The sequence below is a fragment of the Capnocytophaga sp. oral taxon 338 str. F0234 genome (genome assembly GCF_000192225.1).
Taxonomy (GTDB): Bacteria; Bacteroidota; Bacteroidia; order Flavobacteriales; family Flavobacteriaceae; genus Capnocytophaga.
The window spans coordinates 1,147,956-1,205,626 of the sequence record NZ_GL872413.1 but is presented as its reverse complement, the minus strand read 5'-3'; the positions used below and the strand labels follow the sequence as shown (position 1 = coordinate 1,205,626).

Below are 57,671 nucleotides of genomic sequence, written 5' to 3'. Positions count from 1 at the left end.
TTTGTAACTCCTTACCCTGATTTTGATATCAAAGGCTTGAATAATTATGCTCATAGCAAAGGAGTTAAATTAATGATGCACCATGAAACTTCTGCCTCTTTACGCAACTATGAGCGTCATTTGGAGAAGGCTTTTCAACTGATGAATAAGTACGGTTATAATTCAGTAAAAAGTGGTTATGTGGGTTGTATCATCCCTCGTGGTGAACACCACTATGGACAATGGGCAGTGAATCATTATCTCTATACTATTAAAGAAGCTGCTAAACATAAAATTATGGTTAATGCTCATGAAGCAGTACGTCCTACGGGGTTGTGCCGCACTTATCCAAACCTTATAGGTAATGAATCGGCTCGTGGTACGGAATATGAAGCCCTAGAGACTATAAAACCTTTTCATACCACTATTTTACCTTTTACTCGCCTACAGGGAGGGCCTATGGATTATACTCCTGGTATCTTTGAAACTGATATAGTAAATGTTAATCCAAATAATCATCATAAGATGAGTAGTACTCTTGCTAAACAATTAGGCTTATATATAACTATGTATAGTCCTTTACAAATGGCAGCTGATTTACCTGAAAATTATGAAAAGTATCTTGATGCATTTGAATTTATTAAGCAAGTACCCGTAGCTTGGCAAAAGAGTATATATTTAGAGGCTGAGCCAGGAAAATACATTACTATTGCCAGAAAGGATAAAAATAGTGATAACTGGTATATAGGTTGTACTGCTAATGAAAATGGACATTCTTCTGAATTATTACTTAGTTTTTTAGATAAAGGTCGTGAATATGAAGCTACTATATATGCTGATGCTAAAAATGCTGATTTTCGCAGTAATGCTAAATCCTATACTATAGAGAAGAAAAAAGTTAATGCTAAAAGTAAGCTCAAAATAATTGCAGCTCATGGAGGAGGCTATGCTATAAGTATCCAACCTATAAAGTAAATATATACGGAAAGCTATTGTTAAAGAGTCTCTTATTCTTTTACTTTAATTGTTAAATTATCATAGGCTAAAAATACTTGTGAAGGAAGTTCTTTTTGTACTTTGGCATGGAATCCCATAGTTTGGCTCATGTGAGTAAGAAATGCCTGACGTGGACACACTTCTCTGATGATAGTGAGTGCTTCATCTAAGTTTAGATGAGTAGGATGAGGAGCTTTACGTAAAGCATTGAGCACAAGAGTATCTACTTTATAAAATTTAGAAAGTTCTTTTTCATTTATATACTTAGCATCAGTGATATAAGCCAAATTACCTATACGGTATCCTATAATAGGAAGTGTTCCATGTTGTATGGAAATGGGGGTTACTTTCTTACCAAAAAGAAGAAAAGGAGTATAATCCTCTATTTCAGTAACTTTCACTGAAGGAGCACCTGCATACCGATTCTCTTTAGCGAAGATATAAGCAAAGCGTATGCGAAGCTGTTCAATCACTCTGGGAAGTCCATAGATAGGCATATCTCCTTGTTTGAGTACAAAAGGACGTATATCATCTAACCCTGCTGTATGATCAGCATGTTCATGAGTGAAGAGAATAGCCTCTAAGTGTTGTACTTTGTGTCGTAACATTTGTTGACGAAAATCAGGAGAACAGTCTATATTTACATTGACTCCTCCCCAAGAGAGTAAAACCGAAGTACGTAGCCGCTTATCTTTCTTATCTTTACTTCGTGCTACAGGAGTATTCATGCCTATCACAGGTACTCCCTGAGAAGTACCTGTACCTAAGAAGGTAAGTTTCATTAATTTTAATTTTTCTAATTTGTTTTTTGATCCCTTTTCAAGGGAAAAAATCTTACGGCAAAGATACAATTTTTCTTTACAATAAATTTCAAAAGTAGTAAAAAAAATGTAACTTTGCACCCTAAAAGACAGACTAATGAAAATTGTTATTGGAAATGATCATGCAGGTACACTTTACAAGAAAGCAATTGTTGATTACCTATTATCGAAAAACTATCAAGTAATAAATGTTGGCACTGATGATACAAAGAGTGTAGATTACCCTGATTTTGCTCATCCTGTAGGAGAGATAATGGATAAGGGAGAAGCTGATTATGGAATTGTTATCTGTGGTAGTGGAAATGGAGTAGCTATGACCGTGAATAAACATATTAAAGTGCGTTGTGCCTTATGTTGGACTAAAGAAATTGCTTCTTTAGCTCGCCAACATAATGACGCTAATGTAATAGCTATTCCTGCACGTTTTACTGCTCAAGAACAAGCTATAGAAATAGTGAAAACTTTCCTTATGACGGATTTTGAAGGAGGTAGACACTTACGTCGAATAGAAAAAATATAACCACAACGAAATTAGCTTTTTATGATTATAGATAAGATAAAGGAACATATTGCTCGAGTAGAGGCTTTTACTACTGAGAAGAAAGAAGAATTAGAACAATTCCGTATTGAATACTTTGGGAAAAAAGGATTACTTAATGAGTTTTTTACTCAATTTAAGGAAGTACCTAAGGAAGAAAAGAAAAGTTTTGGACAGATTATCAATGAATTGAAAAGCAAAGCAGAAGCTAAGATCAATACTTTAAAAGAGAAGATGAATGGTCAAGATTTGACTATACAAAACAATAATGACCTTACACGTCCTGCTTTCCCTATTACTATAGGTGGGCGCCATCCTATTTCATTAATTAAGAATAGGATTATTGACATCTTTTCTAATATTGGTTTTAGTATAGCTGAAGGTCCTGAAATAGAAGATGATTGGCATAACTTTACTGCCCTCAATTTACCCGAATATCATCCTGCTCGTGATATGCAGGATACTTTCTTTATACAAACTAATCCTGACATTCTACTTCATACCCATACTAGTTCTGTGGAGACCCGTTATATGGAAGCAAATCGTCCTCCTATACGTATTATTGCTCCTGGTAGGGTCTATCGTAATGAGGATATTTCAGCACGTTCTCACTGTCTCTTTCATCAAATAGAAGGGTTGTATATAGATAAGAATGTTTCTTTTGCTGATCTAAAACAAACACTTATATATTTTACTAAGGAAATGTTCGGGAAATCCAAAATCCGATTACGTCCTTCTTATTTTCCCTTTACTGAACCTAGTGCTGAGATGGATATCTATTGGGGACTTAATAATGAAATTGATTATAGAATCACTAAAGGAACAGGTTGGCTTGAAATTATGGGATGTGGAATGACAGATCCTAATGTGCTAACAAACTGTCAAATTGATCCTAATGAATATAATGGATTTGCTTTTGGAATAGGAATAGAACGGGTAGCCATGCTTTTGTATCAAATAGGAGATATTCGCACTTTTTATGAAAATGATATACGTTTCTTGGAACAATTTAAAAGTTCTATATAAGTTTTGTTTTCTGAGAAACTCTAATATTTTTCATAATGTTTAGGCATCAGGGCAAAAAGCGTTCTGCTAAAAACAACTTAGAAATAGCTGTAGTACTTTCCTTTGTGGCAGGTATAGTCAATGTAACAGGTTTTCTTTTTTTAAGTAGATTAACAACTAATGTAACAGGACATTTTGCTTTTTTTATCTATGATATGTCCATAGCTGAGTTCTGGAAAGGAACAATCTACTTATTTTATATCGTTTGTTTCCTTTTGGGATCTTTTACTTCTGGATGGCTTATAGAAGATGCTAATTATTATAAAAAACAAAATAAATACTTTCGCCCAACCTTATTGGAGTGTTTAGTATTAGGATCGGTAATTCTGTTGAACTATATTTTTGAAGAATTTCCGCACGAAGCAACTACTTTTATGCTTCTTTATGCTATGGGATTACAGAATTCTTTTGTGACTAAAATTTCTAATGCAACGGTACGTACTACGCATCTTACAGGACTCTTTACGGATTTAGGCATTGAACTATCTCAGCTTTTCTATTTAAGAAGAAATAATTATTTAGAACAAGAAAAAAAGATAAAAAATAGTATTAAGTTACGTCTTTTTATTGTTATTTTCTTCTTTTTAGGAGGCTTTTTTGCAGGTTTTGCGTATGTAGAAATGAGCCTCGGACTCCAAACTTTATTTTTTGCTATAGTTATCCTCTTGTTAGGGCTTTACTATGATGATTTACGTTTCAGATATAAAAAGAGAAAGCATAGGAGATATCATAGAAAAAGAGAAAAATAGAAATTCTGCCATTTTGTCATTTTTTATATTTGGCAAAGTTTTTGATACAAAATTTAAAAAAATTGAGGACAATGATTATAGAACATACCCATAATACTAATAGTGATTTTTATACTGATGGAATACATGATGAAGAATTTCAAGATGCTGAAATTATAGATGAAGAGCATGATAGTAACCCTGTTCATCAAGAGGTCAATGAGGAGCCATTAGTTGTAGAGCCAGAAAATTCTGTTGAAGAAAATATTGATTTAAGAGATAATACACTTGAGCCTGACTTTTCCGGAAAACAATTTGATAACACTGCGGAAGCAGATGAGGCAATTTCCATCTTAGAAGCTGAACTCCATAAGGAAAAAGATAAATTCACTCGTCTTTTTGCGGAATTTGAAAATTATAAGAAACGAACAACCAGAGAACGTATAGAGTTATTTAAATCGGCAGGACAAGATGTCATACAGGCTATGCTCCCTATTTTAGATGATTTTGATAGAGCCTTAGTGGAAATCTCAAAATCAGGTGATGAAAACTTATTAAAGGGTGTAGAGCTTATTCATAGTAAATTCTTTAAAACACTACAATCAAAGGGATTGGAAGAGATCAAGGTCTCTGTTTCTGACCCCTTTGATAGTGAAATTCATGAAGCTATCACCCAAGTAGCTGCTCCTTCACCAGAATTGAAAGGGAAAATTATTGATGTAATAGAAAAAGGATATAAGTTGGGGGGTAAAATTATTCGTTATCCTAAAGTAGTTGTGGGACAATAGTCCTTTTGGTTAATGTTTTAGATGAAAAGAGATTATTACGAAGTATTAGGTGTTAGCAAGAATGCAAGCACTGCTGAGATAAAAAAGGCCTACCGTAAAAAAGCTTTGGAATATCATCCTGATAAAAATCCAGGAGATAAGGAAGCCGAAGAAAAATTTAAGGAAGCAGCTGAAGCTTATGAGATATTAAGTGATGAGCAAAAACGTGCTCAATATGATCAGTTTGGACATGCTGCCTTTGAAGGTAGTACGGGTGGTGGTTATAGTAGTACTATGGAAGATATTTTCCGTAACTTTGGGGATATCTTTGGTGGGCACTTTAGCGGTTTTGGTGGTTTTGGTGGTTTTGGTGGTGGAAACTCACGCTCTTATCGTGTAAAAGGAGGTGACTTACGTATTCGAGTAAAACTCAATTTGGCTGATATTGCTACAGGAGTTGAAAAGAAAGTAAAAGTACAGCGAAAAGTTAAGGCTGAAGGAGTTACTTATAAAACATGTAGTACCTGTCATGGTAATGGTAGTATTATTCGTGAAGTAAATACTATTTTAGGTCGTATGCAATCTTCTTCTCCTTGTCCTACTTGTGGAGGAAGTGGAGAGGTGATTGACAAGAGACCTGATGGAGCTGATTCTCAAGGGCTAAAAAATATAGAAGAGACAGTATCTATTAAGATTCCAGCAGGAGTAATGGAAGGAATGCAGTTAAAAGTTCCTGGAAAGGGAAATGATGCTCCTGGTAGTAATAGTATTCCTGGTGATTTATTAGTTATTATTGAAGAAATAGAGCACAAAACCCTTAAGAGAGAAGGTGATAACCTTCATTTAGATCTTTATATAAGTATGCCTGAGGCTGTTCTAGGAACTTCAAAGGATATAGAGACCGCAACTGGGAAGGTACGTATCAAATTAGAAGAAGGTATTCAATCAGGAAAGATTCTTCGGCTTAAAGGAAAAGGGCTTCCTAATATTAATGAATATAGTACAGGAGATTTGTTGGTACATGTAAATGTTTGGACCCCTAGAACTCTTACTAAGGAACAGAAAAGTTTTTTCCAAAAAATGTTGGAGGATGATAACTTTACCCCTCAGCCTGATAAAACTGAGAAAAGTTTTTTTGAAAAAGTCAGAGATATGTTTTCCTGACTAGTGAATTGGTTATTTTCCTAAAAATCATGAGAAAAATTTCTAATTATATATATCATGAGAAAAATTATACTAATACTAGCATTATTTATGGTGTATAGTACGTATTCACAGCAATTGCTTACTCCTGAGAAATTATGGGAGTTACATCGTGTGAGCGGTATTGGACTCACTTCTGACAAAAATTATGTACTCCTAAGCGTTACCACACCAGATATCGCTGAGAATTCTTTCAAAAAGGAGTATTATAAGCTCGCTGTAAAGGGAGGAAAACCAATTCCGATCACCAAAGAACAAATGGAGAACTTAACTACTAAGTTCAACGCAGACAAGAGTTTTAAACTATTCGACAAGACGGTAAAAATCAACTCTGTACTTGCTAAGGATTTTTATAAAGATTTGGGAAAATCCTCTGGGAGGATCTATGAAGGATTAGATCATCGCCATTGGGATAAATGGAATGAGGGAACTTATAATCATGTGTTTATAGAAAATATAGCTACAGGAGTACAAACGGATATTATGCAGGGATTACCCTATTATTGTCCTCAAGAACCCTCTGGAGGTCCTGAGGATTATATATGGAGTAATGATGGAAAACAAGTACTTTATGTGACCAAAGCTAAAGTAGGTACTCAGTATGCAGTAAGTACTAATACTGATATTTATCAGTATGATATAGCTAGTAAGACTACAACCAATCTCACAGAAGGTATGATGGGGTATGATACAAATCCTTCTTTTAATAAAGATGGAGTACTTGCATGGCTAAGTATGAAAGAAGATGGTAATGAAGCTGATAAGAATGACTTATATATTCTTCAAAATGGAAAAAGAATAAATATTACAGCCACTTGGGATAATACTGTATTCAGTTATATATGGAGTAATGATGGAAGGAAAATATATCTTACTGCTGCTATTGATGGGACTCAACAGATTTTTGAAATAGAACCTTTTGCTAAAAATCCCTTTCCAAAGCAGATTACTAAGGGAATTTTTGATATCAATGATATTATAGGGCAGTCAGGAGACTTACTTATTGTAAGTCGTACAGATATGAATAGAGCTACAGAACTTTATACTGTAAATTTGCGTGGAAGAAAATCCAATTTGGAGGTAAGGCAACTTTCCCATGTCAATGATGATTTATATAAGAATATTGCCAAATGTCCAGTAAAGGAACGTACTGTAAAGACCTCTGATGGTAAGGATATGCTAGTGTGGGTAATGTATCCGCCCAATTTTAATCCTAAAAAGAAATACCCCACTTTACTCTTTTGTGAAGGAGGTCCACAGTCAGCTCTTACTCAGTTCTATAGTTTCCGTTGGAATTTTCAGTTAATGGCTTCTCAGGGGTACATAGTAGTAGCACCTAACCGACGTGGTATGCCTGGACATGGGGTGGCTTGGAATGCTGAAATTAGTGGTGATTGGGGAGGTCAACCTATGCGTGATTATCTTGCTGCTATTGATGATATATCCAAAGAGTCTTATGTAGATACCTCTCGCTTGGGAGCCGTAGGGGCTAGTTATGGAGGATATTCCGTGTATTATTTGGCTGGTATTCATAACAAGCGTTTTAAAACGTTTATTGCTCATTGTGGTGTATTCAATACTCGAAGTATGATTGGTACTACTGAAGAAATTTTCTTTAATAATCATGAGTTCGGAGGTCCTTACTGGGATAAGAATAATTCTATAGCTCAGAGGACATATACTGAATTCAATCCTCTTGAAAAGGTGAGTGCTTGGGATACTCCTATTCTTATTATTCATGGAGGAAAGGATTATCGTGTACCTGAGGAACAAGGCTTTCAGGCTTTTACTGCATCTCAACTTAGAGGTGTTAAGAGTAAGTTACTATACTTTCCTGATGAAAACCATTGGGTGCTTCAACCTCAAAATGGATTGTTCTGGCAACGTACCTTCTTTAATTGGTTAAAAGAAACACTCCAATAGAAATAATCTTTTGTGATATAGATAAGGCTGCTCAAAATGAACAGCCTTATCTTTTTACTTTAGAAGAGGAAATAAAGAAATCAAGATTTTTTATATTGGTCAACTTCTTTATTCAAATTAAAAACTCTGTCTCTTGATTAGTATTGTTCTAGAAGATACTTAAGTAGGTCAGTAGTTGTAAGCATTCCTATCAAATTACCATTATCAGTAACAGGAAGAGAATGGAAAGTCTGTCCTGCTAGAATTTCCGCAGCTTCTTTTATTGTGGTATCAGGAGAAATAGAAAGAGGTACCTTAGCCATTACTTGTGGAATAGTGAACATATCATACACAATACTGTCTACATGCTTTTCATCATCAGAAAGGTCAGCAAAGCTAATACGAAGCAAATCTGTAAGGCTTAATACTCCTATGAGTTTATGACCTTCCACCACAGGAATATGACGAATATTGTGTTTTTTGAATAATGCTTCTGCCTCATACAATGTTTGTGTAGGGGTCAGGGTAACTATGTCCTTGGACATAATTTGAGAAACAGGAACTCTTTGTTTCATATCTTACAAATTTTATAGATTACTTCCTTTTATCCTACAAAGGTAATGAAAAACATTTTAAAAATTACAAAAAATTTATTTTTATTTTCTGTTTTTTATTTGTAATTTTGCTTGATTTACCTTTTTTCAATTTTTACTCCTTATTTTTTCATTTATCTTATTCTTGTCTGTATTTTTTCTAGCATAGGAACAAAACCGAAAGTTCCATATTCTTCTTTACTGAATTCAGTAGGAGAAAGCCTTACAAGAACGGTCATAACCTGTTCTCCTTTTCCTATAGGAATAACTATTCTTCCTCCTATTTTAAGTTGTGCTAAAAGTTCTTTAGGTACTTCAGGAGCCCCTGCTGTTACCAAAATGCGATCATAAGGTGCTTGAGGTAAATATCCTCTATACCCATCTCCTAAGAGCATTTTCTTAGGGATATAACCCATTTTTTCAAAGAATATTTTAGTTTTTTTGAAAAGTTCTTGTTGTCTCTCTATAGTATAAAGTTCTACATTTAGGGTTATCAATACAGCTGACTGGTAACCACTTCCAGTACCTATCTCAAGTATTTTCTGTCCTTCTCTCACCTGTAGTAATTCAGTCTGAAAAGCTACTGTATGAGGACGCGAAATTGTTTGTCCTGCATCAATTGGGAAAGCAATATCCTGATAGGCTTTTTCTTCAAAAATACTATCTAAGAATAAATGACGAGGAATAGTTCGTATTGCTTGTAATACTTTTTCATCAGAAATGGGATAGTGTTCTCGTTCTTGAAGTTGCTGTACCAGAAGATTTCGCATCCCCTGATGCCTTGCTGTATCTTTCATTTTAGCTTATTTCTTCTGCTCTTGGGTATTTTCTTTTTTCTTGAAAAGTCCATCCAAAAGGCTGTTTACTGCCTTTTTAGCTTGGTCTTTAGGAGCTTGTTGTTGGGTTTTAGTAGAGTCAGTCGGATTAGCTGAAGTTTTATTACCCCCTATAAGTTTGCCTATAGCATCGGTTGCTTTATTCATTGCATCTCCTCCTATTTTTTCTGTAATTTTATTGGTTACTTCATTGGTTACTTTATCCATCACTTTATCAGTAAGTTGATTAGCTTGTGCTTTAGCTACTTGTAAGGCGAGATTGTTGACCACTTGTTTTATATCAGTAGAAACTTGTGGTTTAGCAAAATTTCCTCCCAGGTTCACATTCACTGGTATGTCTCCTAACTTTTGTTGCTCAGTTACTGTAAGTTTTGCAAGAAGGGAAGAAGCATCTTGACCTAGCATTTTAGCTGGCACATTAAAGGTAAGTTTATAGTCCATAGACTGGTCAAAGCCATGAGTTCCAGCTACATTAATGGTACTATTATTCCACTTGATAGTAAAAGGTTTCACTACTACACGACCATTTTCAAAAGTTATGCTTGCTTTGAGGTCTTTAAGATTAAGTTTGGAAAGGTTAAGTTGATTGAATTGAGCATCTAAGGCAGAAACTAAAGGAGAGGCTTGCTTCACATGGCTATCCAATAATGATGCAGAAATATTTCCAGAAATTGAATTTATATCAGGAGTAAGCTCCGAAGTAAGTTTCCCTGTTACATTTATTTTAGAACTGAAGAATCCTTCTACAACTTTAGCAATGGGCATAATTTTTTTAAGCATTTCTATCTGAGAGAAAGATTCCATTACATTAAGTCTAGTCATATCCAAGTCCACAGCAAAAGTAGGAGTATCTCCTCTGGTAGAAACGTTACCTGTAACAGCAGTCTTTCCACCAAAGATATCCGTTTGTAGGTTTTGTAAACTCACTTTTTCATCTTTGACGATGAGTTTTCCGGAAACATTATTTAAAGTAAGATTATCATAGAGGACACTTTTTGCTTTTGCATCCAAAGTACAATCTAAGAAAGCAGGAATTTTGATAGATGTATTTCCTGAGGTAGCAGATTTAGTTTTTTCAGCCCTGTCTTCTTGTTTAGAAGTTTCGGATGGAGTATCAGTTTGCATAAAATCACCAACATCTATATGATTGGAGGCAAGGCTAAAATTTCCTTTAAGTACTTCATTTCGAAGGGTAAATCCGTAGAAATTTTCAAGTATTCCTTTTATATTAAAGTCTGTTTTTCCTGTTTTGGCACTGAATTCAGTGAGTTCTATTTTGCTATTATTAAAAGAAAGTCCTGCCTTTTCTATATGAAAAGGTTGGAGAAACCCAGCTCCTGAATATACGAATTTCTCCAAAGAGGCTTTCCCTGAGTTTTTGATACGCTCATAAGCTTTTTTCTCTACTGAAGCCATATCAAAAGCAGTGGTAATATCTGCTTTGAGAATTCCCTTTAGATCTAAATCCATCTTAACAGGATAAGCTTTTTGAACATTTTCTAAATTTATAGTTCCTCTAAGATCAGCATTCACAAGCATATTTTCGGTAAGATTCCTAAGGAGTGCTTTTACAGAAAAAGCATCTTGATCAATAGTAAAGGAGAATCGATTGATATTCATATAAGTATCTTCCATTTTTTCAGTATCATTACCTATCTTAATATCTATATCAATATTCCTCACCGATTTGGGCAAAGACGGATACTTAAAAGAAGCATTATTAGATAGCATCTGAATATCAAGTTTAGGAATAGAGGTAGAGGTGTACTTACCTGCTATTTTCCCATCAATAGTAAATTCTCCTGTGGTTTGTACTCCCTCTATACTCTTAGTATAAGCAGTAGGAATCAAATCTAAAAAATTCTTAAAAGTAGTTTTGGGAGTTTTAAAGGAAAGGTCATAGAGTTGTCCATCATCTAAAAGTTGTACAAAACCATTGAAATTAAGTTCTAAGTTATTTAACTTCAAAGTATTATTCTTTAAAGTATATTTTTGTTGATTAAGATCTATTCCTAGGATAGCATCTAATGAGACTACGTTGTTGCGTAAGAAAGCAGTACCATCAGAAGCAAAGGATACTTTTGTTACTGTGGTAGTTTCTAAGTCAAGTATTTGTTCAGCAAAATTTCCTTTCCCTTTGTGATAGAGACTATCAAGCACTACACTCATTTTTGAGGTATCATCTTTGAAGGTAAAGCGCAAATTCTCAATGCTATACTCTTTCAAATCAAAAGATAAATTATTTGGTTCCTCATTATCAGGAGTTTCAGAGGTGTCCTTGACGATATCAAAGTTACCTTTTCCTTCCGAATTCATACGTATATTAACCACTGCATCAGCAATAGAGAACCCCAGAAGCCTATAGGGTTCATTATCTTTTTTAAAAAGGATATCTTTAAGATTTACTTTGGCTTGAAAATTTCCCACATAAGCTAAAGTGTCACCTTCAAAAGGAGCATTGTTAATAACCTTTAGTCCGCCTAATTCTACAGTGGCATTAGGAAAATTCTTAAATATACTGAGAGAGAAATCAGTGAAGCTCACTTGTGCATTTACACTTTCGTTCACTTTCTCCATGATTTTTTCCTTTATCGTATTCTTAAAAAGGAAAGGAATGGAAACAATGGTGAGTATCAATATTAAAAAGATAATACCAACAATTTTTAAAATCTTTTTCATTTTATTTATTTTTAATAATTAATTTTCTATTTATTCAAAAGTTTATATTCTTCATAACATTGGGTAAGGGCATCTAAAAACTGTAAATCATTAGAGTTCTTTATAAAATCCTTAGAATAATTACAATGGCGAAGTAAATCCTCTAACTTATCCTTTTCAATTCCCAGTATTTCAGAGAGCGTTTCTCTATCATATTTTCCATTAAGAATATTACGAATCTCATCATTCTGTTTCATTTTCTTGAGCTTACGTAAGTCTTTTGCTCTACCACTGAATGCTCTATAAAGTAATCCTGCTGGATTGAAAATAGATCCTACTACTTTTTCAGTTACATTAGGTTCTCGTGTTCTAGGCTCATAGCCTAAATCCAATCCTGAAATGCTATATTGTCTATTAGTATTAATAGGCATATATTTAGCATCTATCTCTAAGTACCCTGTTAGACGATAAGGAGATATAACTACCTCCTCCAAAGCATACGCTAACTCAGTAAGTCCTATACGCGTACCAGGAAACTTAATCATATCTTGAGTTACTTTAATTTTGATAGATTTAAAACCTAAATAAGAAAAGTGTAAAGTATCATTTACCGAAGCCCGAATGGCAAAGTCCCCTTTAATATTGGTAACAGCTCCTCGTACTTGATTAATATTCAGAATATTTACATTATCTAAAGGCAAATTTGTCTTAGTGTTAAAGACATTTCCTCGCATGATCGTCTCCTCCTGAGCATATCCTATAAGGAAAAAGATAAAGAAAAAAATCAGAAAAATATTTTTCATAAGATATTTATTTTCAATTAATTATCAATAAAGGTATAGAGGTAAAAAATTTGCCGTAAAAATAGAAAAAATACGGGACATCTGCAATTATTATCCCGTATTCTTTATTTCTTCTTGACTATTCTTGTCCCTTATTTCATTTTCTCCTTTTTCTTTTAGAGAAAGAGATAGCAGAGGAATCCTTACTCCTACTTGCTCTCCTTTTATCTCCTTTATGGAGAAGTTTCTTATCTTTTCTATCTTTTTTACTCTTTCCTTTGGAGGATTTCTGTTGAGAAATTTCTATATGGATAGCTCTATTATCCATTTTAAAGTTTGAAAAAGTATCTAATACTATTTGAGTCATTTCTGCCTCAGTATTGAAGAAGGAAAAAGTATCCTTTACATCTACTTTGAAAATATCATTTTTACCCAATCCAATATTCTCTCTAAGAAAATCCTTAAGCAATCGCCAATCATAACCATCTCGCTCCCCTATATTAATAAAATAGCGTGTTTCACCTTCTGTAGAAGAAAATTTTTCTCCAGAGGACTCTGCATTAAGGTCCTTGGATTTACTATAGTAGTTATAAAACCTATTGAATTCTACGGCTACCATACGTTGGATAAGTTCTTCACGATTAAGATTATTTAATACATCGTAGATAGCAGGGAGATACTCATTAACCGCAGGATTCACTTGGGTATCCTTGATTGTATTAGCTAAGTGATAGAGCTGTATCTCACAGATTTCCATACCACTAGGAATAGTCTTGTATTCGAAAGTCTTTTGAATAATTCGTTCAATGGTCTTGATACGCTTGGTTTCACTTTTAGTTAAGATAACCATGGAGACCCCTGATTTTCCTGCACGTCCTGTACGTCCGCTGCGATGGGTGTAAGTTTCTATTTCATCAGGAAGTTGATAGTGGATTACGTGAGTGATATCATCTACATCTATTCCTCGAGCAGCAACATCAGTAGCTACAAGCATCTGAATCTGCTTGGCTCGGAAGCCTTTCATAACCAAATCACGTTGGTTTTGACTCAAGTCACCATGTAGAGCAGCTGCATTATAACCATCTTCTATGAGTTTTTCAGCTACCGCCTGAGTATCACGTTTTGTACGGCAGAATACGACAGAGAAGATAGAGGGATTAGCATCAGCAAGCCTCTTGAGAGCCTCATAACGCTGACGACCATTAACAATGTAACATTCGTGGAGTACATTGTCGGAAGCTTGATTTTTGTGTCCTATAGTAATTTCTTTAGGATGATGCATAAATTCTTTAGCTATCTTAGCTACTTCAGTAGGCATGGTAGCAGAAAAAAGCCAAGTATTCTTTTCCCTGGGTGTTTCTGCTAAGATAGCTCGAATATCCTCATAAAACCCCATATTAAGCATCTCATCGGCTTCGTCAAGTATACAGTAGTTAATATGAGTAATGGAAACAAACTCTCTACGCATCATATCCTGCATACGTCCAGGGGTGGCCACGATGATATGTGCCCCTTTCTTTAGGTTACGGGCTTGTTCCTCTATGCTTGCTCCTCCGTAAATCGCTACAATATGCACCTGTGGCATATACTTAGCATATTGCTTTAACTCGGAAGCTATCTGCAAACATAATTCACGAGTAGGTGCCAAGATAAGCCCTTGAGTAATATGTTCTGTAGGGTTAATGAGATGAAGAAGTGGAAAACCAAAAGCAGCGGTTTTCCCAGTTCCTGTTTGTGCTAATGCTACCATATCGGTAGGGACAGCAAGCAACACAGGTATAGCGGCTTGTTGTACCTCAGACGGACGCTCGAAGCCCAAGTCATCAATTGCTTCGAGTAGGGGTGCGCTTAGCCCCAATGTTTCAAATAAATTCATACAAATTGTAATAAGGCGCAAAGGTAGAAATTAATTTATGTGTAATTATTAAAAAAATACTAAAATTAAAAATTAAATTTTAATTATTTCATTAAGATTACTTGTTATAGAAAATACTGTCTTATTAATAAAAATTTTATCTAATTAAAAATAATAAAAACCATATAGTATATAGATTTATTATATCTACAAGCTATTTAGAATTACCATTTTCTATGAGTTATCTAAAAATCAATAAAATAAGTAATTTCAGTAAGTGAAGTTATCATGTTTAGTAACTATTTTATTAACCAACTACTTATGGTGAAATATTATAATTTTGGAAAAACATATTGGTCATGTTTTATTAATCAATTTCTTTTGGAAACAAAAATAGATGATATCAAACTATATAGTTATTTAACTTTTTTAACAAATATAGACAAGGAATCATTTGTTTTTGTTATCTTTGCTGAAAAAGATTATTTATATGACTATTCAAAATTTTAAAAATTTTGTTGATGAAGCGATTATGAAAGAAGGAAAAGAATATTTCGATAAAGATAAGGTTATTTCCTTGGAAGAACTCGAAAAAGGACTATAGGTAGCCTCTGTAGAAGATACTCAAATTTACGAAATAAAAGTACTATTACATAAGAATACTGATTTTAAAGAAATTACAAATAATTATATAAGGAAAACGCAACATTAAATTAATAATCGACCAAGAAAAATTTTAGGATTTGCAAAAACAAAGGATTTATTTTATAAATTTGTAAGCCAAAAAATTACATTTGCTGGTTGAATTAACAGAATAAAGGAATTTATCTCTTCTCTTGCTTTTCTATTATCTTTTTTGTAAATTTGCTATCTCTTAGTGAAAATTCATATAATTATTAAATGAAACAATCTATCTCAGGTTTCTCTCAATGGAATAAGCAACAAAGACGAGGTGTTTTAGGACTCATTACCTGTTGCATATTACTACAAATAACTTATTCCATGATAGATATTATTCCTTCTACGACATCTTCTCAAGAGAATTTCATAGCTTTCCAGAAGCGAATTGACAGCCTAAAAGCACAAGAGAAGAGCAAACAATATACACTAAATCCCTTTAACCCTAATTTTATCTCTGATTACAGAGCTTATATTTTAGGTATTTCTGCTGAAGAACTTTCTCGCTTACAATCCTTTAGAGAGACAGGTAAGTATGTCAATTCTGCCAAGGAATTCCAAAAGGTAACAGGTGTCTCTGATTCACTCTTAGCCACTATAACACCATTATTTAAGTTTCCTGATTGGGTAACTAAGAAAAAAACAGGTTACCCCAACTCCTATGACAACAAGCCCACGGCAAAGATCATCAAGAAAGACCTCAACACCGCTACAGCCGAGGATTTATTACCTATACGAGGAATAGGAGAAAAACTCTCTGAGCGTATTGTAAGATATCGTGAACGTTTACATGGTTTTTCTTCCCGAAAGCAACTTAATGAAGTATATGGGCTTTCCGAAGAAGTCATTACAGAAGTATGGAAATATTTTGACTTACTTACTCCTGCACAAATTAGTAAAGTAGATATCAATCTCGCTTCCAAGAAAGAACTCTCTAAGGTACCTTATCTTAACTATAAAGAGGTAGAAAGCCTGCTTATATTCCGTTCAGAAAAGGGAATAATCCATTCGTTAAATGAGTTACAATCTATAGGATACCCTGATGAAAAAATAGAACAACTCAGTTGGTACCTGAAAATAGAAAAATAGCTAATTTTCTTTGTCCAATTAGTTAATATATTGTATTTTTGCGCTTTATTATTTCAAATTCTATGAATAAGAACCATTATGCCATTATCATGGCGGGAGGTATTGGCTCTCGCTTTTGGCCTGTAAGTACTTGGGCTTTTCCTAAGCAATTTCATGACATGCTGGGTACTGGACAGACGCTCTTACAGCGCACTTATCAACGCTTAGCTGATTTTATTCCTAAGGAAAATATTCTTATCTCTACCAATGAAATTTATAAAAACTTGGTAAAAACACAATTAGCAGATATTTCCGAGGAAAATTTGGTCTTGGAGCCCTCCATGCGTAATACGGCTCCTTGCATCCTCTATGCTACTATGAAAATTCAAAAGCGCAATCCCAATGCGGTCTTTATTGTAGCTCCTTCTGACCACTGGATAGAACAAGAAGACGAATTTCAGGACAATGTAAAAAACTGCTTTTCCCTATGTGAAACACAGGATATACTAATGACCTTGGGGATCAAGCCCACCTTTCCTAATACAGGTTATGGCTATATACAATATGATAAAACTGACCCACAGCCCAGCAAAAAAGTACTTCAATTCACTGAGAAACCTGATTATGAGCGGGCTAAACAGTTCCTTGCGGAAGGAAACTATCTATGGAATGCAGGAATCTTTATCTGGCATACTGAGAGTGTATTAAGAGCCTTTAAGAGATTCCAACCTCAGTTATTTTCGCTCTTCAAGAAAGGAGAAGCTGTTTATAATACCCCTGAGGAATGGTTATTTATCAAGAATAATTATGGAAAAGCAGAAAATATATCGGTAGACTATGCCATTATGGAGCCCTCTGACAACATCTATGTGTATCCTGTAGGGTTTGATTGGAATGACTTGGGTACTTGGGGCTCTCTACATGAGAAATTGGCTAAAGATTCCAATAATAATGCTGTGGTCAATGCCCTTACCTTGTTCAAAAATGCTTCTGATAATATCATTCGTACTGATACTAACAAAGTGGTAATTGTAGATGGTATAGAAAATTATATCATTGTAGATACCGCTTCAGTACTGATGATTTATCCTAAGGAAAAAGAACAGAGCATCAAAGAACTGTTAGGCGAAGTCAAAGAGAAATTTGGTAATAACCTCTCTTAGCCTCTTAGGAAATCAACTCTTGATATACCTTCAAAAGATTTTCACAGACCTTTTCGTCTGTGAATTTTTGCGCATAACTATAGCCTACCTCTTTCATCTGCTGCATACGCTCAGAAGAAGCGAGAAGTTGATCTATTGCCAGCCTTATCTCCAAAGCAGTATGTTCAGTAGGATTTACATAAATGCTGCCACTACCTCCCGCCTCCTCAAAGCAACTTCCTTTAGAGGTAATTACTGGCGTTTTGGAAAAGAGGGCTTCTATGATAGGAATACCAAACCCTTCAAAAACAGAAGGATAGCAGAATATAGTAGCTATTTGATATATCATAGCCAACTCTTGCATAGAAACATCAGAAAGTACTCGCACTTGTGATTGCATATCATTTTCCTTGCAATAAGCCTCTACTTTCTCATAATAAGCAGTCTTTTTCCCTACCATAATCAGCGGTAGGTCAGTACCTTTGAGTGCCTTTACAATCTCTAAGGCATTCTTTCTCGCCTCTATAGCTCCTACATTCAGTACAAATCGGTCAGGTAAGGCATATTTCTCTCTTACTTGATCTTTTTCCTTCTCCGTATAGGTTTGTTTAAAGGCAGCATGACACCCCTGATAGACTACTGATATTTTATTAGGATCTATATGAAAATAATCTACTATATCCTGCTTAGTTTGCTCGCTGATAGCGATGATATGTTGTGCTTTCTGGGCGGCATAGCGAAACTTTAGGGTATGTATCTTCCTATCAAAAGCACTGTACCACTGAGGAAAACGCAAGAAAATAAGATCATGTATGGTAACTACCGTAGGTACATATTTATATATGCCTATAGGTATCTCCCCTGAAAGTCCATGATAGATATCAAGTCGTTCTTTTTGGGCAAGAGTTGTGATATAAAAAAGTCTCCAAAGACTCTTAAACCGCTTCCAAAAGAAGCCTTTGGGATTGATCTCAGTGGTCTTTTCCGTCATCTTTACCCCTAAAAATTTCCTTTTTAAAGGATTAAAAAGCATCAATTCCATATCCGTTCTCTCTTGCAAGATACGAATAAGGTCGCGGCTGTAGTTACCTAAGCCTCGTAAATTATGGAAAGCCCGCTTGGCATCAAATCCTATTCTCATCTTTTTGTCTTTAAAACCTCTTTCAAAAACTTAGCTGTATAGCTCTTCCTATTCTTAGCTACTTCCTCTGGAGTACCCATAGCCACTACCTGTCCCCCTCCTTTACCACCTTCTGGCCCCATGTCTATTAGGTAATCCATCATCTTAATAACATCTAAATTGTGTTCAATGATAAGCACTGTATTTCCTTTTTCGGTGAGCCTGTTAAGCACCTCCATAAGGATTTTTATATCCTCAAAGTGCAGTCCTGTAGTAGGTTCGTCCAATATATAAAAGGTATTGCCTGTATCACGCTTGGAGAGCTCCGTAGCGAGCTTGATACGCTGTGCCTCTCCTCCTGAGAGCGTAGTAGACGGCTGTCCTAAGGTGATATAACCCAACCCTACTTCCTGTATCGTCTTGAGCTTTCTATAGATTTTCGGAATAGGTTCAAAGAAGGCTACTGCCTCGTCTATAGTCATAGCTAGTACATCGGCTATAGATTTCCCTTTGTAGCGAATTTCAAGGGTTTCTCGGTTAAAACGCTTACCATGACAGGTCTCACATTCTACCAAAACATCGGGAAGAAAGTTCATTTCAATCACCTTCATACCACCTCCTTCACAAGTCTCACAACGACCGCCCTTAACATTGAAACTAAAGCGTCCAGGTTTATAGCCACGAATCATAGCCTCTGGAGTATGGGAAAAGAGGTCTCGTATTTCCGAAAACACACCCGTATAGGTAACAGGATTGGAACGAGGAATACGTCCTATGGGAGATTGATCTATATCAATCACCTTATCAATATACTCTAAACCAACGATTTGCTTATAGGGCATTGGTTTTTTAAGCGCATTGTAGAAGTGTGCATTGAGGATGGGATAGAGTGTTTCATTAATTAAGGTAGATTTTCCAGAGCCTGACACCCCTGTTACCCCAATCATCATACCCAAAGGGAATTTCACTGATACATTCTTTAGGTTGTTCCCCGTACATCCTATCAATTCTATAAAATATCCATTACCTTTGCGACGCTCCTGAGGTACCTCTATGGCTCTTTCTCCATTAAGATAAGAAGCCGTCAGGGTATGTGTCTGAAGCATCTGCTGGGGGGTACCAGCAAAGATTACCTCTCCCCCACCTTTACCTGCCTTAGGACCTATATCTATCACATAGTCAGCGTGGAGCATCATATCGGCATCATGCTCTACCACCACTACAGAATTTCCTATATCGCGAAGCGATTTAAGAGAATTAATAAGTCGTTCATTATCACGCTGGTGTAGACCTATACTGGGTTCATCCAAGGTATAGAGTACATTGGTGAGCTTGGAACCTATCTGGGTAGCCAAGCGAATACGTTGTGCCTCTCCTCCTGAAAGGGTTTTGGAGCTTCTGCCTAAGGAAAGATAATCAAGTCCCACATCCAAGAGAAAACGCAGGCGCTCACGAATTTCCTTGAGAATCTCATGAGCTATCTTCTTTTGGCGAACAGAGAGTTTCTCAGGCAGGATATCAAACCACTGCATAAGCTCAGCTATGGACATAGCTGAAAGTTCTGCTATGTTTTTATCAGCAATACGAAAATATAAAGCTTCCTTGCGCAAGCGAGAGCCACCACACTCAGGACAGGTCTTTTCTTCCATAAAATCCTTTGCCCAACGCTGTATAGAGGCACTACTTTCCATATCTTGGTATTGTTGTTCTATAAAATTAACAATTCCATCAAAATCAATAGAAAAATCACGAGTAATCCCCATCACTTCAGACTTTTCAGAGAATTTTTCCTTTCCCCCGAAGAGTATCATATCTATGGCTTCCTTGGGGAGTTTCTCTACAGGATCAGAGAGCTTATGTCCAAACTTCCTAAGTATGGTTTCCAATTGCTGGAATATCCAAGTCCTCTTTTCGGCTCCTATAGCGGTAATAGCACCCTGCTTGATAGAAAGCGACATATCGGGAATGAGCTTGCTCAAGGTTACCTCTTGTATGGTACCCAGTCCATTACAGTGCGGGCACATCCCTTTGGGAGAGTTAAAAGAGAAGGTATTCGGCTCAGGTAAGGGGTAAGAAATCCCCGTGGTAGGACACATAAGGTTACGGCTGAAGTAACGAGGTGTCTCGTTCTTATCGCTTAATATCATCAGGATCCCATTACCATGTCGCATAGCTGTTTGTATACTTTCGGATAAACGACGCTGGGTAATATCATTGTTCTTTATTTCTAAGCGGTCAATCACCACCTCTATATCATGGGTTTTGTAGCGATCCAGCTTCATTCCGTACTCTATTTCACGAATCTGCCCATCTACACGTACTTTGAGGAAACCCTGCTTGGCGATTTGCTCAAAGAGTTCGCGATAGTGTCCCTTGCGCGATTGTACTATAGGCGCTAAGATATGAATTGCCTTGCCCTCATACTCTTGGAGAATAAGCTCTTGTATCTGGCTATCGGTATAGCTAACCATTTTTTCGCCTGTGCGATAGCTATAGGCATCGGATGCACGGGCATAGAGTAGACGTAGAAAGTCATAAATCTCGGTAATAGTCCCCACAGTAGAGCGAGGTGACTTGGAGGTAGTTTTCTGCTCAATGGCTATTACCGGAGAGAGTCCGTCTATCTTATCCACATCAGGGCGCTCCAGTCCTCCTAAAAACTGGCGGGCATAAGCTGAGAAGGTCTCTATATAGCGACGTTGTCCCTCGGCATAGATTGTATCAAATACTAAAGATGATTTCCCACTCCCTGACAGCCCTGTTACCACCACTAGTTTATAACGAGGAATCTGTACATCTATATTTTTTAAATTATGCACTCTTGCTCCTTGTACTATAATATTCTTATCCTTTTTCATTCAGTTATAAATAGCGGACAAAGTTAATTGTTTTTTTCAGAATTTCCTTACTTTTATTTTAAAAAATTTTCCTAAAAAGAAAAAGCTACTCACTTTTGTCTTGTAAGCTTCTCCAAGAGAATTTGCCCAATCAGGACTAAAGATAAGTAGTTTCTATTTTTATATAAGGAAAAAGAAAAATCTTTTAGCCTAAGAATTTTGGGAGTTCCCAATGATATTTTACGGAAAGCATACGCACAACAATAACTACACAAATGGTAATAAAAACCACCCATGCATGATATTCTGCCATAATACCATTAAGTAGAAAGTATACTGTACCTCCAGCCACACAGGCTGTTGCATAGATTTCTTTTTGGAAAATAGCAGGCATTCTATTAGCTAAAATATCACGTATTACTCCTCCAAAACTCCCTGTCATAGTTCCTAAAACAATAGCTATCGTTGGAGAAAGATCATAACGAAGTGCTTTTTCTAATCCAATAATAGTAAAAACTCCCAACCCAATAGCATCAAAAAGTAACAGCCAATAACTCCAGTGAGCCGAAAACTTAGTCTTGAAAAGTAAAGTGAAAACTACACTTACTCCTATCATAAAGATATACATGAGGTTCTTCATCCAAAAGACAGGAGTACTCCCTATCATAACATCACGGAGTGTACCTCCCCCTACTCCTGTAACGAAAGCTAAAATAAACATTCCAAAAACATCCATACGTCGTTCTAAACCAAGCAAAACACCGGAAATTCCGAAAACAAAAGTTCCTATAAGATCCCAAAGATAAATAGGATCTGAGGCTATTGTCTTAATCTCTTGGCTTAGAGAAGTAAACCCTTCACCAAGACATGAAATCATTTCATTCATTTTCTATAATTCTATAAAAGGTTTTATTGCACTGATAAGGTTAGTACTAGGTTGCAGAGCTTCAGTGCGCCATACGAGTTCTCCTTTGTGGAAAATCATATAGGTGGGAATCCCATTAATTTTTAGCTTTTGGGTAAGTTCCTTGTTTTTATCAATATCAATCCTAATCACACGCACAGCCTCTCCTAAAGAATCGGCTACTTGCTGAATAGAATCAATGGCATCTTTAGCTAAATAATGCCATCCTGCATAAAAAACAATAAGCACAGGCTTACTAGTGCTGATTATATCTCCAAATACTGACATGTTATTCTTCTTTTATCTTTCAGATTTTCAGTTGAAAAATTATGATACTTTTTCTAAACAACATAAATTTTTTTTCTATTTCTCCTCAAAGGAAAGCTCATTTTTATCTTTCTTTTTTAGTTCGATAACAGTGATTTCAGGCGGCATACCCACACGTCCAGGAAAAGCCAAGTAACCAAACCCACGATTTACATTAATATATTTTCCTTTTTCCTTATAAACACCACCCCAATATTTATATCGCCAACTGGCAGGACTCCACTTGATTACTCCTGGAATTTCTATACCAAACTGCATGCCATGAGTATGACCACTTAGGGTTAAGTGAATGAAATTAGGGTCATCTATCACCTTATATTGCCAATGAGTGGGATCATGAGAGAGAAGAATCTTAAAATCAGACCTATCCACTGTAAGCAATGCTTGATCTAAGTCCCCTTTTTTAATAAATCCTTCACCCCAATTTTCTACTCCCACTACAGCAATACGCTGTCTTCCACGGGAGAGAAACACTGACTCATTATTGAGCAAACAAAAACCAAGCTGATCATGCATTTGCTTGAGGTTTTCTAAATTTTTTGCTTTATCTTGTGGTGAATCCCATTGTACATAATCACCATAGTCATGGTTCCCAAGCACAGAGTACACGCCGTCTTTAGCATGTATTTGTTTGAAATATGATATCCAGGGAATCATTTCTTCTGCCTTATTATTGACCAAATCCCCCGTGAAGAAGATCACATCTCCCTTTTGGGCATTAATCATATCAATGCCATATTGTACTTTTTCTGCATTGTCAAAACTCCCTGAATGAATATCGGAGATGTGTACCACCCGATAACCATCAAAGGCATCAGGAAGATCATCAAAATAAAGGGTATGCTTTATAACTCTAAAATTATATTTTCCCCAGAACATTCCGTAAATCATACCTGCAAAAGGAATAGCAGCAATCCCCATCCCTATAAGGCTGACAAAACGTCTACGAGAGGGAATTACTTCTTCCTTTTTCATACGGAAAGGAGCACAGAGTAAGCGGATGAGAGTCTCCCCGAGAAAAAACAAACTTATAAGCGTAACAAACAAAAGCCAAGAGAGAAAAAGTCCAAAGGAAAATTGACGATGAACATCCCAAACACCTGCAAAAGATTCATTCCAAAAATAAAGGAAATAAAAAAAGAAAAAAGCAGATGCCACGTAATATAGGTAAGTAAAGACCTTGTATTTTACTGCTTTACGTACACAAAAAGCACTCAAAAGCACCATAAGTACGTAGAAGATACAAAGATAATTAATAAAATGATGCATTTCTTAATTCTACTAAATTGAGCGCAAATGTACAACAAAAAGGCACAAATACGCTCAATAATAAAGATATTTTAACAAAAAAATTATTTTGGATAAGCAATACGCAAGTGATAAATATTAAAAAGTTTTTCTTTAAGAACTTTTTTAATTTTCTCAATATCCTTAAAAGTAATATCAGCATTAAGGAATTGCCTTTCTTCTATTTGCCTTTTAACAATATTCTCTACTAAAGTATCAATTGCGTCAATAGTAGGATTAACAAGACTTTTAGAAGCAGCTTCTACAGAATCAGACATCATAAGGATTGCTGTTTCTTTAGAAAAAGGAATGGGACCTGAATAGCGGAAATCATCCTCATTAAGAGGTTCTCCTGAATCCAGTTGTTTTTTATAAAAATAATAAATAAGACTATTGCCATGGTGAGTTCGAATAAAATCAATAATACGGTCTGGGATATTATTAGCTCTTGCCATCTCAATACCATCAATTACATGGCTTTTAATAATCCTGGCACTTTCAACAGGAGTAAGCTCATCATGTGGATTTACAGAAGTTTTTTGATTCTCAGTAAAATAGAGTGGATTCTTCATCTTACCAATATCATGATAGAGAGCACCTACACGCACAAGCATCGCGTTAGCGCCAATAGCTAAGGCGCTTGCTTCAGCCAAGTTAGACACTTGTAAAGAATGCTGAAAAGAACCAGGTGCTTTTTCAGAAAGCTCTCTAAGCAGTCTATTGTGAGTATCAGAGAGCTCTAAGAGAGAAACATTAGAAACCAATCCAAACACTTTCTCATACAAATAGGTAAGAGGTTGTACAAAAAGTGTAAGAAACCCATTAAGAATAAAAAGACCAATTGTAGGATAATGGATATTATGGAGATTTCCCGTAGATATCATCAATTGGCAAAGATATGTTACAATATATGCGGCAACAATGTATGTAATAACCATAAAAAGATTAATACGATAATGCATTCCACCTTTAGTATCAAGTAAAAGCACTCCTGCTACTATGACATTAGTATAGATAAATTGGAAACTATTAGGAACAATAAACCCTATTAATATAAGTGTGATGATATAAAGAAACATTCCCAGACGTAGGTCAAAAAAGGCTTTCATTACTATAGGAAAAATGCATATTGGTAGGGCATAAATATAATCCGCATTTGCCTTAGTGATCCAAGAAACACCTGCAACAAAAAGTAATATAGTAACAAAAATCAGAGTTACAATATTATTATTAGCAAACATTTCTCCTTTGAAGTGATACAAATAAAGTAGAATCATACTAATAAGCATTGTCACAATAAGCACATAGCCTAAGAAAGAAAGGGTTGTTATATTTTCAGAACTATTCAGCGCATATTCTTTTTGCAAAGAAGTAAGTATTGCAAGTTTTTCGGCTGATACTAACTGACCTTTTTCAATAATAAGTTGACCCTTTTTAACTACTCCATAAGAATGAATAATCTTTTTAAGATTTTCCTCTAATGTTTTCTGAGTAAAATGTTCGTTAACAAAAATATTAGGCAACATAACTTCAGAAAAAATAGCATAATAAGTGTCCATATATTCTACAAAAGGCTTTTCCTTAAAATAAGAATAAATAGCCTCCTTTGTTTGGTTAAGAAAGAAAAAGTCATTCGGAGTAAAGGTAGAGACTTCATTACCTTCTACCAAGAAAATTTCTTTATCAGAAAGTTCCTGAGAAGAATAAAAAACACCATTACGGTAGACCTTCTTTAGAAATTCTTCTCCTTTATGTAAGAGTCTTTCCTGTTGTGAAGGTGCTATGGAAGCAAAGTAAGACAAAGCCTTTTGATAATAATTTTTCTTAACAGAGGCCAAAACTGTAGTATCCTTAAAGAAATAAGTGGGCGATTGGCTTTCTGTGAATTGTCTTTCTTTAGCAATCTGTTCATTTGTTTTTTTTAAGGTAAAATCAAAAGGAGCATACAAAGAAGGATGTAACCATGGTTTCCCAGACTGAAATTCATAAGAGAATTTACTTCCTTTGGGTAAGAGAAAAATAATAGCTACCACAAGTACTACTGCAAGAAAGAATTTGTAAAGGAGACCTTGCTTTGTATATAATTTATACCAAAAATGCTTTATTTTCATAATAGAAGATTTATCTAAAGATAGTATTAGTCCCTGAGCAATGGCAAAGTGGAGCATCGTAAGAGCCCTTCCTGTTTAGAGATTTCAGCATACGGGATTTCTTCTACAGTAAAGCCTTTAGCTCTAAGCCACTGATTAAGCCGGATAAAATTTCGTTCAGAAACCACTATATCAGGAGCAATAGAAAAAATATTACTAAACATCTGATACATTTCCTCACGTTCTATATGAAAAAGATTTTCCTTGCCAAAAAGATCTACTAAGTATTGATAATCTTCCTCACTGCGAAATCCTCCTTTGTAAATAATTCCTTTATCAACACCTACAGGCTGAAAACAACAATCTAAGTGAAGTGCATTATCACGAGGTTCTGTGTTGGACTTAACCAAGTCAAATGCCTTCACTATCTTATTAGGAAAGAGTGCTTTAAGCAGCTCTACTCCTTCCCTATTGGTGCGTGCTGTCTTATAATTTGCATAATCAGCTCCATAGTAAGTGCCTACGAAGATATGATCATTCCATGGCATCACATCGCCTCCTTCAATATGTATTTCAGGGGAAGGAACGATATATTGAGAAGGAGGAATCTGGCGAACTATATACTCAATAGCTTGATATTCTTCTTCTCTTTCAGGTAGAATGTTGGCTTTGATAAACTTGTCTTCAATCACAAAACCAATATCACGAGTGAAAATCTGGTTGCAATTCTCTATTAATTCAGGACGGTATACTTCTACCTCATATTTTTTAAGCACTTTGGCAAAAGCCTCCATTTCAGGAATCATATCTTCTTCCAAAGGATAAGTTCCTGCCAATATATGTTCTAAAGATTTAGGGTCATAAGCCTCCTGAGCCGTGGGAGTGGCACCATTGCTCTGAGCAGTCCCTAAGATAACTGCTCGTAGGCGATTCGTCTCGTTCTTTACTTGTATTTTCATTAGGATTAATTTTGGTGCAAATATACGGAAAATATATGAAATTATTTTATTTGGCTAAAAAAAGAAAAAATCATATCTTTGCCTTCCTAAAAACAATAAATTTTAATTATGTGAAAAAACATATCATTTTGCTGCTATTGCTCACTTCCACAGTAGGTATGGCACAAATTACTGTTGGGATACGGCTCAATAATCCATTAGTCTATGCCTCTTTTATTTCTCCCTTATATAATGAGGATGGGAAAAAATTCAACACCTATGGGAATTGGGGTGTTTTCAATTCAGGCGTCTTTGCTCGGATTCCTCTCAAAGAAAAGCATTGGGTATTACATACTGAACTTCTATATAAGAATGAGGGAACTCATCTCAGTGGCTTCGATATTCCCAATAAGGATAGGGGGCCTTATTATAGAGAAAGCCTCTATGAAGAAAAAAGACATTTTTCCCTCCAATATATAGATGCTCCTTGTCTGCTACAATGGGAAGGCAAGCGTATGTTCAGGGGGTACCTACAAGCAGGTTTTTCTCTCAAATTCTTAACCCATGCCTCCTATACTAATGGTTGGTTTAATGCCCCTGATGAGAATGTAACCCCACATTTTAACCGACTCGTTCTTACAGGGCAAGTAGGAGGCGGTGTGCTCTGGGACATCAAGCGAGTGATGATCACCGCCGATATGCGTGTATCTTGTAATCTCACCCCTATTACAGGCCACAAGGTTCGTGGTGTAGATTTTAGTGATAGTACAGGCTTTTCTCTCACTCTCGTCTCAGTAGGAGTAGGATACAAATTGGGATATAAGAAGAAATAATTAACACTATAGCATGAAACAACATGAAGAAGTTATCAAGATTATGGGAGAAAACGGAGGATGGGCTACCCTTGGTTTTCTTTATCATCATGTAGATACGTCCGAATGGAAAACCAAAACGCCTTTTGCTACCATAAGGCGAATTGTTCAGGACGAACGCTTCTTTTTCAAAATAAAAGCAGGACTATGGGCACTGAAAAGTCACAAAGAGCAGCTTTTAGAGAAATTTGAATTAGAAGTATCCACTAAGAAAGAACAAGATTTTTCCCATTCCTATTTCCAAGGATTATTGGTTGAAATTGGGAATCTCAAGGGATACCACACATATATCCCGCCGCAGGATAAGAATAAACTATTCCTTGATAGAAAATTAGGTAATGTCTCTTCCTTAGATCAGATATTAGATTTCACCTATCCTGAAGTGATCAAAAGAGCCAAAACCATTGATGTCATATGGTTCAATGAGCGGAAATTTCCTCACGCTTCCTTTGAAGTAGAGCATACTACTGATATACAAAATTCTCTACTCAAATTCAACGAGTTACAAGATTTCTACACTAAGTTCTATATCCTTAGTGCAGCAGAAAGAAAACGAGAATTTGAACAGAAAATAGCTTATACTTCCTTCAAAGATATAAGGAATAGGGTGTCTTTTATTGATTATGATTTTGTAGCAAACTTACATACCAAGAGCTTTGAACTACTGAAAATAGGACAGTTATAATATAAAAACGAATCAAACCCTTAACAACTATAGAAAACACAAATGGAACCCATAGATTTTAACAAACCCAATATGGAATACGGAGAAGATAATATACAGACCCTTGAGTGGCAGGAGCATGTACGTATGCGCCCTGGTATGTACATAGGTAAGCTCGGCGATGGCTCCTCAGCTGATGATGGGATCTATATCCTACTGAAGGAGGCGATCGATAACTCCATAGACGAGTTTGTCATGGGGGCTGGTAAGCAGATAGAGGTACGTATAGAGGACAACAAGGTTACTGTACGTGATTTCGGACGTGGGATTCCCTTAGGAAAAGTGGTAGATGTAGTTTCCAAGATGAACACAGGAGGAAAATATGATTCCCGTGCTTTCAAAAAATCTGTGGGGTTAAATGGAGTAGGTACCAAGGCTGTCAATGCACTTTCCTCCTATTTCTATGTAGCTTCCGTACGTGACGGACAGCGAAAAAGTGCCACATTCTCTTTGGGGGTATTACAAGAGGAATCTCCCTTGGAAGCCTCCAATGAAAAAAGAGGTACCTTAGTAACGTTTGTCCCCGACGGAACCATCTTTAAGAACTACAAATTCCGTTCGGAATATGTGGTAAGAATGCTTAAAAACTATACCTACCTCAATCCTGGACTTACTATTATATATAATGGAGAGAAATTTTTCTCTGAAAATGGTTTGGAAGACCTGCTCAAAGAAGACAACAACGAAGAAGATTTTGCCTATCCTATTATCCACCTCAGTGGAGAGGATATAGAGATTGCCCTTACTCATAGCAAAAGCCAATACAGCGAGCAATATTACTCGTTTGTCAATGGGCAGAATACCACCCAAGGAGGTACCCACCTCAATGCTTATCGTGAAGCCATTGTAGCTACCTTACGCAACTATTATAACAAACCTTATGAAGCCTCTGATATTCGTAAGTCTATTATTGGAGCTATCTCTATCAAGGTGATGGAGCCTGTTTTTGAGAGTCAAACCAAGACCAAATTGGGTTCTACTGAGATGGGAGAAGGTATGCCTTCAGTACGTACTTATATTACCAATTTCGTGCAAAAACATTTAGACGATTATCTACACAAGCAACCTGGAATAGCTGAAGAGATACAGCGGAAAATCCTACAAGCAGAGCGCGAACGCAAGGAACTATCAGATATTCGTAAACTCGCGCGCGACCGAACCAAGAAAGTGAGCCTACACAACAAAAAGCTACGAGACTGCCGTATTCACCTAACCGATAGTAAGCACGAACAAGCCCTTGAAAGTACCCTCTTTATCACCGAAGGAAACTCCGCTTCAGGGTCTATCACTACCTCCCGCGATGCCAATACCCAAGCGGTATTCTCTCTGCGTGGAAAGCCGCTAAACTCGTTTGGGAAAACTAAAAAAATTGTCTATGAGAATGAGGAATTCAACCTCCTACAAGCCGCTTTGGATATAGAGGACTCCATAGAAAACCTGCGATATAACAATATTGTCCTTGCCACCGATGCCGATGTAGATGGGATGCACATTCGCCTGCTGCTGATCACCTTTTTCCTACAGTTCTTCCCTGAACTGATCAAGGAGGGGCATGTATATATCCTACAAACGCCCCTATTCCGTGTACGCAATAGTAAGGAAACTATTTATTGCTATACCGATGAAGAACGTATTGCTGCTATAGAAAAACTAAAAAATCCTGAAATTACACGATTCAAAGGGTTGGGAGAGATCTCCCCGGATGAGTTCAAACACTTTATCGGTCAGGATATGCGCCTTGACCCTGTAATGATAGACAAAACCATGCATATAGAGAAATTATTGGACTTCTATATGGGCAACAATACTCCTGAGCGCCAAGATTTTATTATTAATAACCTCAAATACGAGGTATAGCTAAAACAAATCCCCACAAGTAGCTTATATATTTGTGGGGATTCATTTTTTGTAGTTTTTATTCTATTTATCAATATTAATACTATCTCTAATAGGAATAAATATTCTTTCCTTTGAAAATTCAGTCAAAGTCCAGAACCTAATGAAAAAGTAAAAAAAATAGAAAAACCTAACTCTCAATCCTTCCAATTACCCTAAAGTTACCGTCCCTCGTGTAATCCAAATCACCTATCGCAATGCTAATGTCATTCTTAAAGCTGTAGGATTGTCCTATTGATTTCTAAAAGTACCTCCCAAAATATTATCTTCTATGCTTTTGAAAGAAATTGAACTTTACTATAAAGTTTAATTTCTTTCTATATTGGTATATTCTTACCCCTAAAACAAATAAAAATAAGGGAATGATATTGAATAAAGAAAAAAAAGAAAACATCATACACCCTATAATTAACAAAGGAGCATATAAAAGAAGTATTATTACATCTATTAATATAAAATAGGTTTTATCTTCTATATCATAATGATAAAAATAGGGTTTCCCTTTCTTTTCCTTATACAAAAAATAAGGAATAAGGATATATAACAATATAGAAATATAAAAATAGGTCTTGAATAGAAAAGGAATATCTATTCTGTCTTCAAAAAACAGAGATTGTGCCAATGAATATGGAATTGTTCTAAAAAAAGCAATTATATAATGTGGAGTAGAAATACTAAACCCTCCTGTACCAGGCATCGCAACAAAAGCTGTCGTAGCCAATACACTATTATAACATAAAAATAGTAGGAGAACTATATAAATATTACATCTTATATTTATATTGAGATTTTTCATATTTTTAATTTTCAATTATGCAAAATCATTTTGAAGGATTTAAAACAATGATATACAGAAAGATAACATCTTTAACATTGATACAACACATGAATAAGTTTATATTATATAGAGAAACTCTCAATCTAAAAGCCTCTATTATTTGAAATGCACAACAGGTTCTACTTATCAATATCAATACTATCTCTAATAGGAATAAATATTCTCTCTTTTGGAAATTCAAATGAATCATAATATTCCTTTTTTGTAGAATAACGGATGTCTTTAAAAAGAAATTTCCCATCATAAGCATCTATATAATACTTACGTGCGGAACCTTCTTCTCCACGACTAATAAATTCTAATGAATAAACGTATTTTCCTTCTATCTTCATTCGGCTAAAGAAACATCTTACAAATCTTCCTTGGTAAGGTTCAAAGATATCTACCCCAAGAGCATTAAGAATAATATTTCTTACTTGTTCTATACCTATAAAATAGTAGTCATCATAATATTTAGTTTCTATAAGCTTTCCTTTGCGGTTAAAAGTACGTGTAGGACCTACCTCACAATCACTTACATAGAAAGTTTTTTCTATGAGCCTACCTTTTCTGTCATATATCTTTACTGTTTTTAAAGGCTCATTTCCAAAAGAAGAATTTCCTCCTCCAAAAACTATAGTCATTCTAGCACCTGCATTTTTGGAAAAAAGAGAAATATCTATGTTATTCTTCTTTTCAAATTCTATTTTAAATGAAAAAGCACCTTTAAGTTTATCATAATATTTTTCTAATTCTCGTTTACACTCCTCATCTTCGGGGTAATTATAGCAAATATCCAATAATGCTTGGTAGGTTTTCAAATCTACTATATTAACTTTTTCTGTATGATTATCATGACAATAATCATAGCCTTTGATGACTTGCGCTTTACCTATAGCTACTATAAAGATCACTAATAAGATACATCTTTTGTTCATATTATTTTTTTATCTAATTCTCCACTGATGCAAACTTGCGGCTCATGTCTTATTTTTTAACAGTATATTTAACACATTACCAACAAAGATATATTTTTCAAATAGCAATTATCCAGCCTAATATAAAAAATAATACCCATATAATATGCAACACCTAAACAATTATAGCTCTTTCAGCATCTCTTATCTTCTTTTGCCAAAGGTATAATAACAAAGAACAAATCACTACATACACCCCAAACAATATATAATACACCTGATATTGCCACAGAGGTGGTTTGTATATTTCATAATCCATTCGTTGCATTAGATCTTCCGTATCAAACCAACTTCCAGCCATCCAAGAGAACTGAAATATCGCAAAAATATTGTAAATCCAAAATAAAAATATAATTTTATATAGTTTCATCGTTTTAAAATTTTTATAGTTATTTCTAAAAATCCACTCACTACACTGGCATATTCCTTGTAGCTCAATTCCTATCAATTAGGCTTTAGTGCTTTTATATTATGCTAATTGTTAGTGCTTTATTTTTATAACAACATATCTGATATATTACCTTACTAGTGAAAAAGTAAGAGAGTTTAAATTCATTTTCTCCCATTCATTTTTTATTTCTTCAGAAACAAAAATACTCTTTTCACTATCCACACAAATCCAATCTTTGGTAAGTGTAGCTATTTCCAAGATCCATCTAATAGCATTCCTTTTGGCGATCGCTTTCATTAGTGCCTTGGGAGGGAATAACTTATCTATGGGGACAAATATACAAAAAATTATACCACTGTACAATAAAAAATCTCTAACCATCGAGGTTAGAGATTTGTATTTTATATAGGTGTTCTTTACAACACATCTATCACTTTAGAGAGACGCTGTGTGATTTCCTCAATAGAACCTATACCATTGATAGAGTGATATTTGCCTTGCTTTTTGTAAAAGTTAATGAGAGGAGCGGTTTTTTGGTTGTATTCTACAAAGCGGTTGCGAATTTTGCCTTCGTCTTGGTCATCAGAGCGGCCACTTACTTTGCCTCGTTCTACAAGTCTTTTGATTAGCTCTTCATCGTCAGCATCAAGGGCTAAGGTTGCACTGATATTCATTTGCTTAGAAGCCAAGAATGCATCTAGCGCTTCGGCTTGGGTTATGGTACGAGGGAATCCGTCAAAGATAAAGCCTGCTGCATTGGGGTTCTTTTCTATTTCCTCTTGGAGCATTTGGATCGTTACCTCATCGGGAACAAGTTGTCCCTTATCCATATAAGATTGAGCTAATATTCCCAAATCAGTACCATTTTTCAAATGCTTTCGGAACAAGTCCCCTGTGGAAATATGCACCAATCCATATTTCTCTTTTAAAAAAAGCCGCTTGTGTTCCTTTCCCTGCTCCTGGTTTCCCAAACAAAACCAAATTTTTCATATTTTCTATATTTAGTTGATATATTTCAGGGAGATTTCTCCCCAATTCATCATAATCCAATCCATAGCCCACAATAAAACGATTAGGAATAGAAAATCCTATATGATGTACTGTTAAATTCTTTGTATAAGCTTCTGGTTTGAAAAACAAAGTTACTATACGTAAGGAAGCTACCTTTTTATCTGCAAAGAAGTTATAGATTTCCTCCAGAGTATTACCTGTATCCACAATATCTTCTATCACAACTACATCTCTGCCTACTATATCAAAAGGAAGCCCAAAGAGTTGCTTAACCTTATGTGTACTTTGCAAACCTTCATAAGAGGAAAAGCGTACAAAAGACACCTCACAATTTCCTTTGTAAGCACGAATAAAATCCGATGCAAACATGAATGAACCATTAAGTATAGAGATGAAAAGGGGTGTTTTCCCATGCATTTGCTCTTCTACTTCTCTGGCAAGCCTTTCTACTTCTTGTGCTATTTTTTCACTAGAGATATAAGGGCGGAACTCTTTATCAAGTATCTTAATTAGCATAAATATTTTTTTAAAGCTACAAAGGTAAGATTTTTTTGTCACATAATAATACTTTTTTTATCTTTTTTCAATTATAAAAATACTTTATTTTTAAGTATTTAGGAAACTCAAGAAAATAAAACGTTTTTTCTTTTGCAAAAAATACTAAAATTCCTACCTTTGCCCAATAAATAAAGAAAAAATTGTACGCTATTTTAGATATAGAAACCACTGGAGGAAAGCTTAATGAGGAATCTATTACTGAAATTGCTATCTATCGTTTTGATGGCAATGAGGTAACTGATCGTTTTATTTCTCTTATCAACCCTGAGAAGAAAATAGATGATTTTGTAGCTCATCTTACAGGTATCTCTAACAAAATGGTTCGCAATGCACCTAAGTTCTACGAGGTAGCTAAGCGCATTATAGAAATTACAGATGGATGTATTATCGTAGCTCATAATGCCGCTTTTGATTACCGAATATTGCGCTTGGAGTTTCGAAGATTAGGTTTTGATTTTCATCGCAATACTATCTGTACAGTAGAGATGTCTCAGCGATTGCTACCCCAGGAATCTTCTTACAGTCTGGGAAAACTCACTCGATCATTAGGTATTCCCCTGTTGGGCAGGCACAGAGCAAATGGAGACGCCATGGCTACGGTACACCTTTTTAAGCTACTACTGACTAAAGATACTCAAAAAACCGCTTTGACTGAGTTTGTTAAACAAAATTTACATCCCTCATTAAACACTCACTTACTATCCATTTTGGATACACTTCCTAACCAGTTAGGAATATATTATATTTATGACAAAAAAGGAAAGCTCATTTTTCTATCCAAAAGCAAGAATATCTATAAGCGTGTCAATGAACATTTTACTTCTGAAAATAAAAGAGATCTTTATATACAGAAACATGTAGGAGAGATCATGTATGAACTCACAGGAACTACTCTCATTGCCACTCTCAAGGAAGCACAGGAACTTCAAAAGAAACCTTTCCTTAATAGAAAGAAAAAGAAAAAATCCTTTCCCTTTGTTTTAGTAGCTCATACTAATGAAAAAGGATACATACAACTTTCCATAGAATTTGTAAATACTTCTCAAGAGAATTTAGCCATTTTTGAAAGCAAAGAAGAAGGTCTCAATCTACTTTTTGAACTTACCGAACGTTACCAACTCTGTACTAAACTCAATGGATTTTCTAAAGCACATACTTATTGTTATAACCACTCTATCGGTCAATGTAAGGGAGCTTGCATGGGTGATGAACCCTTTGATGAATATAATCAAAGAGTTTATAAAGCGCTTGAACATTATACACTTAAAAATAGAACCTTTGTCATTATGGACAAAGGACGTACTGTACAGGAGAAAAGTATTATCTTTGTGGAAAATGGTTATATCAAAGGATATGGCTTCATTGAACTGAACTATCATCTGTCAAAGAATATTCTCCAAAAGTATCTTACTCCTATGGAGCATAATTCTGAAATGGCACATTTATTAGAATATCACCTTAGAAAACACCCTTTAGCAAAACAGATTCCTATAAAAGATTAACATCTTGAACTGAATCCCATTTTTTTTATGTACCTTTGCCCCGAAAAAGATTACTATATTTTTTAATGAAAAAACGTACTATCCTTAGCCTATTACTCTTTGCTTTTGTTCTCTCATTTTTTGTGACCAATTTAGGTTATGAATCACAGATACTCCTTCAAAGGATTTTTTCCTCTCAAGTGGAAATTCTCCCCCAAGAGAAACAATATAGTATTGACCCAGATTGGATTCTTAAAGATAAAAACAACAGGCAGTTTTCTTTTACTCAATCCAAAGGAAGAGTAAAGTTTGTTTATTTTTTCTCTTCATGGAGAGCTATGAGTATTGCTGATCTTACAGGTATTCAGAAGCTTTATGATGATTATCACAACAAAATAGATTTCTACATCATCACCAATGAACTTCCCCAGCCTGTAGAACAGAAACAACAAGATAGAAAATTCACTTTTAAAGTAACTTATCTTATTCAAGAAGTCAAAATGCCTTTTGATCCTGAGAAGATTCCCTCTGGATATATTATAAATAAAGAAGATAAAGTAGTAGCTCAGGGGTTTGGAAATACTCGGTGGAATAGTAACAAAGTACGAAAGCTATTGAATAATTTAATAAGTTCATCCTTATAACTTTTTCTAAAAGAAATATTTATTAAATATTATTTATCATGAAGAAAATACAATCCATCATATCAAAGATCTTAAAAAACAGAGATTTCCGTTTCTGGGGATTACAAATTTTTTTAGCTATTGTGCTAATTACTGTAATTGTTTATATAATACTGCTTTCTCTGAATAGCTGGACAAGGCATGGACAATTTGTTGTAGTTCCTGATCTCTCCTCAAAGCCCTTGAGTGAAGCGCAAAAACTGTTAGAAGAAAGTCATCTACGCTATGAGGTAACTGATTCTGCTACTTATGATCCCAAAATTCCTAAATATGCCGTCATTAGCCAAAGCCCAGAAGCTAATGAAAAGGTAAAGAAAAACCGAAAAATATACCTAACTCTTAACCCTTCTAATTATCCCAAAGTTACTGTACCTCGTGTAATTCAAATCACTTATCGTAGTGCTGATGCTACCTTAAAAGCAGTCGGCTTATCAGTAGGTAAAGTAACCTATGTCAATAATATAGGTAAGGATATGGTATTAAGAATGTTCTATAAGGGAAAGGAAGTAAAACCTGGAGATATGCTTACTAAAAAATCAGTAGTGGATTTAGAATGTGGAAATGGGTTTAACCCTGCTAATCCTGATGCTCCCATTTCCGAAGATAATGATACAGATAACGATAAATCTAAGGATAACGGAGGAATTGATTTTTAATAAATAGAAAAAAATCATGAATATAAAACTTTTATTTAAAACTACTAAAGCCATTTATTTTGGTATGCTATTTTCCATAATGTTCTTTGGATCAGTTATCTATTTTATTACTCCAAAAGAAGTTTGGAGCTATTCTTTTTCCTCTGAAAGTGCTTTACTTCCTGTGGGTATATTACTTTCAATTATTGCTCCTTTTTTTAGTAATTGGCTTTATAAGAAAAACTTAAATAATATTTCTACAGAAATATCTTTGAATAAAAAGCTCATTGACTTTCAAAAATATTCCATCCAACGTTATGCCATTATAGAAGGCACCATTCTCTTTAACCTTGCTATTGCTTTTCTTTTACACACAGCTATTTCTTGGCTATTAGGTTTAGTATTACTTTGTTTTTTCTATACTTTTTCTCCTACTAAAGAAAAAGTTATAAGAGATTTGAACCTCAATCCAAAGGAGCAAAATGATTTTCTTAGAGAATTAGAATAAGAAAGAAGCCTTACCTTATTAGAAACTAAACTTTGAAGTTTAATTTTATTTTACATTAATCCATTCTTATTCCATTCCAAGAGTCAATTTCTTAATCAATGAATATTGTTTACTCAATTATTCATATTTTCAAAGATATAAATAATATGATTAAAGTTATTGGCATTAGAAAATCAGGTAATATTATCCAAACATTTCCTTTATTGAAATTATTCTTTTGCTTTATTTCAATAATATGTAGAATACCTGCACCTATCAGAAATACACAAAAAGGAATGGCTGTTGCTATCCAAAAACAATCACGTACCCAATGACATAAAATACCACAAATGCCAATTCCTAAGGATACAAATCCTAATTCTTTTTGGAATCCATTAGAAACCCAGCCTATTGTCCTAGCCACTTTTTCACTTAATATAGTATGACCAATAAAGTTAAAGATTCCAAAAAATCCAACTCCAATAACCAGATGTGAATACAAAGACCAAAAAAGAAAACTAGCTCCTCCCACAAAACTATAAAGAATAAAAGCTATTATCCAACAAATGAAATAAACAATAAGATATATCATATTTATTAATTTATACTACTAATTCAGATAGGAAAACTTATCCCTTCTTTATCAAAATAAATTAAGCAAAGTTACAAATTTAATTACTAAAAATAAAGAAGTTACGAACATTAAATTATTGTTAATTTCATATCTATTGCTTATTCTTTTTCAATTATTATTTATTAAAATACAGTTAGTTACATATTATATAAAAAGCCCATAAATAATTAAAGTCATATAATTTCTCTGAACAGCTACTTTTTTTGCCAAAAAAATTGTACTTTTACACCCTAAATTAAAATAGTTGTATGAAAAAAATATTACTTTCTATGCTTTGTATTGCCCTCTATGCTTGTCAAGAAAACAATGCTACAGAACCTTCTGTAACCAAAGAGGAGCAAGAAAAGAAATTAGCTCAAGAACGTTTTACTGCCTTGGGAAAGGAACTTGATGAATATCCTTCTTTCAAGGAATGTGAAAGTATCACCACCAAAGATGAAAAACTCAAATGCTTTACAGATAATCTCTCTAAACACTATCAAGAGATGCTCAACAGTCAAAAGTTAGCTATTGGAGATGCGCTTACCGACACTGTAAAAGTAACTTTACTCATTAGTAATGAAGGAATTATCAGCGTAAAAGAAGTTGAAATGTCTGATAAAACAAAAGAGCTCCTTCCCTCCTTAGAAAGTTTATTAAAGAATGAAACTGAAAAGTTAGCTCCTATAATTCCTGCTAAGAAAAACCAAGTAAATGTAGCTACTGAATATATACTTCCTTTGGTCATTGATGTAAAATAAAGTAAAAACTATCCCATGCCTAAGATACTATTAGTAGAAGATGAGGCTTCTATACGACGTGTACTCAATAACATTCTTAGTGAAGAGGACAAAAGCTACCAAATAGAAGAGGCTACCAATGGACAAGAAGCTATAGACAAAATCCGTAAGGAACTATATGACTTGGTTCTCTGTGATATAAAAATGCCTAAGAAAGATGGTTTAGAAGTCCTTTTAGAGGCTAAAGGGCTCTATCCTAACCTTCGTATAGTAATGATTTCCGGACATGGTGATCTGGAGACAGCAGTACAGGCTATGAAAATGGGAGCTTTTGATTATATCGCTAAACCTCCTGATCTGAATCGCCTTTTAACCACCATCCGTAATGCTTTGACAGTTCCTTCAGAAGAAGAGAAGCCCAAAGGAAACTCAAAAAATATTAAGAAAAATCCTACTGAAGATCAGATGATAGGAGAAAGTGAGCCTATCCAGAAGATAAAAGCCATGATTGATAAGGTAGCCCCTACTGATGTCCGAGTACTTATTACCGGACCTAATGGATCTGGAAAAGAGTTAGTCGCCCGTGCTTTGCATCAAGGAAGTGAACGTGCACAATCCCCTATGATCGAGGTTAACTGTGCCGCAATTCCCTCTGAGCTAATAGAGAGTGAGCTTTTTGGGCATATTAAGGGCTCTTTTACCTCTGCTGTGAAAGACCGTATAGGAAAATTTGAAGCTGCAGATAAAGGAACTATTTTCTTGGATGAAATAGGTGATATGAGTCTTTCGGCACAAGCAAAAGTATTGCGTGCCTTACAAGAAAAAAAGATTACCAAAGTAGGAAGTGAAAAAGATATATCAGTAGATGTACGAGTAATTGCTGCTACTAATAAAGATTTGAAGCGAGAAATAGCTGAAGGCCGTTTTCGAGAAGATTTATATCATCGTTTAGCAGTAATTCTCTTAGAAGTTCCTTCGTTAAATGAACGAAAAGATGATATTCCTTTACTTGTTAATTACTTTACAGATAAGATAAACAAAGAACAAGGAATCCATAAAAAGTTCCAACCTAAAGCCATAGAACAACTTGAACAATACGAATGGACAGGAAATATCCGAGAACTAAGAAATGTTGTAGAACGTTTACTAATCCTCTCTGAAGGAGATGTAACTGTAAAAGATGTAAAAGCCTTTGGTGGAAAAGAATAAAGAATATTATAAAATTAAAGAGAGGTTGCCCTTTTCAAGCAACCTCTCTTCATTATGAAAACAAACTAAAATCAATAATCTTTATAATTTAAAAGTAACTGAAAGAAGTAATGTTTGAAAAGTACTATTTGTTTTTGGAGTATCTGTCAAAACACTTTCATAGATTTGTGGGTACCGAGTTTGCTCTGCCATATCATAAGAAAGATCAAAACGCATACCTCTGAAAGCTATTCCTGCTCCTGTAGAAAATCCATTAAGATCCCCTATAGGCTTCAAGTTTGTTTTATAAGGGCTCTGCTCATAGCGATAACCTGTCCTCAAGAATAAATTAACCTTATCGTGAATTATGAAACGATATTCAGCTCCAAAACGCAAAGCAGAAGTGTCTCCTAAGGTTTGCTCTATAATACTATTCTCAGATTTTAAGTTATCTGTACTGTAATATATCTTACCATATCCTTTATAAATGTAATCACCACTAAGAATAAGCTGTTTATTCCATACCCAACTGGCTCCCACGATCCAAGAACTTGGTGTACGGAAGTGATATCTATCATAAACAGCTACCACATTGGGATTAGCATAGTAATCACCATTATTAGCACTCAATGATTGTGCTATTTCATCCTGCAAATTATACCAAGTAGGAGATATATAAGTAAGTCCCAATCGTACTCCTTTTGCAACTTCAGCTATAGCTCCTAATTGCAGAGAGAAGCCGTTTCCTGTTGTTTTTACATCATTTTGAAAATAAGCAGAGGTAATCGTAGATTTTGTATTATTTAAATATGTCTCCCTATGACGAGTAAGAGACCTATAATCCACACTATGAGTATTAAGATTAATTCCAAAAGAGAAAAAATCATAGCATGCTCCAAAATTAAAACTATATTTGTTCACCCCCCCCTCTGTATAGTGTTCAATATTTTGAATGGTTGTAGCATTAGGAGAGATGTTTTTCTCATAAGTAGTCTCATTCAATACTGCATTAGCTTGATCATCTGTCATAGAAGGATTAATACTAGTATTACCACTTAAAGGTTTCACTAATCCTACTGTATAACCCAAAAGAGCATTACGTAATCTATAAGGGCTAAATCTTTGTGCACGTCCATAAGAACTATAGAGATCATCCAATCGCCATCTTTGTGAAGGTTTTTTTTCAGAATTATACTCCTGTAACATTAAGTTTTGTTGTTCTATACCTTCAGCATAATATTGGAAATAATCACCTAAATTCTTACCTGTTGTTTGTCCATTATATATCAAATCCTGAGGATTAAAATTATGAGTTCGTTGATAGTTAAACCCAAAGGACATTTTCTTCCAACCATCACTTAGTAGGGAAATTGGTAGAACTATTCCAAATTGATCAAGAGAAAAATCAGAAGAATTGACCGTTTTCCCTGTTCCAAAATAAGTGCTTTTATTCTGTGTGCTATGGCTCCCTGCAGTTAAAGCAATTTCACTATCTGCAAAAATAGTACTTCCTGCTGGATTCAGTGAAATAGCAGATAGATCACCCCCTAAAGAAGAGAAAGCACCACTCATTGCTTTAAAACGAGCTGTCCCATTAAGTTCTTCCATAGAATAACGTAAGCCATCTGTAAGATTTTGAGCAGAGGCAAAGCCACCTAATAAACAGTATATTATTATTAGTATATTTTTTTTCATTTCTTTCTAAATTAATAATTAAAAATTCTTTCTTGAGCCTTGGAAACCTCCACTATTTCCTCCTCCATTACTATTTCCTCCCCCATAGTTACTACTCTCATGATAAGAACGGGAACTATTATCATTATTATAGTTATTATAACTCCTTGAATCATAAGAGCGAGTATTATTCTCATGATAAGAACGAGAAGAATTATCATAAGAATTATTATAATTACCATAAGAGTGAGAGGAATTTCGTTCGTAATCATAGTTTTCATAGCGCCTATCATCCCCCCTTCGCCCATAGGTAGGAGAATATTTCCTTCCTCCATAATAATAGTAATTATTCTGGCTATCATAATAATATGGTGAATAATAGTAATATGGTGAATAGTAACCATATCCATAGTAGGGATAATAGTAACCATAGTAAGGATAATAGTAACCATATCCATAATAAGGATAGTAATAACTATCATAGTAACGCCAACTCCAATAAGGATCATAAGATCCTAAAGAGAATCCCCAACTCCATCCACTACGAGGATAATAATAGGAAGAATAGTACCCCCCCCAAGCACCAGCTCCCCAGTAGTAAGGATAATCCCATCCTCCATAACCATTATACACATTTATTGTAGAAGGGCGGGCATTGTCTCCCCATCCTCCATAAGTATTGTAAGAAGGGGCTCTTTGTTCGGTAGGAGTACGATAACCATCCACATTTGTCAAGGGTGTATAAGAGGGAGCTGGACGTTGCGCTTGTCGCTCAAAATCCCTATAGCCAGCTATCTTTTGATTAAGGTGCTCACGATAGCTTTCTGGTTGCTGATAACTTCCTTCTCTGGGTTCATATTTAGGACGAGGAGTTTCATCCCCATAAATACCATCATCATATACCATCCCAGAATAGATACCACAAGAAGTAAATCCTACAAGAGTTAAAAAAACTCCCGTGACATAACGAATAATTGCTGTTTTTTTCATTTTTGTATCCTTTTAAGTTATTGATTCTTATCATACTTCATACTTATCCTCACAAGTGTTAAATTTTCTTAGAGAATAAATATTTTACTTTTTTTGCAAAAAATAAAGAGTATGATAAGTCTGTTTTCAAAATATTTTGTACTTTTGCACAAATATACAATTTTTATGCCAAAGATTTTAGTATGAGTAAAAATTTAACATCAAGAGCAGAAGATTATTCCAAGTGGTACAATGAACTAGTAGTAAAAGCTGGACTCGCTGAGAATTCAGGGGTGCGTGGGTGTATGGTTATTAAGCCTTATGGATATGCCATTTGGGAGAGGATGAAAGATATTTTGGACAAAATGTTCAAGGAAACAGGACACCAAAATGCTTACTTCCCTATTTTTATCCCTAAAAGCTATTTTGAAGCAGAAGAGAAAAATGCTGAAGGTTTTGCTAAGGAATGTGCTGTGGTCACTCACTACCGCCTTAAAACAGATCCATCTCAAAAGGGGAAACTTATTGTAGATCCTGAAGCTAAGTTGGAGGAAGAACTTATTGTACGCCCTACCAGTGAGGCTATTATCTGGAATACCTATAAGAATTGGATACAATCATATCGTGACTTACCTATTCTTATTAACCAATGGGCAAATGTAGTACGCTGGGAAATGCGTACACGTTTGTTTCTCCGTACCGCTGAATTCCTTTGGCAAGAGGGACATACCGCTCATGCTACTCGTGAGGAGGCTATAGAAGAAGCCCAAAAGATGAATGAGGTGTATGCTACTTTCGTAGAACAATATATGGGAGTACCTGTGATAAGAGGTAGAAAAACCGAGGCAGAGCGCTTTGCCGGAGCTGATGATACTTACTGCATAGAAGCCCTTATGCAGGACGGAAAAGCCTTACAAGCAGGAACTTCCCACTTCTTAGGACAGAACTTTGCTAAAGCCTTCGAAGTGAAATATGCTAACAAAGAAGGTGTATTAGACTATGTCTGGGCAAGTTCTTGGGGATCTTCCACCCGCCTTATGGGTGCGCTAATTATGAGCCATAGCGATGACAATGGATTGGTACTGCCACCACTATTGGCACCTATACAGGTAGTCATTGTACCTATATACAAAGGAGAAGAACAACTACAATCCATTCGTCAAAGAATAACTCCTCTCATGCAAGCACTCAAGAAGCATGAAATTACGGTGAAGTTTGACGATGATGACACCCAAAAACCAGGGTTCAAGTTCCACGAATACGAACTCAAAGGGGTACCTATACGCTTGGCGGTGGGACAACGTGATTTAGAAAACAATACATACGAGGTAGCGCGCCGTGACACCTTAACTAAGGAAAGTATCTCTGGAGAAAGAATAGTAGAGCATATAGAAAGCTTACTTACTGATATCCAAAAAAATATATATCAAAAAGCCTTAGCTTATCGTAACTCTCATATCACAGAAGTAAACTCCTATGAGGAATTTAAGGAAATCTTGGACAATAAAGGAGGATTTATATCTGCCCATTGGGATGGTACTGCTGAAACAGAAGCTAAGATAAAAGAAGAAACTCAGGCTACTATACGTTGCATTCCTTTAGATAGGAAAGAAGAAATAGGGACCTGTATCTATTCAGGTAAACCCTCTAAGGGACGTGTTCTCTTTGCAAAAGCTTATTAAAAATATAAAAAATAACTAGAATTAGAGAAAATAATAAAATATTTTCTCTAATTTCCTATTCTAATAAAAAATATCCTTCCTTGTATGTATTATAGAAAGGAATATGATACTTTCTGCATGTTTTCTCCCATTTCTCCATCATGTAAGGGTAATTACTTCCATCAGCAATAATTATCTTAGGAACAGATCCTTTTTCTAAAAATTTCTCTAAGTGAATTTTAGGATTATTTCTAAGTAGAAGATAATCTATAGAATCTGTTTTATCCAGATAAAATTTTTCATCTACTATCACAAAATGTTTTCCTTTAAAAGAAATTATATTTGTAATAGATTTATATTGAAAATGTTTTATATTCCTCTGAGTACAAAAATTCTTTATATATGTTCGTGGTAGTGATATAGTATCCGATAGATAAAATATAGCTTCTCCCCCTTGTTGATGAGAAATCATCGTCTTTTTATATTGTTGATAAACAATAAGCTGATCTATTTTCCTCCTTTCATATTTTTGATAGAAAAGATAACCTTGAAACAAAAGAATAGATATGAGTAATAGGTATAAAAAGCGTATTTTTCTAAAATACAGATATAACACTCCCCATAACATCACTATATAAGAAACAATCAACATTATTTCATTAAAATAAACTCCTGTGATAATCAAATCTCTATAAGAAGCTATTTTTTCAATACTCTTATTCATTAATATAATTATAAAATCATAACTTACCACTAACCAATAAGGTAAAGAGTGAATACTTGACAGAAATACAACAATTATTCCCAAACCCAAAATAATCCCCAAAAAAGGTAGAATAATCATATTAGTAATAAGGAATAAACCTGCAAATTGATGAAAATAATACAAAGATAAAGGAATGATCCCTATCTGAGCAGCGATACTCACTTTTATGATACTTGGAAACAAATTCAGTAATTTATTTTCATAAAACCAATATTTATTAAAAAAAGGTAAGAAGAGTTCAATAGAGAGTACCGCCATATAACTTAACTGAAAACCAACCTCAAAAAGGAACATAGGTTTACACAGAAGAAGTATAAAAGCAGAAAACATTAAACTATCAAATCGAGCTTTGCCATTTCCTATATAAAAAGCCATACTATATCCTCCAAACATTAATACAGACCTCAATACAGAAGCAGATAGTCCTGTTATAAAACTATATCCAAGCAAAATAGTAAAAATAATTGCTATTTTTAATTTCTTTTGTCGAAAAGGAAAAATAAAGTTTATTATCTGGGTAAGTATGAAAGTTATAAGTCCAATATGAAGTCCTGAAATAGCTAAAATATGAACTGCCCCTGCATCAATATAATGCTGATAAGTATCTGTATCAATATCCGAACGAATACCTAAAACTAAAGCTTTTATAATTGCTTTTGAAGAATCGGAAAAAGGATATTTATCCAGAGAAGATGCTAATTGTATTTGTGTCTTCTTTGTCAAAAGAACTATGGAATGTGAATGATTCTCTTCTAACTGATAACAAAGAGGAGTTCCTTGCCAATAAATATATTGGCGACACATATATTTTTTATAGTTAAATTGAGAGGGGTTCTTAGCTTGAGATATAGGAGCAAGACTTGTAAAACATAAAATATATTTTCCCACTATATTCTGGGAAAGTGTATCCTTCAATTGAAGAGAAACTTTCCCTTTCACTCTAAATTGGTCTTCTTTCTGTAAAGAGACTATAATTCTTTTTCCCTTTATTTCTTGTATTGTCCCTGAAAGAATATACTCTGTATTTGGCGAGAGTTTCTGTAGATAATGGTTTTTATTATTAGGCTCATAATGAGCATTATATAATAAAACACCCATTATAAAAGATAATAAAAATATTGATTCCTTTTGAAATTTCTTTATAATATAGAAACAAGCAAATAGGAATACTATCCCTACAAGAGAAAAAATTATGCTATATAAGTAAGATATCACAAAGAATGAATCTTGAAATATAATACCAAGAATCACTCCTAAAAGAATAATAAATAAAGGAAAATTAAATGGATTTTGCCTCATTATTCGTTACTTAAAAATAAAAAAATCAGCCTCCAACAAACTGATTCTTTTTTTATTTACGATTTTCTACATTCTGCTTCATCTGGAAGTCTACCACAAAAACTACAAGGTTCACCTTCTGGGTTCAGATGCGGATTTTGGCTAGCACATGTGCCTGAGAATTTACCACCTTTCTTTGCCCAAATTTTTATAGCCATCCCTATAATACATAGGGTTAAAATAACCAATACAATGATAAATAATTTCATAATATATTAAAACTAAAATTTCTATAAAATATAATCATTATGTACAAAATTAGAAATGCCTGTCTTCAAAAGATTTTCAAGGATTTCATTATTATATTTATTATCTTTTGAAGCTACAAACGTTCTTATAGAGAAAGAACGGAGTGCATCATACACACTAAGTGTCCCTACTGCAGAATCTTTTCTTCCTGTAAAAGGGAATACATCAGGTCCCCTCTGGCATAAACTATTAAGATTCACACGACAGACAAGATTAACTAAATTATCAATTAAAGGAGCTAACGTATAAATATCCCTTCCAAAAAGGCTTACTTGCTGCCCATAGTGAGAATCTGCTATTTCTTGTCGTACCTCGTCTATATCAGAGAAAAAACGAATTGGTACTACAGGCCCAAATTGCTCTTCTTGATATACTCTCATATCAGGTGTAATAGGAGCAAGCACTGCTGGGAAAATAAAGTTCTCACAGCGCTCTCCTCCCTTTCTATTTAATATTTTAGCACCTTTCTCTAAAGCATCATCAATAAGTTCTTGTATATATTGAGGCTTATTTGGTTCTGGAAGAGGAGTAAGTTTCACATTTAACTCCCAAGGATTCCCAAAGGGAAGAGCATCCACTCTCCTGGTAAATTCAGAAAGAAATTCATCCTTAATACTATTATGTACATATATGATCTTCAATGCCGTACAACGCTGTCCATTAAAAGTAAGGGCTCCTGCCACACATTCACTAACAGCTAAATTAATATCTGCATCAGGCAAGACAATTGCCGGATTCTTAGCCTCTAGACCTAAAATTAAGCGTAACCTATTCTTATGTGGATGCTTATCTTGCAAAGCTATAGCCGAATGACTATTCCCAATAAGTGCTAATACATCTACCTTTCCTGTCTCCATAATAGGGGCTGCTATCTCCCGACCACGACCAAAAATAATATTAATAACCCCTTTAGGAAAACAATCTTTAAAAATCTCCAGTAGAGGAGTAATGAGTAACACTCCATATTTAGGTGGTTTATAAATAACTGTATTCCCCATAAGCAAGGCAGGAATTAATAATGCGAAGGATTCATTCAATGGATAATTATAGGGACCTAAGCATAGTACAACTCCAAGAGGTCCTCTACGTATATGAGCGTATATTCCATCTCTTTTTTGAAAACGAGCACTCTCTCTGTCAAGTCTTTTATATTCCTCTATAGTATCATAGATATATTCTATAGTTCGATCAAATTCTTTTTGAGATTCACTAATTGTTTTTCCTATTTCCCACATCATTAAGTGTACAACCTCATCTCGTTTGGTTTTCATTTGCTCAGTAAATCTCTCCAATATTTCTATGCGATCTCTTACTCTCATAGTTGCCCAAAGCCCATTTCCCTTTCCAAAAGCATTAGCAGCAGATTGAAGAGCCTCAAGTGCCTGTTCTTTGCTCAAATGAGGCACTTCTCCTACTAAAGTAGGGGCATACTTCTCTGTAGAAGAAATTGTAGAATATACCTTATCATAGGCTCCATCCCATTGTATAAGCCTCCCATTTATTAAGTAATTTCTATAATATAAAGGCTCACACTCATAAGCCTTAGGTATAGGTTGAAATTCATTCATCTCTAAATCTGATATTTTCCTTATTATACTCTACCTTTTAAAGAATCAAATACCCATGCTATAGCTAAAAAGCCTATCCCCGTAGCAGCAAATCCCCAACCAGCAATATCTTTATAACGAAATATACCTAACCCTAATAATATTAACCCAAAAAAAATCATTATCAAAGTAGCATATCCTAAAACAGAATTCTTATTCAAACTCATAATTAATTCTTTTCAAAATCTATATCTTTTTTAAAATAATTTCTATATTTACTCTTCTACTGACAAAGATCTATTCTTCATAGCTTTCATAAAGTCCTTACCAAAAATAATGCCAATTCCTATTATAATTCCCAAAAAACTCCAAATAGCAATAATCATCCCTTTTTTAGGTTTTGATTTTTCCAAAGGAACACTTACAGGTTCTATAGTAATAAATGCAGGTGTATCTTCTTGTACTTTTATTTTCTGATTTTCAAATTGTTTTGCTAATTCTACATAAAGATTATAAGCTAGGTTATAATCCGATTGTAATTGTGATTGTCGGGTCATAGGAATTGCTGTAATAAGCCCCCTATTACTGTCCTGAAAAGCAGCTAATCGAATTTGTTTCTCCTTAAAAGATTTCTCCGCTTCTTCATATTGTTTTTGAACGAACTCCAACTGCTTTTTTGCTTTGCGTGTTTTGAATTCAATAATTGTCTCTTGTAGATAATTTTTAGCCTGTTCAAGCATTTGTGCCGCTGCCAAAGGATCGTCCATTGAAAAAGAAATACTTACTGTATTATCTTTTTCATTATTAGTAATTTTCAATTGACTTTCCAAAAGTTCAAAAAGACTTTTTTCTTCTGGAGTAAGTTTATAAACTCCTGTTGTGTCCTTTTCTGTTACTGCATATTGTGAAAAATTCTCTTTTTTAGGAGATACTTTATCCACAATAAGAGAAGGCAACCCAATGGTATATTTTCCTACTATATCTAAAAAATTAGTCTTATTATGCTTTTGATAATATTCTTGATAGGTAACAAAATCTCTATTTTCTTGAACTTGAATACGAGTTTGTATCATTTTCTTCTGAAAAGGAATACTTTTAGCGACAATAGCATACAATTTAGGAGAGATTAGTTCAGAAGTTGAAGAATTAATATTAATTCCTGCTAAGGAGGCTAATCCTGATAAATTCCCTGTTGATGAATTACTTTCTTGTGCTAATACTAAAGAGGTTGCTGTATACTCTTTCTTAGAAAATATAGCTATAAAAACACCTATTAGAAAAAATAATATAAAATATTTTAGAATAGTTTTTCTCCCCTTCCATATTTTCTGTAAAAGAGCTATTAAATCTATTTCATCTTCTCTCTGTATTTCTTGATTCATATTCAATGTATTATCAATTACTTAAATGTATTGTATATTAAAACAGCTAAAGTAGCTAAAGCAGTAGTAATACTCACTGTCTCCGTAGTTGAAAGACCTTTTTTCTCTGGTTTCTCTGGTACTATAACTATAGCTCCTGGAGCTATTTTAGGATAACTTCTAAAAAAAAGAAAATGTTTAGTTCCTTTTACATCTCCGTTAGTATACATTACATATACTGACTTTTTCTGTGCTTTATCAGAGAATCCTCCTGCACTATTAATGTATGAACGAGTAGATTTTCCTCTTTCATAACGTACCAATGAAGGTGCTAAGACCAATCCTTTTACTTCTACAGTTTGCTTCTCTGAAGGGACTATAAGTACATCTCCTTCCTTTAAAATAAGATCTTGATAGGAATCCTTATTCTCCATTATCTCTCTAAGATTAATTCCTACACGATATTCTGAGAGTTCATCTTCACTCTCTACATTATTCTCTTTTTTAATACTTTTAACATCTTCATTATTTTCATTTTTACTATTTTCTGAAGTATCTTTAGTTTTAATAACTGATAATTCTTTATCTATTTTTTTAAGTTCATTAAGTTGTTTCTCTTGTGTTTTTTCATCCTTCTCTTTTCCTTTCTTTCTTACTAAAGTAGCTCCTTCTATATAAGCATAAGGAGCAAATCCTCCAGAGCGTTCTATAAGGCTTGAAATTCGTTCTTCTTTTGATAGGATTGCATAGAATCCCGGATAAGTAACCTCTCCTTCTATCTTAACAATTTGTTGAGGAACATATCCTTTTTGATAATGTACTGTTACAATATCATTAGGTTCTAGCTCTATAGTTTCTGTAGTTTTATCTTGAGAGAGAATGACATCATATACTTTACTAATCGTTTTAAAATTAGTATCATTCAATTGTCGTGCTACTTGTAAATGTATATTATCAGCGCCTTCAATAAACCCCCCTGCCATAATTACTAAATCCTCTGGATGCATTCCTTTTGCAAAAGGAATTTTTTGAGGTTTACGTACAGCTCCCTCTATACGCACCATAGGTTTTATACTTAAACTATCTTTTCCATATACATGCAAACTATCATTAGGCTGCAAGGCAACTATTTGTTTTTTACTCAGAATATCTCTCAATGAGAAATGAATACTCTGTCTATCTACCCTATCTACTGTCCTGAAAAGAATAGCTCTATTGAGATAAGCCTCATCACGTATTCCCGCTGCCCTATTAATTAGATCCAGAACCGTCATTCCTTCCGAATAAGCATAATTACCCGGTTGGTATACTGCTCCCGTAATACTAAGTCTGTTATGAAAGATATCTGATAATCTGTGAACTAATAATTTATCTCCCCCTTGCATTGCAAACTCTCCCGCTTCTGTGTAAGGTACCTCTTTTACTTCACGTTTGGCTCCTATTATACGTTCTACTACTAAATTATCTTTATAAGCATTGGATTTAAAACCTCCAAAATAATCTATCAAGTCTGAAAGTTTTTCCCCTTCCTTCACTTCATAAATACCTTCTCTCTTAACAAAACCTATCACTTCTACTTGGTTTTTATAAGGAGGAACAATAATGACATCCTGATCATTCAGATTAATATTTCCTTCCTGAGACCCTTTAAGTAAGAAATTATAAATGTCTAAATGAGCTATTGTTTTTCCTCCACGAACTACTTGTATATTCCGAAAAGAACCATTCTTAGTGGGACCTCCACTAGCATAAAGGGCATTGATAACAGTAGAAAGAGCACTTAAGGAATAGGTTCCGGGAGTTTCTACTTCCCCAATAATATTAACTTTTACAGTACGTATATTAGCTATAGAGACACCTGTATATACCTTAGAATAACTTCCCTCAGGGGCTGAAATTCCTGCATATATTTTACGTAAAGCTGTATTAATTTTTGCTTTTGCTTCTACAAAATTAAGTCCTCCTACATGAATTTTTCCTGCCATAGGAAGGATAATGTTACCCTGATTATCTACCTTTTGTGTAGAACTACTTTCTGCTGCACCCCATACTTCCACCAAAAGCTCATCTCCTGTATTAATAATATAATTCTCAGGAGTAGGTACATTAATACTAGGAGTAAAGGAAATCTTAGGATTTTGAAAAAAATCATATCCAAAAACACGACTTTTCTTTACGGGTGTTAAAGTATCCTTCAATCGTTCTCTTCCTGTACGTCCAAATATTTCTTGTTTAGGAACATTTGCTTTATCTAATGATGTAGCTTTCTTTCCTTTTTGTGAAGATGCTAACATAATACGTTGACGTAATTTATTAATCTGAGAAACAGGGACTCCCTTCACACGAGCAGCTGTTTCCAAATCTGTAAGAGAATATCCTTGTGCTTGCACTTTATCCCAGAAAGCTCGTATTTGCTCATCAGAAAGTTGATCTACATTGATATAAGTCAGTTGTTCTAAGTTAAGATTCTGTATTTGAGCAGATAATTGTGCTGTAAAACTTATACTTAGAAAAAGAAAAAATAATATTCTCCTAATCATTTTCGTTGTTTTAAATCAGAGTGCAAATATACTTCCTTTCTCCGAAAAAATAAAATTTTTTAATGACTTATTATTTTAAGACATAACAAAGATAAATAAAATTAATTACCCATCTCTTGAAAACATATATCATTACATTTTTCTAAGAATAGGATTTAGCTCCTCATCATTATACATTTTCATTTGCTTATATACTTTCATATATTTCTTACCTTCAGCGATGTCAGTAAGGAGTTGATCAAGAGCAAGGGACAAGTCTTCCTTCTGTTCAAGGAGTACCTGTAGCTTCTCTTGGCACTTGGCAATATGCTCAGCAGTAGCATCGGTACGCTCTGTTTCCTGTTGCATGTGATAGATTTTTAGGGCTAATATAGAAAGTCTATCCACTGCCCATGCAGGACTTTCGGTGTTGATAGTTGCTCCTATCCTAGGGATTACGTCCTTATATTGGTGTAGAAAATAGCTATCAATATACTCCACAGTGTCGGTACGATCTTGGTTGGAGGCATCTATTTTTCGCTTGAGCAGCAGCGCTTCTTCGGGATCAATTTTAGGGTCTCGAATGATATCCTCGTAGTGCCATTGTACTGTGTCTATCCAGTTTTTACGGTACAATAGGTGTTCAATAGTCTTGCTATCATACGGATTCTCAAAGGGTTGGTTCACATTATCGACTATATGATAATGCAGGATACTCTCCCAAAAAATGTCATAAGCTAATTTACTAAACATATTCCTTGTTTTATTTGCAAAAATATCGTTATTTTGCGTAATAAAAAAATTTATTTTTAAACAAATGATTATCCACCCCTTTGACCAAACACCTTCCCTGTTTTCAGAGTTTGTTGCCGAACTCAGAAGCGTTGATGTCCAACAGGATAGGATGCGCTTTAGAAAAAACTTAGAACGTATAGGCGCACTCCTAAGCTACGAGATGAGCAAGACGCTCCCCTACCAGACCCAACGGATCACCACCCCACTGGGGGAAAAGGACATTCCCCTGATACAAGATAAGATCGTGGTTTGTTCTATCCTACGCGCAGGACTGGCACTACACCAGGGAATATTGAATTCCTTTGACAAAGCAGACAATGCCTTTATCTCTGCCTACCGTAAACACAGTTCTCCCTCGGAGTTTGAGATTTTGGTAGAGTATTTGGCATCTCCCTCCTTGCAGGACAATATCCTGATCTTAGCCGACCCTATGTTGGCAACAGGACGTTCGTTTGTCAATGTATATAACTCCCTCCAGCCACTGGGCACCCCCAAGGAAATACACCTTTTTGCCGTCATCGGATCCCAACAAGGATTGGAGTATGTCAGCCAACATTTTCCCGAAAGTACCCACCTTTGGATTGCCACTATAGATGACCACCTCAACGAAAACAGCTATATCGTTCCAGGCTTAGGCGACGCTGGTGATCTGGCTTTTGGTGAAAAAATGCAAGGATAGTATGAAACCTCTTACTATTATTCTCATTATCCTTTTAACTTCTTGCCAAAAGAAGCCTCAGATTACTACCAATCAAACAATTACCATAATTGATAACACAAAGATATCTCCTGTCATTAGTACAGAAATACCTATGCAGAAGACTGCTCAAGAACTTGAAAAAGAATCTCACAGTGATAGCATCATCAGGGTAACCAAAGCCAAATATGGAGAGGATTTTGATGGGTATCAGAGGGCTTTACGCCAACATATACTCAACCAAAAAAAAGATAATTATTTAAAAAAAAGTATCTTACAAGAGTTTTACATTCGTGGCATGCTTATTGCTACTTCTGATAGTATCCAGATAGAACTCCCTTTTGACCTACATGGATTTGATTGTGGAGCGCCTGACGGATATACTACTTGGGTACGTTTTAGCTTGCCAAGGAAAAAAGAGAGGGTAGTCTTTCCTAAGAAATTACCTTTTGAGGAGGAACAAACGGGCTTTGAAGAATATCACTTCAAAGACACTTACGAGCTGGTAGAGGCTACAATGAAACACGTTATCTATCACTGTCCTAAGCATAAACGGACCTTAGTTCTTTTCTATGATAGAAGGGCTTCGGGCTTCAATACCAATGCTTTTTACTTTGTAGAGGTTAACCGAAAACAACTTAATGGGAGAAATATCTATAGGGTAGTAGAAGAGTATAACCATAGGAAAAATGAAAATGAACAAATCTTTCCTTATACCTGTACTAAACTAAACACAACGGAGTACGAAAGTTTCATCGACTGATAAAGACACAAATTACTGTACCTTTTTGAAAAAACTATCTATTTTCATAGCTCTTATAGTCTTTTTTTGGTGCCAGTTGCTACTGGCACAAGACACTTTACGTACTAAAGTGATTGAAAACGACTCCTTAAAAGCAAAAGATGACACCCTCTACAAAAAAATAGAACTAAAAACACAGAAGAACAAATTTACTCAAAAAATTCATGAACTTCTTTTCTCTTCAATAAAAGAGGACATACCTTCTGCTCCTATACAGAAAAAGGAGAAACGTCCGTGGAAGCCTTTTCAAGGAAAGATCATTCGTAAAATCTATATAGATACTTATGATCCTTTAGGTTATGATGAACGAGACAATTCCAAGCAACCTGACAAATGGGAACGATTAGGGAATGTTTTCCATAACAAAACAAAAAATAAAGTAATCAAACGGTTACTTCTTTTCAATAACAACATGCCTTTAGATTCTACTAAGGTTACAGAAACTGAGCGAGTATTACGCAGCCAATATTACATACGTAGGGTACGCATTATCCCCTTACCTACCCAAAGTAAGGACTCAGTAGATATAAGTGTATCTATATTAGATAGCTGGAGCCTATATGCTGATGCAGATGGTTCATTAAAACATGGGACAATAAGAGTATTTGAACGGAACTTTTTAGGATATGGACATCAAGTTTCTGCTCGATATAGCCAAGAATTCTCAGGAAATGCACGCCCAAGTTTTGGTTTTGACTATGAAATTCCCAATATTTATGCCAGTACACTTAATACTGCTATAGGCTATTCTTTTGATTTTGACAAACATTACTACAAATACTGGTCACTTACTCGCCCATATTACTCTATATATACACGTTGGGCAGGAGGAATTAATGTATATTCACGTACTTTTGAGGATACTATATTAAAAAGTGATTCCTTATATCATCAAAATTTTAAAATAGCTGGAAAAGGAGTATGGGGGAGTGTGTCTTTTCCTATCTTAAAAAAATATACCCCTACCAACCATATCACAAAATTAGTCTTATCCTTACGGCATTATCAGATAGACTATCTCAAGGCTCCTTCCTCCTTTTTAGATGAACATCATTTTTACTCAAGCAGAGATATATTTTTAGCCTCTATAGGGATTAACTACTTTGGATATGAACAGGATAGGTATATTTTTCGTCATCGAGACATAGAAGATATCCCCATAGGGAAATCCCTGACTTTCCTCTGGGGAGCACAACAGAAACTCGGAAAAATGGAACCCTATCTAGGAGGAAAGATAATGTATGCAGATTATTTTTCTTTAGGTTATTTTTCCGGAGATGTACAGTTAGGAAGTTTTTTTTCTAACAAAGATTACAAACAAACAACCCTCAAATGGGAATTTACTTATTTTTCTCCATTATTCCATTTAGGAAAATGGAACTTCAGACAGTTTGGCAAATGGCGATCTGTAATTGGTCTCTCTCGTATAGATTATGTAAAAGATCGTGTAACCTTGAATGGACGCACAGGTATTATGGGCTTTGATAGTCCCACACTCTCAGGTACACATAAGTCTATTTTCACAGCACAAACTCAATCTTATTCACCCTTTTCCATATGGGGATTCCGTGTAAGCCCTTTTCTGACAACAGATGTAGGATTCATTGGAGAACCTTCCACTTCCTTTTTTAAGGATCAAGTATTCACTAAATTTGGTATTGGTTTCTATATCACCAATGACTATATTCCTTTGGGAAATTTCCAATTCTCTTTCATTTTTATGCCAAGAGTACCTGGAGTAGGCAACGGTATACAGAAGTTTATGGGTATTGGAAACACAGATTTCAGGCTCCCAAACTTTAACTATAGTGTCCCTGAACTCATCCGCTATGAGTAACCTTATATTATAACTTAATTAATAAGGAATTATAAATATAAAAGTACCTTCTCTAGAAAAAGAAAAGGTACTCTAATAAAATCAAAGATATGTACTAAAACTTCTATTTCTTATCTTTCTTAAGGGAAGTTTTATCTTTTTTTTCAGAATGAGGTCTTTCCCTCTTTTCGAGATGCTCAGGACGTGGAAGAAGTGCTTTACGAGATACTCGAGTCTTCTTAGTTTTAGGATCTATACCAAGATATTTCACCTCAATAATATCACCCTCTTTAAGCACATCAGAAGGTTTTTCTACTCGTTCCCATGCTATTTCTGAAACATGTAAAAGAGAATCCTTACCAGGAACGAATTCCACAAAAGCACCAAAGTCAACCAAACGTGCTACTCTTACCTTATAGATTTCTCCTTCTACAGGTTCAAAAGACACATGATATACAGCATCTACAGCCTCTTGGATACCTTCAGTATCAGTACCTAAGATTTCCACTATACCCAATTCACCTAATTCTTCTACTACAATAGTCGTTTTAGTACGTTCTTGTAAGTCTTGGATATTCTTACCTCCAGTTCCAATAAAGGCTCCAATATATTCTTTAGGCATCTCAAGACGAATAATCTTAGGTGCATGTGGTTTTACGGTTGGATTAGGTACGGCTATAGTATCGGTAATTTTACCTAAAATGTACATACGTCCCTCTCGAGCCTGTTCTAAAGCTTTCTCAAGAATCTCATAGGTAAGCCCTTTAATCTTGATATCCATTTGACAAGCTGTAATTCCATCCTTTGTTCCTGTCACCTTAAAATCCATATCTCCTAAATGATCCTCATCCCCCAAAATATCAGAAAGTACTGCATATTTATCACCATCAGTAATAAGCCCCATTGCGATACCTGATACAGGTTTCTTCATTTGAATACCTGCATCCATCAGAGCCAAAGTACCTGCACATACTGTTGCCATGGAGGAAGATCCATTAGATTCCAAAATTTCAGAAACTACTCTTACAGTATAAGGGCAATCCTCTGGAATCATACGCTTAAGAGCTCGTTGTGCTAAATTACCATGTCCTATCTCACGACGAGAAGTTCCTCTGAGTGGACGCGCTTCTCCTGTAGAAAAAGGAGGGAAATTATAATGTAAATAGAAACGTTCTTCGCTCTGTTCAGATGGAATATCTATAACATTAGCCTCACGTGAAGTTCCCAAAGTTACAGTAGCAAGTGCTTGTGTTTCTCCACGGGTAAAAATAGAAGAACCATGAGGAGAGG

General features: G+C 34.9%; 48 protein-coding genes and 2 pseudogenes (2 of these 50 cut by a window edge). 23 read left to right on the top strand and 27 right to left on the bottom strand.

The genetic code is table 11. The features are described 5' to 3' along the window. Nucleotides 1-954 carry the final stretch of a glycoside hydrolase family 97 protein gene (locus HMPREF9071_RS05495; protein WP_009745602.1) on the top strand. Its footprint begins 1,164 nt before the window's first position, so the window shows 954 of its 2,118 coding nt (coding positions 1,165-2,118); the start codon falls outside the window, past its left edge; it ends in the stop codon at nucleotides 952-954. 32 nt (nucleotides 955-986) lie between these two features. On the opposite strand, the gene HMPREF9071_RS05490 is transcribed toward HMPREF9071_RS05495, so the two are convergent. Next, the gene (locus HMPREF9071_RS05490) at nucleotides 987-1,757 is read right to left on the bottom strand and encodes an MBL fold metallo-hydrolase (RefSeq protein WP_040358342.1); all 771 of its coding nucleotides are present in this window, start codon (nucleotides 1,755-1,757) and stop codon (nucleotides 987-989) included. Nucleotides 1,758-1,893: 136 nt separating this feature from the next. Between HMPREF9071_RS05490 and rpiB the strand changes: the two genes are divergently transcribed. From rpiB to HMPREF9071_RS05460, 6 genes are all read left to right on the top strand, one after another. Continuing rightward, entirely contained in the window at nucleotides 1,894-2,316 is a 423-nt protein-coding gene (gene rpiB / locus HMPREF9071_RS05485; RefSeq protein ID WP_009745600.1) for a ribose 5-phosphate isomerase B, read from the top strand. Nucleotides 2,317-2,337: 21 nt separating this feature from the next. Further along, the gene (pheS, locus tag HMPREF9071_RS05480) at nucleotides 2,338-3,360 is read left to right on the top strand and encodes a phenylalanine--tRNA ligase subunit alpha (protein ID WP_009745599.1); all 1,023 of its coding nucleotides are present in this window, start codon (nucleotides 2,338-2,340) and stop codon (nucleotides 3,358-3,360) included. 35 nt (nucleotides 3,361-3,395) lie between these two features. Further along, complete coding sequence (locus HMPREF9071_RS05475) at nucleotides 3,396-4,148, top strand: YoaK family protein (RefSeq protein WP_009745598.1); 753 nt, start codon at nucleotides 3,396-3,398, stop codon at nucleotides 4,146-4,148. Between the two features lie 71 nt (nucleotides 4,149-4,219). Beyond that, nucleotides 4,220-4,915 carry a nucleotide exchange factor GrpE gene (locus HMPREF9071_RS05470; protein WP_009745597.1) on the top strand — a complete coding sequence of 232 codons (696 nt, stop codon included), beginning with the start codon at nucleotides 4,220-4,222 and terminating at the stop codon, nucleotides 4,913-4,915. 21 nt (nucleotides 4,916-4,936) lie between these two features. Beyond that, a complete protein-coding gene (dnaJ, locus tag HMPREF9071_RS05465; RefSeq protein WP_009745596.1) occupies nucleotides 4,937-6,058 on the top strand; it encodes a molecular chaperone DnaJ in 1,122 nt (373 codons plus the stop codon). Nucleotides 6,059-6,115: 57 nt separating this feature from the next. After that, nucleotides 6,116-8,020, top strand: coding sequence for a S9 family peptidase (locus HMPREF9071_RS05460; RefSeq protein ID WP_009745595.1), 1,905 nt, complete (start codon nucleotides 6,116-6,118; stop codon nucleotides 8,018-8,020). A gap of 137 nt (nucleotides 8,021-8,157) precedes the next feature. Here the strand turns inward: HMPREF9071_RS05460 and HMPREF9071_RS05455 are convergent, their stop codons facing one another. The 5 genes from HMPREF9071_RS05455 to HMPREF9071_RS05435 all read right to left on the bottom strand — a co-directional run bounded on the left by HMPREF9071_RS05455 (nucleotide 8,158) and on the right by HMPREF9071_RS05435 (nucleotide 14,744). Further along, a complete protein-coding gene (locus HMPREF9071_RS05455) occupies nucleotides 8,158-8,574 on the bottom strand; it encodes a CBS domain-containing protein (RefSeq protein WP_009745594.1) in 417 nt (138 codons plus the stop codon). Nucleotides 8,575-8,726: 152 nt separating this feature from the next. After that, on the bottom strand, nucleotides 8,727-9,389 hold the full coding sequence (locus HMPREF9071_RS05450; protein WP_009745593.1) for a protein-L-isoaspartate(D-aspartate) O-methyltransferase: 663 nt from the start codon (nucleotides 9,387-9,389) through the stop codon (nucleotides 8,727-8,729). Between the two features lie 6 nt (nucleotides 9,390-9,395). Then, nucleotides 9,396-12,107 (bottom strand): AsmA-like C-terminal region-containing protein, encoded by a 2,712-nt coding sequence (locus tag HMPREF9071_RS05445; RefSeq protein WP_009745592.1) that lies wholly within the window; start codon nucleotides 12,105-12,107, stop codon nucleotides 9,396-9,398. A gap of 26 nt (nucleotides 12,108-12,133) precedes the next feature. Then, nucleotides 12,134-12,889 carry a carboxypeptidase-like regulatory domain-containing protein gene (locus tag HMPREF9071_RS05440; RefSeq protein ID WP_009745591.1) on the bottom strand — a complete coding sequence of 252 codons (756 nt, stop codon included), beginning with the start codon at nucleotides 12,887-12,889 and terminating at the stop codon, nucleotides 12,134-12,136. 136 nt (nucleotides 12,890-13,025) lie between these two features. Beyond that, complete coding sequence (locus HMPREF9071_RS05435; protein WP_009745590.1) at nucleotides 13,026-14,744, bottom strand: DEAD/DEAH box helicase; 1,719 nt, start codon at nucleotides 14,742-14,744, stop codon at nucleotides 13,026-13,028. 879 nt (nucleotides 14,745-15,623) lie between these two features. Between HMPREF9071_RS05435 and HMPREF9071_RS05425 the strand changes: the two genes are divergently transcribed. Together HMPREF9071_RS05425 and HMPREF9071_RS05420 are read left to right on the top strand one after the other, a co-directional pair. Then, nucleotides 15,624-16,490 (top strand): helix-hairpin-helix domain-containing protein, encoded by an 867-nt coding sequence (locus HMPREF9071_RS05425; RefSeq protein ID WP_009745588.1) that lies wholly within the window; start codon nucleotides 15,624-15,626, stop codon nucleotides 16,488-16,490. Between the two features lie 62 nt (nucleotides 16,491-16,552). Further along, nucleotides 16,553-17,632: a mannose-1-phosphate guanylyltransferase gene (locus tag HMPREF9071_RS05420; RefSeq protein ID WP_009745587.1), complete on the top strand. Its 1,080-nt coding sequence runs from the start codon at nucleotides 16,553-16,555 to the stop codon at nucleotides 17,630-17,632. A 4-nt stretch (nucleotides 17,633-17,636) separates the two neighbouring features. Here the strand turns inward: HMPREF9071_RS05420 and HMPREF9071_RS05415 are convergent, their stop codons facing one another. From HMPREF9071_RS05415 to HMPREF9071_RS05385, 7 genes are all read right to left on the bottom strand, one after another. After that, a complete protein-coding gene (locus HMPREF9071_RS05415) occupies nucleotides 17,637-18,752 on the bottom strand; it encodes a glycosyltransferase family 1 protein (protein ID WP_009745586.1) in 1,116 nt (371 codons plus the stop codon). Next, nucleotides 18,749-21,589 carry an excinuclease ABC subunit UvrA gene (uvrA, locus tag HMPREF9071_RS05410; RefSeq protein WP_009745585.1) on the bottom strand — a complete coding sequence of 947 codons (2,841 nt, stop codon included), beginning with the start codon at nucleotides 21,587-21,589 and terminating at the stop codon, nucleotides 18,749-18,751. Before uvrA ends, HMPREF9071_RS05415 begins: the two co-directional genes overlap by 4 nt. Before the next feature lie 184 nt (nucleotides 21,590-21,773). After that, nucleotides 21,774-22,454 carry a trimeric intracellular cation channel family protein gene (locus HMPREF9071_RS05405; protein ID WP_009745583.1) on the bottom strand — a complete coding sequence of 227 codons (681 nt, stop codon included), beginning with the start codon at nucleotides 22,452-22,454 and terminating at the stop codon, nucleotides 21,774-21,776. Nucleotides 22,455-22,457: 3 nt separating this feature from the next. Then, nucleotides 22,458-22,760, bottom strand: coding sequence for a co-chaperone YbbN (locus tag HMPREF9071_RS05400; protein WP_009745582.1), 303 nt, complete (start codon nucleotides 22,758-22,760; stop codon nucleotides 22,458-22,460). A gap of 75 nt (nucleotides 22,761-22,835) precedes the next feature. Beyond that, on the bottom strand, nucleotides 22,836-24,068 hold the full coding sequence (locus HMPREF9071_RS05395; protein WP_009745581.1) for a metallophosphoesterase: 1,233 nt from the start codon (nucleotides 24,066-24,068) through the stop codon (nucleotides 22,836-22,838). Between the two features lie 83 nt (nucleotides 24,069-24,151). Next, nucleotides 24,152-26,197: an HD family phosphohydrolase gene (locus tag HMPREF9071_RS05390; RefSeq protein WP_040358339.1), complete on the bottom strand. Its 2,046-nt coding sequence runs from the start codon at nucleotides 26,195-26,197 to the stop codon at nucleotides 24,152-24,154. A 26-nt stretch (nucleotides 26,198-26,223) separates the two neighbouring features. After that, nucleotides 26,224-27,135, bottom strand: a complete 912-nt coding sequence (locus tag HMPREF9071_RS05385) for a dimethylarginine dimethylaminohydrolase family protein (RefSeq protein ID WP_009745579.1) — start codon at nucleotides 27,133-27,135, stop codon at nucleotides 26,224-26,226. Between the two features lie 110 nt (nucleotides 27,136-27,245). On the opposite strand from HMPREF9071_RS05385, the gene HMPREF9071_RS05380 reads away from it, so the two are divergent. The 4 genes and pseudogenes from HMPREF9071_RS05380 to HMPREF9071_RS12510 all read left to right on the top strand — a co-directional run. After that, the gene (locus tag HMPREF9071_RS05380) at nucleotides 27,246-27,947 is read left to right on the top strand and encodes a porin family protein (protein WP_040358336.1); all 702 of its coding nucleotides are present in this window, start codon (nucleotides 27,246-27,248) and stop codon (nucleotides 27,945-27,947) included. 13 nt (nucleotides 27,948-27,960) lie between these two features. After that, a complete protein-coding gene (locus tag HMPREF9071_RS05375) occupies nucleotides 27,961-28,671 on the top strand; it encodes a hypothetical protein (RefSeq protein ID WP_009745577.1) in 711 nt (236 codons plus the stop codon). A gap of 42 nt (nucleotides 28,672-28,713) precedes the next feature. After that, the gene (locus HMPREF9071_RS05370) at nucleotides 28,714-30,567 is read left to right on the top strand and encodes a DNA topoisomerase IV subunit B (RefSeq protein WP_009745576.1); all 1,854 of its coding nucleotides are present in this window, start codon (nucleotides 28,714-28,716) and stop codon (nucleotides 30,565-30,567) included. A gap of 169 nt (nucleotides 30,568-30,736) precedes the next feature. Continuing rightward, nucleotides 30,737-30,838: pseudogene (locus HMPREF9071_RS12510) on the top strand (penicillin-binding protein); the annotation flags it as partial. A 725-nt stretch (nucleotides 30,839-31,563) separates the two neighbouring features. On the opposite strand, the gene HMPREF9071_RS05360 reads toward HMPREF9071_RS12510, so the two are convergent. The 3 genes and pseudogenes from HMPREF9071_RS05360 to HMPREF9071_RS11985 form a co-directional block, all read right to left on the bottom strand. Beyond that, on the bottom strand, nucleotides 31,564-32,361 hold the full coding sequence (locus tag HMPREF9071_RS05360) for a PepSY domain-containing protein (protein WP_009745573.1): 798 nt from the start codon (nucleotides 32,359-32,361) through the stop codon (nucleotides 31,564-31,566). A 154-nt stretch (nucleotides 32,362-32,515) separates the two neighbouring features. Then, nucleotides 32,516-32,770, bottom strand: coding sequence for a hypothetical protein (locus HMPREF9071_RS05355; RefSeq protein ID WP_117601759.1), 255 nt, complete (start codon nucleotides 32,768-32,770; stop codon nucleotides 32,516-32,518). Between the two features lie 437 nt (nucleotides 32,771-33,207). Beyond that, nucleotides 33,208-34,318 (bottom strand): annotated as a pseudogene (locus HMPREF9071_RS11985) (adenylate kinase). Between the two features lie 182 nt (nucleotides 34,319-34,500). Here HMPREF9071_RS11985 and HMPREF9071_RS05340 point away from each other — a divergent pair. From HMPREF9071_RS05340 to HMPREF9071_RS05325, 4 genes are all read left to right on the top strand, one after another. Beyond that, nucleotides 34,501-35,862, top strand: coding sequence for an exonuclease domain-containing protein (locus tag HMPREF9071_RS05340; RefSeq protein ID WP_009745567.1), 1,362 nt, complete (start codon nucleotides 34,501-34,503; stop codon nucleotides 35,860-35,862). Between the two features lie 65 nt (nucleotides 35,863-35,927). After that, the gene (locus HMPREF9071_RS05335; protein ID WP_009745566.1) at nucleotides 35,928-36,485 is read left to right on the top strand and encodes a hypothetical protein; all 558 of its coding nucleotides are present in this window, start codon (nucleotides 35,928-35,930) and stop codon (nucleotides 36,483-36,485) included. 38 nt (nucleotides 36,486-36,523) lie between these two features. Next, the gene (locus HMPREF9071_RS05330) at nucleotides 36,524-37,180 is read left to right on the top strand and encodes a PASTA domain-containing protein (RefSeq protein WP_009745565.1); all 657 of its coding nucleotides are present in this window, start codon (nucleotides 36,524-36,526) and stop codon (nucleotides 37,178-37,180) included. Between the two features lie 16 nt (nucleotides 37,181-37,196). Continuing rightward, nucleotides 37,197-37,667, top strand: a complete 471-nt coding sequence (locus HMPREF9071_RS05325) for a hypothetical protein (protein ID WP_009745564.1) — start codon at nucleotides 37,197-37,199, stop codon at nucleotides 37,665-37,667. Nucleotides 37,668-37,788: 121 nt separating this feature from the next. Here HMPREF9071_RS05325 and HMPREF9071_RS05320 read toward each other — a convergent pair whose 3' ends face one another. Next, nucleotides 37,789-38,238 carry a DUF6790 family protein gene (locus tag HMPREF9071_RS05320; protein ID WP_009745563.1) on the bottom strand — a complete coding sequence of 150 codons (450 nt, stop codon included), beginning with the start codon at nucleotides 38,236-38,238 and terminating at the stop codon, nucleotides 37,789-37,791. 290 nt (nucleotides 38,239-38,528) lie between these two features. Here HMPREF9071_RS05320 and HMPREF9071_RS05315 point away from each other — a divergent pair, with 290 nt between their 5' ends. Then, the gene (locus HMPREF9071_RS05315; protein ID WP_009745562.1) at nucleotides 38,529-39,020 is read left to right on the top strand and encodes a hypothetical protein; all 492 of its coding nucleotides are present in this window, start codon (nucleotides 38,529-38,531) and stop codon (nucleotides 39,018-39,020) included. 15 nt (nucleotides 39,021-39,035) lie between these two features. Continuing rightward, nucleotides 39,036-40,208 (top strand): sigma-54 dependent transcriptional regulator, encoded by a 1,173-nt coding sequence (locus tag HMPREF9071_RS05310; protein ID WP_009745561.1) that lies wholly within the window; start codon nucleotides 39,036-39,038, stop codon nucleotides 40,206-40,208. 81 nt (nucleotides 40,209-40,289) lie between these two features. On the opposite strand, the gene HMPREF9071_RS05305 is transcribed toward HMPREF9071_RS05310, so the two are convergent. Together HMPREF9071_RS05305 and HMPREF9071_RS05300 are read right to left on the bottom strand one after the other, a co-directional pair. Beyond that, nucleotides 40,290-41,882, bottom strand: a complete 1,593-nt coding sequence (locus tag HMPREF9071_RS05305; protein ID WP_009745560.1) for an OmpP1/FadL family transporter — start codon at nucleotides 41,880-41,882, stop codon at nucleotides 40,290-40,292. A gap of 18 nt (nucleotides 41,883-41,900) precedes the next feature. Beyond that, nucleotides 41,901-42,851, bottom strand: a complete 951-nt coding sequence (locus tag HMPREF9071_RS05300; protein ID WP_009745559.1) for a hypothetical protein — start codon at nucleotides 42,849-42,851, stop codon at nucleotides 41,901-41,903. Between the two features lie 182 nt (nucleotides 42,852-43,033). Between HMPREF9071_RS05300 and proS the strand changes: the two genes are divergently transcribed. After that, a complete protein-coding gene (proS, locus tag HMPREF9071_RS05295) occupies nucleotides 43,034-44,512 on the top strand; it encodes a proline--tRNA ligase (RefSeq protein ID WP_009745558.1) in 1,479 nt (492 codons plus the stop codon). Nucleotides 44,513-44,567: 55 nt separating this feature from the next. Here the strand turns inward: proS and HMPREF9071_RS05290 are convergent, their stop codons facing one another. From HMPREF9071_RS05290 to HMPREF9071_RS05260, 7 genes are all read right to left on the bottom strand, one after another. After that, nucleotides 44,568-46,556, bottom strand: a complete 1,989-nt coding sequence (locus HMPREF9071_RS05290) for a ComEC/Rec2 family competence protein (RefSeq protein ID WP_009745557.1) — start codon at nucleotides 46,554-46,556, stop codon at nucleotides 44,568-44,570. A 56-nt stretch (nucleotides 46,557-46,612) separates the two neighbouring features. Then, nucleotides 46,613-46,804: a hypothetical protein gene (locus HMPREF9071_RS05285; RefSeq protein WP_009745556.1), complete on the bottom strand. Its 192-nt coding sequence runs from the start codon at nucleotides 46,802-46,804 to the stop codon at nucleotides 46,613-46,615. A 21-nt stretch (nucleotides 46,805-46,825) separates the two neighbouring features. Then, nucleotides 46,826-48,412 (bottom strand): NADP-dependent glyceraldehyde-3-phosphate dehydrogenase, encoded by a 1,587-nt coding sequence (locus tag HMPREF9071_RS05280; RefSeq protein ID WP_009745555.1) that lies wholly within the window; start codon nucleotides 48,410-48,412, stop codon nucleotides 46,826-46,828. A 23-nt stretch (nucleotides 48,413-48,435) separates the two neighbouring features. Further along, a complete protein-coding gene (locus HMPREF9071_RS05275) occupies nucleotides 48,436-48,618 on the bottom strand; it encodes a CAL67264 family membrane protein (RefSeq protein WP_009745554.1) in 183 nt (60 codons plus the stop codon). 48 nt (nucleotides 48,619-48,666) lie between these two features. Continuing rightward, nucleotides 48,667-49,773, bottom strand: coding sequence for a Wzz/FepE/Etk N-terminal domain-containing protein (locus HMPREF9071_RS05270; protein WP_009745553.1), 1,107 nt, complete (start codon nucleotides 49,771-49,773; stop codon nucleotides 48,667-48,669). A gap of 17 nt (nucleotides 49,774-49,790) precedes the next feature. Further along, nucleotides 49,791-52,292 (bottom strand): SLBB domain-containing protein, encoded by a 2,502-nt coding sequence (locus HMPREF9071_RS05265; protein WP_009745552.1) that lies wholly within the window; start codon nucleotides 52,290-52,292, stop codon nucleotides 49,791-49,793. Nucleotides 52,293-52,424: 132 nt separating this feature from the next. Next, on the bottom strand, nucleotides 52,425-53,024 hold the full coding sequence (locus HMPREF9071_RS05260) for a DUF4254 domain-containing protein (RefSeq protein ID WP_009745551.1): 600 nt from the start codon (nucleotides 53,022-53,024) through the stop codon (nucleotides 52,425-52,427). Nucleotides 53,025-53,088: 64 nt separating this feature from the next. Between HMPREF9071_RS05260 and upp the strand changes: the two genes are divergently transcribed. Genes upp through HMPREF9071_RS05245 form a run of 3 tightly spaced genes read left to right on the top strand, consistent with a single transcriptional unit; the run spans nucleotide 53,089 to nucleotide 56,402 of the window. Then, a complete protein-coding gene (upp, locus tag HMPREF9071_RS05255; protein WP_009745550.1) occupies nucleotides 53,089-53,745 on the top strand; it encodes a uracil phosphoribosyltransferase in 657 nt (218 codons plus the stop codon). Between the two features lies 1 nt (nucleotide 53,746). Further along, nucleotides 53,747-54,526, top strand: coding sequence for a hypothetical protein (locus HMPREF9071_RS05250; protein ID WP_040358036.1), 780 nt, complete (start codon nucleotides 53,747-53,749; stop codon nucleotides 54,524-54,526). 25 nt (nucleotides 54,527-54,551) lie between these two features. After that, entirely contained in the window at nucleotides 54,552-56,402 is a 1,851-nt protein-coding gene (locus tag HMPREF9071_RS05245; RefSeq protein WP_009745548.1) for a hypothetical protein, read from the top strand. A gap of 103 nt (nucleotides 56,403-56,505) precedes the next feature. Here HMPREF9071_RS05245 and HMPREF9071_RS05240 read toward each other — a convergent pair whose 3' ends face one another. Next, nucleotides 56,506-57,671, bottom strand: the 3' portion of a protein-coding gene (locus HMPREF9071_RS05240) for a polyribonucleotide nucleotidyltransferase (protein WP_009745547.1). It continues 1,012 nt past the right edge of the window; the window shows 1,166 of its 2,178 coding nt (coding positions 1,013-2,178); the start codon falls outside the window, past its right edge; its stop codon occupies nucleotides 56,506-56,508.

What these genes read in the sequence shown, in the direction of transcription:
- HMPREF9071_RS05490 (WP_040358342.1), bottom strand. Translation starts at nt 1,757, where the DNA reads ATGAAACTTACCTTCTTAGGTACAGGTACTTCTCAGGGAGTACCTGTG.
- rpiB (WP_009745600.1), top strand. Translation starts at nt 1,894, where the DNA reads ATGAAAATTGTTATTGGAAATGATCATGCAGGTACACTTTACAAGAAA.
- pheS (WP_009745599.1), top strand. Translation starts at nt 2,338, where the DNA reads ATGATTATAGATAAGATAAAGGAACATATTGCTCGAGTAGAGGCTTTT.
- HMPREF9071_RS05475 (WP_009745598.1), top strand. Translation starts at nt 3,396, where the DNA reads ATGTTTAGGCATCAGGGCAAAAAGCGTTCTGCTAAAAACAACTTAGAA.
- HMPREF9071_RS05470 (WP_009745597.1), top strand. Translation starts at nt 4,220, where the DNA reads ATGATTATAGAACATACCCATAATACTAATAGTGATTTTTATACTGAT.
- dnaJ (WP_009745596.1), top strand. Translation starts at nt 4,937, where the DNA reads ATGAAAAGAGATTATTACGAAGTATTAGGTGTTAGCAAGAATGCAAGC.
- HMPREF9071_RS05460 (WP_009745595.1), top strand. Translation starts at nt 6,116, where the DNA reads ATGAGAAAAATTATACTAATACTAGCATTATTTATGGTGTATAGTACG.
- HMPREF9071_RS05455 (WP_009745594.1), bottom strand. Translation starts at nt 8,574, where the DNA reads ATGAAACAAAGAGTTCCTGTTTCTCAAATTATGTCCAAGGACATAGTT.
- HMPREF9071_RS05450 (WP_009745593.1), bottom strand. Translation starts at nt 9,389, where the DNA reads ATGAAAGATACAGCAAGGCATCAGGGGATGCGAAATCTTCTGGTACAG.
- HMPREF9071_RS05445 (WP_009745592.1), bottom strand. Translation starts at nt 12,107, where the DNA reads ATGAAAAAGATTTTAAAAATTGTTGGTATTATCTTTTTAATATTGATA.
- HMPREF9071_RS05440 (WP_009745591.1), bottom strand. Translation starts at nt 12,889, where the DNA reads ATGAAAAATATTTTTCTGATTTTTTTCTTTATCTTTTTCCTTATAGGA.
- HMPREF9071_RS05435 (WP_009745590.1), bottom strand. Translation starts at nt 14,744, where the DNA reads ATGAATTTATTTGAAACATTGGGGCTAAGCGCACCCCTACTCGAAGCA.
- HMPREF9071_RS05425 (WP_009745588.1), top strand. Translation starts at nt 15,624, where the DNA reads ATGAAACAATCTATCTCAGGTTTCTCTCAATGGAATAAGCAACAAAGA.
- HMPREF9071_RS05420 (WP_009745587.1), top strand. Translation starts at nt 16,553, where the DNA reads ATGAATAAGAACCATTATGCCATTATCATGGCGGGAGGTATTGGCTCT.
- HMPREF9071_RS05415 (WP_009745586.1), bottom strand. Translation starts at nt 18,752, where the DNA reads ATGAGAATAGGATTTGATGCCAAGCGGGCTTTCCATAATTTACGAGGC.
- uvrA (WP_009745585.1), bottom strand. Translation starts at nt 21,589, where the DNA reads ATGAAAAAGGATAAGAATATTATAGTACAAGGAGCAAGAGTGCATAAT.
- HMPREF9071_RS05405 (WP_009745583.1), bottom strand. Translation starts at nt 22,454, where the DNA reads ATGAATGAAATGATTTCATGTCTTGGTGAAGGGTTTACTTCTCTAAGC.
- HMPREF9071_RS05400 (WP_009745582.1), bottom strand. Translation starts at nt 22,760, where the DNA reads ATGTCAGTATTTGGAGATATAATCAGCACTAGTAAGCCTGTGCTTATT.
- HMPREF9071_RS05395 (WP_009745581.1), bottom strand. Translation starts at nt 24,068, where the DNA reads ATGCATCATTTTATTAATTATCTTTGTATCTTCTACGTACTTATGGTG.
- HMPREF9071_RS05390 (WP_040358339.1), bottom strand. Translation starts at nt 26,197, where the DNA reads ATGAAAATAAAGCATTTTTGGTATAAATTATATACAAAGCAAGGTCTC.
- HMPREF9071_RS05385 (WP_009745579.1), bottom strand. Translation starts at nt 27,135, where the DNA reads ATGAAAATACAAGTAAAGAACGAGACGAATCGCCTACGAGCAGTTATC.
- HMPREF9071_RS05375 (WP_009745577.1), top strand. Translation starts at nt 27,961, where the DNA reads ATGAAACAACATGAAGAAGTTATCAAGATTATGGGAGAAAACGGAGGA.
- HMPREF9071_RS05370 (WP_009745576.1), top strand. Translation starts at nt 28,714, where the DNA reads ATGGAACCCATAGATTTTAACAAACCCAATATGGAATACGGAGAAGAT.
- HMPREF9071_RS05360 (WP_009745573.1), bottom strand. Translation starts at nt 32,361, where the DNA reads ATGAACAAAAGATGTATCTTATTAGTGATCTTTATAGTAGCTATAGGT.
- HMPREF9071_RS05355 (WP_117601759.1), bottom strand. Translation starts at nt 32,770, where the DNA reads ATGAAACTATATAAAATTATATTTTTATTTTGGATTTACAATATTTTT.
- HMPREF9071_RS05335 (WP_009745566.1), top strand. Translation starts at nt 35,928, where the DNA reads ATGAAAAAACGTACTATCCTTAGCCTATTACTCTTTGCTTTTGTTCTC.
- HMPREF9071_RS05330 (WP_009745565.1), top strand. Translation starts at nt 36,524, where the DNA reads ATGAAGAAAATACAATCCATCATATCAAAGATCTTAAAAAACAGAGAT.
- HMPREF9071_RS05325 (WP_009745564.1), top strand. Translation starts at nt 37,197, where the DNA reads ATGAATATAAAACTTTTATTTAAAACTACTAAAGCCATTTATTTTGGT.
- HMPREF9071_RS05320 (WP_009745563.1), bottom strand. Translation starts at nt 38,238, where the DNA reads ATGATATATCTTATTGTTTATTTCATTTGTTGGATAATAGCTTTTATT.
- HMPREF9071_RS05315 (WP_009745562.1), top strand. Translation starts at nt 38,529, where the DNA reads ATGAAAAAAATATTACTTTCTATGCTTTGTATTGCCCTCTATGCTTGT.
- HMPREF9071_RS05310 (WP_009745561.1), top strand. Translation starts at nt 39,036, where the DNA reads ATGCCTAAGATACTATTAGTAGAAGATGAGGCTTCTATACGACGTGTA.
- HMPREF9071_RS05305 (WP_009745560.1), bottom strand. Translation starts at nt 41,882, where the DNA reads ATGAAAAAAAATATACTAATAATAATATACTGTTTATTAGGTGGCTTT.
- HMPREF9071_RS05300 (WP_009745559.1), bottom strand. Translation starts at nt 42,851, where the DNA reads ATGAAAAAAACAGCAATTATTCGTTATGTCACGGGAGTTTTTTTAACT.
- proS (WP_009745558.1), top strand. Translation starts at nt 43,034, where the DNA reads ATGAGTAAAAATTTAACATCAAGAGCAGAAGATTATTCCAAGTGGTAC.
- HMPREF9071_RS05290 (WP_009745557.1), bottom strand. Translation starts at nt 46,556, where the DNA reads ATGAGGCAAAATCCATTTAATTTTCCTTTATTTATTATTCTTTTAGGA.
- HMPREF9071_RS05285 (WP_009745556.1), bottom strand. Translation starts at nt 46,804, where the DNA reads ATGAAATTATTTATCATTGTATTGGTTATTTTAACCCTATGTATTATA.
- HMPREF9071_RS05280 (WP_009745555.1), bottom strand. Translation starts at nt 48,412, where the DNA reads ATGAATGAATTTCAACCTATACCTAAGGCTTATGAGTGTGAGCCTTTA.
- HMPREF9071_RS05275 (WP_009745554.1), bottom strand. Translation starts at nt 48,618, where the DNA reads ATGAGTTTGAATAAGAATTCTGTTTTAGGATATGCTACTTTGATAATG.
- HMPREF9071_RS05270 (WP_009745553.1), bottom strand. Translation starts at nt 49,773, where the DNA reads ATGAATCAAGAAATACAGAGAGAAGATGAAATAGATTTAATAGCTCTT.
- HMPREF9071_RS05265 (WP_009745552.1), bottom strand. Translation starts at nt 52,292, where the DNA reads ATGATTAGGAGAATATTATTTTTTCTTTTTCTAAGTATAAGTTTTACA.
- HMPREF9071_RS05260 (WP_009745551.1), bottom strand. Translation starts at nt 53,024, where the DNA reads ATGTTTAGTAAATTAGCTTATGACATTTTTTGGGAGAGTATCCTGCAT.
- upp (WP_009745550.1), top strand. Translation starts at nt 53,089, where the DNA reads ATGATTATCCACCCCTTTGACCAAACACCTTCCCTGTTTTCAGAGTTT.
- HMPREF9071_RS05250 (WP_040358036.1), top strand. Translation starts at nt 53,747, where the DNA reads ATGAAACCTCTTACTATTATTCTCATTATCCTTTTAACTTCTTGCCAA.